We start from the raw sequence: 57,671 nt of genomic DNA on the forward strand, positions 1-57,671 counted from the left end.
GGCCCGCCGCCCGCAGGCGGCGGGCCGCGCGCGATCCCCGCTACTGATCGATCTTGTCGTCGACCAGCTTCTTGACGTTCTCCCAGGCCTTCGCCGGGTCGGTGCCGCGCTGCTCGATGTCGAGGATGCCGTTGTCGGTGAGGAAGGTCTTCACCTGGCCGTCCCAGCGGCTGATCGGGGCGGGCGTGATGCCGGCCGCGGCCTGCGAGTAGATCCTGCCGACCGGGGTGTCACCGAAGAACGGCAGCTTGGCGTCCTGGACCGCCGGGGAGGTGAGCGTGTCCTTGGAGGACGGGATGTTGCCGTTCACGCCGAAGACCTTGGCGTGCTGCGCCGGCGCGGTCAGCCAGGCCGCGAGCTCGGCCGCCTCCTTGGTGTGCTTGCCCGACTTCGGCACGGTGAGGAACGCACCGCCCCAGTTGCCGGCCACGGGGGGCGCGGCGATGTCCCACTTGCCCTGGTTCTCGGCGCCCGCCTGGTCCTTGATGATGCCCGTCATCCAGCTCGGGCAGGCGACCGTGGCGAACGTCGAGTTCTTGAAGGCCGCGTTCCAGGTGCCCTTCTCGTCGAACTGGCGCAGCTTCGCCGTCAGTTCGCCCTTGGCCGCCGCCACGGCGGTGTCCCAGGCCTTCTTCACGCCGGGGCTGTTCTCGTAGTCCAGCTCGCCCTTGGCGTTGGCGTACTGCACCGGCTCGCTGGAGACCACGGCGTTGAACAGGCCGCTCGCGGAGTCGTGGAAGGCGGTCCCGGCCGGGGCGTTCTTCTTGTACGTCTCGCCGACCTGTATGAACTTCGCCCAGTCGCCCGTCCAGAGCTTGGCGACCTCGGTGCGGTCGGTCGGCAGGCCGGCCTTGGCGAACAGGTCCTTGTTGTAGCAGATGGCCATGGGGCCGATGTCCGTGCCGAGGCCGATGACCTTGCCGTCGCCCGTGGTGGCCTGCTTGACCTTCCAGTCGAGGAAGGCGCCGAGGTCCGAACCGCCCGTCGTGCCGAGGTCGACCCACTTGCCCGCCATGGCCGGCCCGGTGGCCTCCGCGATGTAGCCGACTTCCAGGGCCTGGATGTCCGCGAGGCCGCTGTCGCGGGAGAGGCGCAGCTTGAGCGTGTCCCAGTACTTCTGGCCGTCGGCCACGTTCGACTCTTCGATCTTGATGTTGGGGTGGGCCTGCTCGTACTCGGCGTAGAGCTTGGCCCCGGTCGCGTCGTCGTAACCGAAGGAACCGAAGGTCCCGATCCGCAGCGTGATCTTCTCGCCGCCGGCCGCACCGTCGTCGCCGTCACCGCCGCAGCCGGTGAGCAAGGCCGTACCGGTCGCGACGACGGCGATCGCGGCGATCGCGGTACGGCGTCCGCGTCTGCTGCTGGAAGTGCGCATTCCACTCTCCTCGTCCAAGGTGGTGCCCGTTGTGCGCCAGGGGCGTATGGGAGCGCTCCCACGTCGTTGCCGGAAGGTTGCTGCCTGGCGGGTGCGAGTGTCAAGAGATGAACGCCGATTCATTACGGGAAGGTGTTCGGCGGATGTCACGCCCCCGCTTTGAGGGGAGTCGCGTCAGGTTCTGAACGCGGCCATGGCGTCGGCGGGCGGTCGCAGGTAGTGTGGGAGCGCTCCCACACCTCTGGTCGGCGTACCGTTGTTCCGCGTGGGACGGGGAGCGGGTCCACTGTCCTGCCTGATCAGCGAGGGGAGTTCGAGAGGCGTGAGCGGACGGCACAACGGCAGGCCCACCCTGGAAGAAGTCGCGGCCCTGGCCGGCGTCGGCCGGGGCACGGTCTCCCGGGTGATCAACGGCTCGCCACGGGTGAGTGAGCAGGCCCGGGACGCCGTCGCCCGCGCCGTCGCCGAGCTCGGTTACGTACCCAATCAGGCGGCCAGGGCGCTGGCCGGCAGCCGGACCGACGCGGTCGCCCTCGTCATCCCGGAGACCGAGGCCCGGCTGTTCGCGGAGCCGTACTTCCTCGACCTCATCCGCGGGGTGAGCGCCGAGCTGGCCGAAGCGGACAAACAGCTGCTGCTCACCCTGGTACGGACCGAGTCGGAGCGGGCGCGGTTCGAGCAGTACCTGGCCACCCAGCGGGTGGACGGGGTGCTGCTGGCATCCGTCCACGGTGACGATCCGCTGCCCGACCGGATCCGGGAGCTGGGGTTGCCGGTCGTCATGAACGGGCGCCGCTCCGAGGCGGAACCCGTCGCTTACGTGGACTCCGACAACATCGGCGCGGGACGGGCGGCCGTCGCCCACCTCGTGGGACGCGGCCGGAGCAGGATCGCGACCATCAGCGGGCCGCTCGACATGTACGTGGCCCGCGCGCGGCTGGGCGGCTACCGCGCGGGCCTCGCCGAGGCCGGGCTCGTGCCCGACGAGTCGCTCGTGGCGCACGGGGACTTCACCGAGGACGGTGGCAGGCTGGCGATGCGCGAGCTCCTGGAGCGCAGCCCGGGCCTGGACGCGGTCTTCGCCGCCTCCGACGTGATGGCGGCCGGCGCACGCGGTGTGCTGCGCGAGGCCGGGCGACGGGTCCCCGAGGACGTGGCCCTCGTCGGCGTCGACGACTCGGCGGTGGCCCGTCTGATGGATCCGCCCCTGACGAGCGTGCGCCAGCCGATCGAGGAGATGGGCCGCACGATGACCCGGATGCTGCTCCAGAAGATCGCGGAGGGGGCGGAGAAGACGGCGCAGCCCTCCGGGGCCGGTTCCGCGGCGGGGGCGGGGGAAGAGCCGCGCAGGGTCCTTCCGACGGAGCTGATCGTGCGGGACTCCTCCTGAGGGCGGTTCCGATCCCTCCTGAGCGCGGCGCGGCCCGGAGCCGTACGGAATCCTGAGGTTCCGTACGGCTCCGGTCTTCTCACCGCCGGCTGTGCGTCACAGCGCCGGGTAGGCGTTCTTCAGGAGTTCCTGGAACTGGGCCGAGAACCACTGGCCCGAGAGCGGCGCGTTCGGGAGCGAGCCCGACATGCTGTTGCCGTTGCGGGCGTTGCCCGTGTACGTCGGGTCGCACATCCGGTCGAAGCCCTTGCCCTCGTTGTTCGGGATCTCCTTGCTCGCCCCGTCCGACTCGCCCGGCGGCTTGATCCACACGTACGCGTCGATGCCCGGGGCCGGTGCCGCCTGCGGCCTCTCGCCGAGCCCGGCGCCCGACTGGTTGCACCAGTTGCCGAGGTGGATGCGCCGGTCGTAGCGTCCGCCGTTGACGTACGTGTCGACGCTGGTCAGCGCGCCGGGTCCGGTCGGCCTGGCCGTGCCGCCCCAGCCGTTGCGGGAGGTGTCGATCAGCATGCCGAGTTTCGCGTCGAAGCCCAGGGAGACGAGCTTGGTCCGCATGGCCTGGGCGTAGGACAGCTCGTCCGTGTAACGGTTCCAGTCGACCCACTTCGACTGGCGTACGGACGTGCCGTTGACGGAGTCCTCGATCTTGAAGTGGTCTTCCTTCAGCGCACTGTAGTTGGCCGTGTTCACGATGAAGCCGTGCACGTTGGAGAGCGTGGAACCCTCGGCGGTGGCCGCCTGCTTGAAGATGTCCGCGGAGGCGCCGAAGTTGTCGTCCCAGCCGAGCCAGCCGTGGTGGCCGGCGTCCACGTAGTTGTAGACGTTGGCGATCGAGCCCAGCTTGTTCAGCGCGTACCCGACCCCCTTGATGTAGTTGCCGTTGGTCTTCATCACGTCGCAGTTGGCGGTGGCCGTCGGCCGCCCGGAGACGTTGGTGACCAGGTTCGGCAGCGAGTCGATCTCGACCGTGGTGACGATCCGCAGCCCCGCGTACTTGGAGTCGGCGAGGATCGCGGCGATGGGGTCGATGTACTGCGTCTTGTACCTGTCGATCTCGGTGGGGCCCAGCTCGCCGTTGGAGGCGAGCGCGGCGCAGTCCCGTCCCGGGAGGTTGTAGATCACCAGCTGGACGACGAGCTCGCCGCTGCCCTTCTGCGCCAGGGCCGCGTCGAGGTGGGCGCGCAGGCCCATGCCGCCGTTGACGCCCTGGATGGCGGCGGTGCGGTCCAGCCACACGCCGGTGGGCTGGTTCGACACCTTGGTGCCGCCCGGCTCGGCGGCGGCCTTCGCGGACCACTCGGGGTTCACGTACACCTTGGCGCCGGCGTACGGGTTGTCGACCTTGCTGCCGGAGGGCGGCGGGGTCGTGGGCGGTGTGGTCGGGGGAGTGGTCGGCGGCTCCGTCGGCACGGTGGCACCGTTGCAGGTGACGCCGTTGAGCTTGAACGTCGCGGGCACGGCGTTCGTGCCGGTGTGCGAACCGTTGAAGCCGAAGGACGTCGAACCGCCCGTGGCCAGGTTCCCGTTGTAGGAGAGGCTCTTGGCGGTCACGGCCGCGCCCGACTGGGTGATGGCGGCGTTCCAGCCCTGGGTGACCTGCTGGCCGTTCGCGTAGGACCATTCCAGGGTCCAGGAGGCGACCGGGTCACCGGTGTTGGTGACGATCACATTGGCGCCGAACCCGTTGTTCCACTGGTTCGTGATCTGGTACTCGACCTTGCAGCCGGCGGTGGCGGCGCCGGCGCCGGCGGCGAACACGGTCGCGGTGGCGCCGGCGGCCGTGACGAGACTGAGGGCCGCCAGCAGGGCGGTGCGGGGGATCGTGCGGCTCATTTCGTGGGTGCCTTTCAGTTCAGGGCGCGCAGGCGGTCGCGCAGCCCGATGCCGAACGGGGTGGGGGTGCCGTCGTAGGAGGTGATCAGGGCCGGACCGGAGTTGCAGTTCCAGGTGTTCCAGGTCCAGCCGAGATACGAGAGGGCGCGGGCGTCGAACCACGCCATGACGCGGTCGATGAACGCGTGTCCGCAGGTGTTCTCACCGATCTCGCCCGCCACCACGGGGACCCGGGCGGCGACCGGGGCGAGGGTCGAGTTCCAGCACGCCTCGTCGGAACAGGTGTTGAAGTTGTAGACGTGCCAGGCCGCGGCCAGATTGCCCGTCGGATCGGTGGGGGCGTGGGTGAGCCACTGGCTCAGGTCGTTGGAGTACGCGATGCCGGGGACGAGGACGAGATTGCGGGCCCCGGTCGTACGGACGGCGTCCACCAGGTCCTGCATGCCGGCGACCTCGTAGCCAATGCCCGGGCAGGTGCCGCCGTCGCGCCAGCAGCTCCACGCCTGCGCGGCGGTGGGGGTCGCCCGGTCCGGGTAGGGCTCGTTGAACAGGTCGAAGGCGACCCGCCGCTCGCTCTTGAAGGTGTCCGCCACCGAGGTCCAGAACGCCGGGGCGTACCGGGCGTCCGGCATCGGCTTCTGGCAGGAGGCGTGGACGTCGGCGCACCCCGAGGAATTGCCGGTGTACTGGCCGTACGTCCAGTGCAGTTCGACGACCGGGGTCATGCCCTGGGCGAGGACCCGGCCGACCAGGCCCTTGACGGCGTCGATGTAGTTCGTTCCCCGGTACTCGGGCTTGATGTGGTCGAGGCCGAGCCAGCACTCCTCGTTGAGGGGGATGCGGACGGTGTTGGCCTTCCAGTCGGCGATGGCGCGCACCGAGGCGTCGTCAACGGGGCCGTCGAAGATGCCGTGGCCCTGCACGCACATGAACTCGCCCCCGGAGCGGTTGACCCCGAGGAGGCGGCGGGTGGCGCCGTTCTGGTCGGTGAGGCGGTTGCCGGTGACGCTCAGTTCGGGCGCCCCGGAGACGGGGTCGGGGGGATCGGGCGGGTCGGTGGGCGTGGGCGTCGGTGTGGTGGGTGTCGGATCCGGCCCCGGGCCGGTGGTGCAGGGCGTTCCGTTGAGCGTGAACGTACCGGGCGCCGTGTTGGCGCCCGACCACGAGGCGATGAAGCCGGTCGTGACGCTCGCACCGGCGGCGAGCGCGGCGTTCCAGTCCTCGTTCACGGCCGTGACGGCCGGCCCGGTCTGGGACCACTTGGCGCCCCAGCCCTGACTGACGGTCTGGCCTGCCGGGAAGCCGAAGCCGAGGCTCCAGCCGTTCAATGCGGAACTGTTGTTGGTGACGGTGACCGCGCCCTGGAATCCGCCGGCCCACTGGCCGACGACCGAGTACTTCACCGTGCACAAGGGTGCGGCCGCGGCTCCTGAGGCCGTACCCGTGACAGCGAACGCGCAGCTCGCCATCGCGAGCGCTGCCCCTGTGAGCAGCGCGGACAGGCGTGGGGGGTGTCGCATGAGCGACTCCTTGCAGCGAGGGCGCGCCCTGACGGCGCGCCGACTGACGGAATCGCTCCCACTGGTTGGGGCCAGACCGTAGCGGCAACTGACGCCAAGCAAAAGAGGAGTTGGCCAAATTTCTCCCCGGAATGCCTTCGACTCTTCGCGCATCTTGACGCCGTTGCGTCCCGTCTGCACAGTGGGAGCGCTCCCACTGGTTCACAGCTTGTGCTCATGCTCTTCGCACCCCCCCACCTCCCCGAGCCGCGAGGAGAACCACCGGTATGCCAGCACACCCATTACCCAGACAGCGCGGACGGCGCGGACGGCGCCGGCTGCTGACCGCGTCGGTCGCGGCCCTCTCCCTCCCCCTGGGCCTCACGGCCGTCGGAGCCACCACCGCCGAGGCCGCGGCGGTGCAGTGCAGCGTCGACTACAAGACCAACGACTGGGGATCGGGCTTCACCGCCGAGCTCACCCTCACCAACCGCTCCGCAGCCCCGCTGGACGGCTGGACCCTCACCTACGCCCACTCGGGCAACCAGCAGCTCACCAACGGATGGAACGGCACCTGGTCCCAGAGCGGCAAGACCGTCAGCGTCGCGGCCGCGGCCTGGAACAAGACCGTCGCCGCCGGCGCGGCCGTCACGGCCGGCGCCCAGTTCGCCTACAGCGGGACCAACGCCGCTCCCACCTCCTTCGCGGTCAACGGCACCTCGTGCACCGGAGCCCACCAGCCCCCGGTCGCCGTCCTGACCAGCCCCACCGCGGGCGCCGTCTACACGGCGGGCGCCCCCGTCCCGCTCGCCGCCACCGCCGCGGCCGCCGACGGCGCCACCGTCGGGAAGGTCGAGTTCTACAGCGGCACCACCCTCCTGGGCGCGGACACCACGGCGCCCTTCACCCTCGGCGCCACCGGCCTCGCCGCCGGTGCCCACTCCCTCTACGCCAAGGCCTACGACAGCCTCGGCGCCTCCGCCGAGTCCGCCCCCGTCGGCATCACCGTCGCCGCCGGCCCCGCGCTCGTCGCCACGCCCGCGCAGCTCTCCGTACGCCGGGGCGAGACGGGCACCTTCGATCTGAAGCCCTCCACCCAGCCGGCCGCGAACGTCACGGTGAGCATCGCCCGCACCTCGGGCAACACCGACCTCACCGCGACACCCGCCGCGCTCACGTTCACCCCGGCGAACTGGAACACCGCCCAGAAGGTGACCGTCGCCGCGGGGAGCACCGGCAGTGGCTCCGCGGTCTTCACCGCGACCGCCCCCGGCCATGCGAAGGCCGAGGTCACCGTCGCGGAGCTGGCCGCCGATTCCACGTACGACGCCCGCTTCCTCGACCTCCACGGGAAGATCACCAACCCGGCCAACGGCTACTTCTCGCCCGAGGGCATCCCGTACCACTCCGTCGAGACGCTGATCGTCGAGGCTCCGGACCACGGGCACGAGACGACCTCGGAGGCGTACAGCTACCTGATCTGGCTCCAGGCGATGTACGGGAAGATCACCGGGGACTGGACCAAGTTCAACGGCGCGTGGGACACCATGGAGAAGTTCATGATCCCCACCCACGCCGATCAGCCCACGACCGGCTCCTACAACGCGTCCAAGCCCGCCACCTACGCCCCCGAGCACGACCTTCCCTCGCAGTACCCGGCCAGGCTCGACGCAACAGTGGCCGCCGGCGCCGACCCGATCGCCGGCGAGCTGAAGAGCACGTACGGCACGGACGACATCTACGGCATGCACTGGCTCCAGGACGTCGACAACGTCTACGGCTACGGCAACGAGCCCGGAAAGTGCTCCGCCGGACCGAACGCGACCGGGCCCTCGTACATCAACACCTTCCAGCGCGGGCCCCAGGAGTCGGTCTGGGAGACCGTTCCGCATCCCACCTGCGACAACTTCACCTTCGGCGGCAAGAACGGCTACCTCGACCTCTTCACCGGGGACTCCTCCTACGCCAAGCAGTGGAAGTTCACCGATGCCCCGGACGCCGACGCGCGCGCCGTCCAGGCCGCCTACTGGGCCGACATCTGGGCCAAGGAACAGGGCAAGGGGACCCAGGTCACCGCGACGGTCTCCAAGGCGGCCAAGATGGGCGACTACCTGCGGTACTCCATGTTCGACAAGTACTTCAAGAAGGCCGGGAACTGTGTCGGCCCGACCGTCTGCCCCGCCGGCACCGGCAAGGACAGCGCGCACTACCTGATGTCCTGGTACTACGCCTGGGGCGGCGCCACCGACACCTCGGCCGGCTGGTCCTGGCGGATCGGCTCCAGCCACGCCCACAGCGGCTACCAGAACCCGCTCGCCGCCTACGCGCTCAGCGAGTACGCCCCGCTCAAGCCCAAGTCGGCGACCGGCGCGGCGGACTGGGCCACCAGCCTCGACCGGCAGCTGGAGTTCTACCGCTGGCTCCAGTCCGACGAGGGCGCCATCGCGGGCGGCGCCACCAACAGCTGGCAGGGGCGGTACGCACAGCCCCCGGCCGGCACCCCCACCTTCCACGGCCTCTTCTACGACGAGAAGCCCGTCTACCACGACCCGGCGTCCAACCAGTGGTTCGGCTTCCAGGCCTGGTCCATGGAGCGGGTCGCCGAGCTCTACCGGCAGACGGGGGACGCGGCGGCCAAGACCGTGCTCGACAAGTGGGTCGGCTGGGCCCTGTCGAAGACCACGATCAACCCCGACGGCACCTACCGCATCCCCTCCACCCTCCAGTGGTCCGGCGCCCCCGACACCTGGAACGCGACGAATCCCGGAGCGAACGCGGGCCTGCACGTCACCGTCGCCGACTACACCGACGACGTGGGCGTGGCCGCCGCCTACGCCAAGACCCTGACCTACTACGCGGCGAAGTCCGGGAACGCCGAGGCGAAGCGCGTCGCCAAGGCCCTGCTCGACGGCATGTGGGCCCACCACCAGGACCCGCTGGGCATCGCCGTCCAGGAGACCCGGACCGACTACAACCGTTTCAACAACCCGGTGTACGTCCCCAGTACATGGACCGGCGCCATGCCGAACGGCGACACGGTGAACTCCTCGTCCACCTTCGCCTCGATCCGCACCTTCTACCAGGACGACCCGGCCTGGCCGAAGATCGAGGCCTACCTCGCGGGCGGCGCCGCGCCCGTCTTCACGTACCACCGGTTCTGGGCCCAGGCGGACATCGCCCTGGCCATGGGCTCGTACGCGGAGCTGCTCGAATAACAGCCGCCCCGCCGGGAGACGGCTCCGCGTACGACGAGGCCGGGCAGCCCGCGAGGGCCGCCCGGCCTCTGCGACTCGGTCCTCCGAGCTCTCAACGGGGAGCAGTGCTGGGGGCCGCGACCGTCGCGCGCGCGGCCGGGGTACCGGTGAAATAGCTCGAGTCCTTGGGCCGCGCGGCGTCATGACTGCCGGGGCGGGGAGCCGGTTCCAGGTGCGGTATGTACTTGGAGCAGTGGATGTAGGCCTCGTCGATGCTCAGGTGGACCCACATTTCGGGACTGCGTCCGGGTGCGCCGTCGGCCGGCAGGCCCGGATGCAGGGAGCGCAGGCCCGTGTCGGTGTAGAGCCGGGCCACGCCGTTGACGTGAAGGCCCACGTGGTGGTGGGTGAAGTCCACGAACAGCATGCCGAGATGGGGGTTCTCCGTCATGTTCCCGGCGCTGGCGAGCACACCGTTCCCGCGGAACTCGGGGTAGGCCAGCGTGTGGTCGTCGATCACGTGGACGAAACCCGGCGGCCCCGCCCGGAAACTGGCGTCGCATGCGCCGTGGGAGTCGGCGGTGGAGAGGAAGACCATCGCCTGGCGGCCTATGAAGTCCCGCATCTCGGGCGTGAGGCAGGGGCGCACCTGCTGGTCGTAGAACCGGGCGGCGCGCTCGGCGGTGCCCAGTTGCTGCTGCAGTCGGTGTTCACCTGCTGATCCAAAGGACGGCGGGGGCAAGGTCACGGGCGTTCTCCTGGCAGGACGGGCAAGCGCTTGGCTCAGGGAAAGGACAGGACGGGCGTTTCGAACGGGTCGTGGTGGATGCGGTCGGGCAAGGTGCCGCCGAGCGTGAGCGTCTCGCTGGCGGAGACGACCATCGGGGCCGGGCCGCTGAGGTAGACGTCGTGCTGGTACCACGGGCCGTACTCGGCCAGAACCTCCGGGAGGGACCCGCGGATCCCGGGGACGTACTCGTGGGAGACCGCGCCCCTGGTGGTCAGCCAGTGGTGGCGCTGGGACATCCGGAGCATGTCCTCGACCCCGTACAACTCGGCGCCGGTGCGGGCACCGAGGAACAGGTCCACCTGATGGCGTCCCCCGCGGCGGGCGACCTCTTCGATGAGCGCGCGGATCGGGGCGAGTCCGGTGCCGCCGGCCACACAGAGCAGGTCGGTGAAGACGGCGGCGTCCAGCACCATGTCGCCCATGGGGGCTCCCAGGTGGACCACGTCGCCCACCACGGCCCGGTGAACCAAGGCGCTGCTGACGGAGCCGCCGGCGACCGCGCGCACGTGAAAGGTGAGGCTGCCGTCCTCGCGGGGCGCGTTGGCGGGGGAGTAGTGGCGCCAATGCCGCGGCCACCACGGGGTCTCGACGCTGACGTACTGTCCGGCGGCGTACTCGTAGGGCATGTGGGGGCGCACGGTGATCTCGGCGATGCCGTTCCCGCGGGAGACGCGGTGCACCACCGTCGCGGGCCACACGGCGGGCCGTACCGCCTCGTCCTGCTCGGCGGCGCTGATCATGACCTCGGCGACCACGCCGTACGCCTTGGTCCACGCGGCGGCGATGTCGGCGGTCCACGCGGGGCCGGCGTAGCGGGCCAGAGAGGCGAGGAGGCACTCGCCCACGGCGGGGAAGTGCGCGCTGAGCGTGCCGAACTTGCGGTGGTCGCGCCCGAGGTGCCCGCAGAAGCGGACGAGGTTTTCCGGGTCGTCGACGAGGTCGACGATGCGCAGCAGCGCGCGCAGCAGGCGCCCGCGCTGGGCGTCCATGCCGGGCGGGAACATCGGACGGACTTCGGGGTAGCGGGCGAAGAGGATCGCGTAGAAGTAGACCGTCATTTCCGCGGCCAGCGGCTCGACCACCGACACGGAGGCGCGTATGAGGTCTGTCTCGCGGGCCGACAGGGGTGGCTCCACGACCGCCGGCCGGGCGGCGGGGGCGGCCGGGGCGGGCGCCGGGGCCTGCGGAGACGGGATCGGGGAAGTGTGGCCCGGGCGGTTGATCCGGAATCTCAAGAGAGCAGCGCTCCTCCACCCGTTGGTCGTGTTGGGGGAGCGGTGATCGGGACGTCGAACGTGGAGGTCATGAGTCCTCATCGGGGGTCGGGTACGCCGAAACGGATCAAGCGGTTCCGGACGGTACATGACCATGTGGGTACTCAGAAGTAGCAAGGGAGTATGACCGGCATGCCCCCCATTGCGCCCCGGTCACTCTTTCCGTTACGCGATGCTTCGCGCCCTTCCCGGGGGTGCGGTGGGCGCAGAAACCTCAGCCGGCGAGGGCGACCAGCCTCCGGTACTCCAGCTGGTCCGCCCGTCTGGCCGTGAGGTGGACGTGAACCTCCGCGAGGTGTTCCTTCAGGAAGGCGTAGCCCGCCGTGTAAGCCTCCTCCTGTCCGCCGGCGGCCGGCGGCATCCACAGGACCAGCAGGTGTTCGTGCCTGCGCGCACCTTCCGGGGTGGCGAAGGACAGCTCGTGGACGACCAGACGCGCCTCGGCCGCGGGCAGTGCGGCGACCAGCTCCTCGTGGGTCAGATTGCCCTCCACCTCCGCGGCCAGCATCCCCGGGGGATCCACGAAGCGGAGGATCACGGTATTGACCTCCCGCGTCTCCCTCAGGTGGTGGAGGGCAACAAGGCAGTCTTCCGAAAGGCCGATCGGGCTGCTCACGCGAAACCTCGCTTCGCTCATGGCCGGAGCCCGCGGACCACGCCTGCGGGGCCGGGCACCATGAGTGGGGTGATCATGGAGTGGCCGGGTAGTCGCAGGACGTGATCACCGTGGGAGTGGAAGAAGAGTATCTGCTGCTCGACCCGGTTTCGGGTGAACCGAAACCACTGGTGGAGGAGGTGCGCCGCACGGCAGGCCTCGGTCCCCTCGCGGAACAGGGTGAGGTCCAGGACGAGCTGCTCCAGGCCCAGATCGAGGTGGCCACCCCGGTGTGTCGCACCCTCGAAGAGGTGGGTGGCCACCTGCTGCGCCTGCGCCATGCGGTGGCCTCCGCCGCGGAGGAGAACGGCTGCCGGGTCGCGGCCACCGGTGCGGCGCCGCTGCGGGGGACCCTGCCCGTGCCCGTGACGCGGACGCCGCGGTACCTGAGGATGGAGGGTCAGGCCCGGCAGCTGGTGGACGAGCAGCTGATCTGCGGAACGCACGTCCACGTGGGGATCCCCGATCGGCAGACGGGTGTGGTGGTGCTCAACCGGATCCAGGGGTGGCTGCCGACGCTGCTGGCCATGTCCGCGAACTCACCTCTGTGGGACGGACAGGACACCGGTTTCGCGAGCTGGCGCACCATCGTGTTCGGGCGGTGGCCCGTCAGTGGGCCGCCCCCGTACTTCGACGGGCTCGCCGACTACGAACGGCGGATGGAGGCCCTGGTGGCCTCCGGCGTGATCGCCGACCGGGGGCAGATCTACTGGCAGGTCCGGTTGTCCGACCGGTACCCCACCGTCGAGGTGCGGTGCCTGGACGTCCAGCTCCGCGCGGACGACGCCGTCATGCTCGCCGGCCTGGTCCGCGCGCTGGTCGCCACGGCGATCGCCGACGAGAAGGCGGGCGTGCCACCGGCCGCGCCCGTACCGGAGCTGGTGCGGGCCGGGACCTGGCACGCGGCCCGGCACGGCCTGAACGGCACCCTGGTGGATCCGCTGGGCCTCCCGCGCAGCAGTGGCGACGTGCTGTGCGCGCTCCTGAGCCACATCACACCGGCTCTGGAGGACGCCGGCGACCTCCGCGAGGTGAGCGCGCTCGCGCACCGGCTGCTGCAGGAGGGCACCCCCGCCGACCGCCAGCGCCGCGCCGTGGCCGACGGCGGGCTGCCGCGTCTGCTCGATCTGATCACCGGCGCCGCCGCCTCCGACTGAGGCGTGCGGGGCGACTCGCAGTCTGCCCCCCCGGCCTGCCCCGGCCGGCTCCGGGACGCCGCAGGCGGCTGCCAGGTCCGACAGGTGAGGAGTCCGCGCGCAGCCTCGGCCCGGCGAGGGTTCCGGGCCGTGCGGAACGGCCCCCCGCCCCCCCGTACGCGGGTATCGCCGGCAGGGCGTCCGGCCCTGTCAGCGGCCGCCCGGCAGAGTGTCCGGGACCTTGGAGACCATGGGGAAGACCGCTCTCGTCATCATCGACATGCCCAACACCTACGACCACGAGGACGCCGACCTGCTCCTCCCCTCCGTGACGGGGGCACTCCCCGCCGTGGTGCACCTGCTGGAGCAGGCCCGGGAGCGGGATCTTCCGGTGATCCGTCAACGACAACTTCGGGAAGTGGCGCTCCCACCACGGGGAGATCCTGGACGCGGCGCTTGCCGGCCCGCACGCCGGACTGGTCGCACCGGTGCAGCCGGACGAGAGCTCCTACTTCGTGGTCAAAGCGCGCCACTCCGTCTTCTACGAGACGCCGCTCGCGTACCTGTTGGGAACGCTCGACGTGAGCCACCTCGTCCTGTGCGGGCAGGTCACGGAGCAGTGCGTGCTCTACTCCGCCCTCGACGCCCACATCCGGCACCTGTCGGTCACGGTCGCCGAGGACGCCGTGGCCCACATCCACCGGGACCTGGCCGACGCCGCCCTGCGCATGATGGAGACCAACATGGCGGCGCGCATCGTCCCCGCCGAAGAAGCCCTGGGAGTCACGGGCTGAAACGCCCCGCCTGCCCCGCAGACGGTTCCGCGGGCCAGCGCGGGGCAGGCGCGGGGCGCGGGCTCCGGGCTTCGGTCAGATGCCGTGAACCCCTGCGAAAGCCGGGTGAGAAGCCCGGGGAGTCCGTTTGAGCCCGGCGTCTTCCGGGTCATGGCTGAAACGTCCCGCGCACCCTTCCCATGGAGAGATCATGACCGCCGAACACTCCAAAGCGACCACTGGGGCGGGCGACGACCGCGTGCCCGGCAAGCCGGGGCCGCTGTCCCCCGATGTGGCCGAACCCACCGAGCCGACGGGACCCCTCCCGCCGAAGCCGGACCAGGAAGGGCCCGAAACGGTGAGCCCCACCGGTCAGGCCACCGGGGCGGAACAGGCCCGGATCGCGCAGAGCGGTGCGTACCTCACCACCGCCCAAGGGGCGCGGTTGTACGACAGCGATCATTCCCTGAAGGCCGGGGCGCGGGGGCCGGTCCTGCTCCAGGACCACCATCTGCGGGAGAAGATCACGCACTTCGACCACGAGCGGATCCCGGAGCGGGTGGTGCACGCGCGCGGCGCCGCGGCTCACGGGATCTTCCAGGGTTACGGCACGGCCGGCGAAGTGACCCGGGCCGCCTTCCTGGCGAAGGATGTGGAGACGCCGGTGTTCGTCCGGTTCTCCACCGTGCTCGGCTCGCGCGGTTCGGCCGACACGGTGCGCGACACCCGGGGCTTCGCGACGAAGTTCTACACCGACGAAGGCACCTTCGACCTGGTGGGCAACAACATCCCGGTGTTCTTCATTCAGGACGCGATCAAGTTCCCCGACGTCATCCACGCCGGCAAGCCGCATCCGGACCGGGAGATCCCGCAGGCCCAGAGCGCCCACGACACGTTCTGGGACTTCGTGTCGCTGCACACCGAGGCCACCCACCACACCCTGTGGAACATGTCCGACCGCGGGATCCCGCGGTCGTTCAGGATGATGGAGGGCTTCGGGGTCCACACCTTCCGACTGGTCAACGAGGCCGACGAGAGCGTGCTCGTGAAGTTCCATTGGAAGCCCAAGCTCGGCGTGCACTCCCTCGTCTGGGAAGAAGCCCAGCTGATCAACGGAATGGACCCCGACTTCCACCGCCGGGACCTCTTCGACGCCATCGAGGCGGGCGCCTTCCCGCAGTGGGAACTGGGCATCCAGGTGTTCCCCGACACCCCGGAGCAGGCTTTCGAGGGAATCGACCTCCTCGACCCCACCAAGATCGTGCCGGAGGAGATCGCGCCCGTGCAGCCCATCGGGCTGATGACCCTGAACGCCAACACCAGGAACTACTTCGCCGAGACCGAGCAGGTCGCCTTCCACCCCGGCCACCTGGTTCCGGGCATCGACGTCACCGACGACCCGCTGCTCGCGGGCCGGCTCTTCTCCTACCTCGACACGCAGATCAGCCGGCTCGGGGGGCCGAACTTCGGGCAGATCCCGATCAACCGGCCGCACGCCCCCGTCAACGACATGCTCCGCGACGGCATGCACCAGACCGCCGTCCACACGGGCGTCGCCCCGTACCGGCCCAACAGCCTGGACGGGGGCTGCCCCTTCCTCGCCGGATCCGACACGGCCGCCTTCATCGAGACACCCGTGACGGTCCCCGAGGCGAGCAAGGTCCGTGAGGCACCCGCCTCGTTCTCGGACCACTTCACCCAGCCGCGCCTCTTCTGGCTCAGCATGACCCCGCCGGAGCGCGAACACATCATCGCCGCCTACACCTTCGAACTGAACAAGTGCTACGAGCAGGCGATCAAGGAACGCACCTTGAAGGTACTGGCGAACATCGACCCCGAGCTGTGCGAGAAGGTGGCCGAAGGCCTCGGCCTGCCGGCACCGGACGCCACCGTCCCGCTCGTCGCGTCCGACGCCAGCCCCGCCCTCTCGCAGCTGGGCAGGACCTGGCCGACCGACGGCCGGGTGATCGGCATCGTCGCCGACGCCGCGGCCGACCTGGACGGCGTCCGGACCGCGCGGCGGGCGATCCTGGACGCGGGCATGCTGCCCCTCGTCATCGCCCCCGCCGGCGGCTCCCTCGACCCCGACAGTGACCCGATCACCGTGCAGCGGACCTTCGGCGCCACCCGCTCCGTCGAGTACGACGCCCTCCTGTTCGCCGGCGCACCCGGGCCCGGCTCCGACGCCCACGGCGCCCGCGACGCCAAGGCCGCCGGGCCCGCGTCGCAAGGCTGCGACCCGCGCGTCCTGCTCCTGCTGAGCGAGGCCTACCGCCACGGCAAGGCCATCGGCGGCTGGAACGACGCGACGCAACTCCTCGAAGCCGTCGGCATTGGCACGGACGGACCCGGCATCGCCCTGGGTGACGACAGCACGGCGGTCGTGGCCACGGTCACCGCCGCCCTGGCCGAACACCGGGCCTGGGACAGGTTCCCGCCCCCCGCCTGATACCGGAGCGTCAGAGGCTCGGTGGCCGAGTCCGGCCTCCTGGCGAGGGGCCGGGCCCGTGCACGCCGCGAAGGCGGCGGCGAGCCGCTCGTCCTGGCGGTAGGAGACCACGTCGGCCTCGGCGGCTAGCATGCCCGCGTGGCAGGCCGCGCCGGACCCGTCGCCAGGACCCAAGGAAGGGCCCCGGGCTCGTTCAGACAGGGAAATACGACGTCTACATCCACGGTTACGCGTCTCACCGTAGGAATGCGCGCACCGCGATGGGCCCATGGACTCCTTACGAAACGCGGACGTCACCCCCGGCCGCCCCGGGAGGCGTCCGCCGCGCGCCGGGTGGATGCGACCCTGGGCTCCATGAGCCACACCGAACCGCAGCCCCGGGTCCTGGTGGTCGAAGACGACCCGACGGTCGCGGAGGTCGTCTCCGGCTACCTCGCACGGGCCGGGTACGCCGTCGAGCACGCCCCCGATGGCCCCGACGCCCTGCACCGCGCCACCGCACGGTGGCCGGACCTGGTCCTCCTCGACCTGATGCTCCCCGGCATGGACGGCCTCGAAGTGTGCCGCCGTCTGCGGGCGACCGCCCCGGTTCCCGTGATCATGCTGACCGCGCTCGGCGACGAGGACGACCGGATCGCGGGGCTGGAACTCGGCGCCGACGACTACGTCACCAAACCCTTCAGCCCCAGGGAACTCGTCCTGCGCGTGGAATCCGTCCTGCGCCGCAGCCTCGGGAACCGGCCGCCGGCCGCCGCCCCGGCGCGCCCCGTCCTGAAGGCGGCCGACGTGGTGCTCGACCCTACGGACCGGCGCGCGGCCAGGCAGGGGCGCGAGCTGGCGCTCACCCTGCGGGAGTTCGACCTCCTCGCCCACTTCCTGTCGCACCCGGGACGGGCGCACAGCCGGGAGGAGCTGATGCGCGAGGTGTGGGGCTGGGACTTCGGGGACCTGTCCACCGTCACCGTCCACGTGCGCAGGCTCCGGGCCAAGATCGAGGACGACCCCGCCCAGCCCCGGCTGATCCAGACCGTATGGGGCGTCGGATACCGCTTCGAAGCCGGACGGCAGGAGGCCGCGTCATGAAGGACGTCCTGCTCATCGCCCTCTTCGCACTCGGCGGCGCGCTCTGCGCGGGACTCGCCGGGGCCCTGGCCCTGCGGCTGCTCCGCCACCGCTCGGTCGCCGTGTCCCTGTTCGTGGTCGCCGCGGTCACGGTCACCGCGATGCTGGCCGGGACGCTGGCCGTCGCGCAGGCGATGTTCCTGTCCTCCCATGACCTGTGGGTGGTGACCGTCGTCGTGGCCATGGCAGCTGTCGTCGCCCTGGCCACCGCGATGCTGCTCGGGCGCTGGGTCGTGGCACGCAGCCGGGAACTGGCCCTCGCGGCACGTGACTTCGGTGACGGCGGACGGTTCGCGGCGCCCCGGACCGCGGCCACCGCCGAACTCGCCGCGCTCTCCCGGGAACTGGCCGCGACCAGCGCCAAGCTCGACGCCTCCCGGAAGCGGCAGCAGGCGCTGGAGGCCTCGCGGCGCGAGCTGGTCGCCTGGATCTCGCACGACCTGCGGACCCCGCTCGCCGGCCTGCGGGCGATGGCCGAGGCCCTGGAGGACGGCATGGCCGCCGACCCCGCCCGCTACCACCGGCAGATCCGCACGGAGGTCGACCGGCTCAACTCCATGGTCACCGACCTGTTCGAACTCTCCCGCATCCATGCAGGAGCGCTCAGCCTCAACCCCAGCCGGATGTCGCTCTACGACCTCGTGGACGAGGCGCTCTCGGGAGCCGATCCGCTGGCCAGGGAACGCGGGGTGCGGCTGGTGGGCGAGGGGGTGGCCGCCGTACCGGTGGAGGTCGACGGCAAGGAGATGACCCGGGTCCTCGCCAACCTCCTGGTCAACGCCATCCGCCACACCCCGGCCGACGGCACCGTGGCGATCGCGGCGATCGCGGCGCAAGACCGGTCGGACGCGGTCGTACTGTCGGTGACCGACGGCTGCGGCGGCATCCCCGAGGAGGACCTGGCCCGGGTCTTCGACACCGGCTGGCGCGGCACCGCGGCCCGCACGCCGCCCGCGGGGGCGGGGCTCGGCCTGGCGATCGTCCGGGGCATCGTCGAGGCCCACGCGGGAAGAGCCGATGTACGCAACGTCCCCGGCGGCTGCCGCTTCGAGGTCACCCTCCCGACGGCCGCTCCCGCCTGACCGGCTCATGCCCCGCCGTGCTGCTCGGCCGGTCCGCTCCGCCGATGCGCGATGGTCCGTACGGGTGAACCCGGCCACCGCCGGTGCTCGCCGCCACGACGCCCGCTGCGCCCGCTGACCGGGAGAGCGCCGCGGCCGGCGCGCACCTCGAAGCGGCCGTCTCGGCGCTCCTCGGCCCCTTCTGCGCCGACTTCATGGCCGGCCGTGCCGGCCGCATCGGCTGGGCGGAGGCCGCCGTAGACCTCGTCCTGTCCAGCTCGCGCCCGGCTCGACGCTGGAACGCCGGCAGCGGGCAGCCGGCAGCGGGCAGCCTCAGCCACCTCCATCGTGCCGCCCGGGCCGCCCGCCGTCGGCGGGGAGACGGCTGAGCGCACCGGGCCACCACGCCTTGGGGCCGAGGTCCCGGACCAACGCCGGGACGAGGAGCGACCGGACCACCAGGGTGTCCAGCAGGACGCCGAAGGCGACGATGAACGCGATCTGCACGAGGAAGGCCAGCGGGATCACGCCGAGCGCGGCGAAGGTCGCCGCGAGCACCACGCCCGCCGAGGTGATCACGCCGCCGGTGGCGGTCAGGCCGATGCGGACGCCCTCGCGCACCCCGTGGCGCAGCGACTCCTCACGGACCCGGGACATCAGGAAGATGTTGTAGTCGACCCCGAGCGCGACGAGGAAGACGAAGCCGTACAACGGGACGGAGGAGTCCGTGCCGGTGAAGCCGAGGAGGTGCTCGAAGACGAGCGCGGAGATGCCCAGAGCGGCGGCGAAGTTGAGTGCCACGGTGGCGACGAGGAGCAGCGGCAGCACGAGGGAGCGCAGCAGCGCCGCCAGGATCACCAGGATGACGGCGAGGACCACCGGGACGATGAGCGCGCGGTCTCGTGCGGCGGTGCGCTGGGTGTCGTACTGCTGGGCGGTGGAGCCGCCGACCAGGGCGTCCGCATCGGAGACCGCGTGGACGGCGGTACGCAACCGGGCGAGCGTCTCCCGCGCCGCGTCGCTGTCGGCCGCGTCGGTGAGGGTGGCGTAGATGCGGGTCCGGCCATCGATCACCAGCGGCGCCCCGGGCGCCGGGCGGCCCGCCGCGTCCACCGGGAACGCCGAATCGACGCCGCTCAGGTCCTCGGCGGCGGCGGCGACCCGCGCGGCCGCCCCGGCGTTGGTGATGATCACCGCGGGATTGCCGGAGCCACCGGGAAAGTGGCGGCCGAGGGTCGCCTGCGCGGCGACGGACGGCGCGTCGTTCACGAAGATCTCGTCGAAGGGCACGCCCCGGGAGTTCAGGGCGGGCGCGAAGGCGGCGCAGGCCAGGAGCCCGGCGAGGGTGACCGCCCACACCTTGCGGGGCGCGCGGTCGATGAGGGCGGCGATGCGGTGCCAGACGGCCCGGCCACCCTGCGCGGCGCCGGTCTCGGTGCCGGTGGCGGTGGTGGTGGCGGTCCTGGTGTCGGCCGGGAGCGCCTTCGGGCGGGCCGGCCAGTACGCGGCGCGGCCCGTGAGGACCAAGGCCGCCGGGAGGAAGGTGAGCGCGCTGAGGACCGCGCAGGCGATGCCGATGGCGCCGACCGGGCCGAGCGCCCGGTTGTTGGCCAGGTCGCTCGCGAGCAGGGCGATCAGAGCGAGAGCGACGGTGGCGGCGCTCGCGACGATCGGTTCGAAGGAGCGGCGCACGGCCTTGTTCATCGCGGCGAAGCGGTCCGCGCCGGGTACGGAGAGCTCCTCGCGGTAGCGCGCGGCCAGGAGCAGCGCGTAGTCGGTCGCGGCGCCGATCACCAGGATGGACAGGATGCCCTGCACCTGGCCGTCGACCCTGACCAGACCGGCGCCGGCGAGCGCGTACACGATCGCGCAGGCCAGGCCCAGTGCGAACACCGCACCCAGGATGATCAACAGGGGCAGCAGGACGCTGCGGTAGACGACCAGCAGGATGAGCAGTACCGCGATCAGGGCGACGCCCAGCAGGACGCCGTCGATGCCGGAGAAGGCGCCGGAGAGGTCGGCTCGGGTGGCGGCGGGTCCGGCGAGCCACACGGTCGTCCCCGGGACCGTGGCCGCAGCCTCCCGGACCGTGTCGAGCGTGGTCGGCAGGGAGTCGCCGAGGTCGGGGCGGAGCGGGACGACCGACCGCAGCGCACGGCCGTCCTCGGAGGGCAGCGCGGGGGAGGGTGCCCCGGCGATGCCCGGACGTCCCGCGAGGGCGGCGAGGGCCCGGGTCGCCCCGGCCGTCGAGCCGGGATCCAGCGATCCGCCGTTGCTCGCCGTCCACACCACGAGCGCGGGCACGGTCTCCGAGCCGCGGAAAGCCTTCTGCTCTTCGGCGACCCTGGTGGACTCGGCACTGCGCGGCAGGAAGGCAGCCTGGTCACGGGTGGCGACCTCGCCGAGCCGGCCGGCGAAGGGGCCCAGCCCGCCGCCCACGGCGAGCCAGGCGACGAGGAGGGCCAGGGGCAACAGGAGGCGGGTCCGGCGGGAGGCGCGAGGCATCTGGGCTCCGAACTACGACGTGACGATCAACCGTTCGATGACGGAGAGATTCGTATCGGGTCCGCTCCGTGACGACCGGACCGCTCGCCGCGACGACCGGGTCAGCTGCGCCGGACGAGTGCTCTCGACGACTCCTTCGTGCGCGGCCGCCCCGACGGATGCACCGTTTCCCGGCGTTGCCGATTCCGCAGGGGTACGTGCGTCGCGCATCTCGGATCGGCGAGGGCCTGCTCATCAGCAGCGGGAGCAGGTGCAGCGGGAGCAGGTGCAGCGCGAGCATCGGCGTGCCCCGGTGGTGGCGGGCGCCGACAACGGCGCGCGGCGGTCAGGTTGTTGGGTGTCCCTGCGCATGGAGCCGGCCTGCGCCTACTGCGTCGACCAGGCTTTGATGGTCGCGTTCGTTCTGGTCGGCGTAGGCCTCGGCGAACGTGGCGACTGCCCGGTCGAAGGCGTCGCTGCGGCCCAGGTACGCGGCGATCGCGATCCGGTCGCCCGACCGCGCGTGCGCACGGGCGAGGGTGCTGCCGCACACCTCGCCGAACGTTTCCAACTGCCTGGGCGACATCGTCTCGGGCATGGCGATGCCCTTCCAGTCGCGCAGCTGGCGGATGTAGAAGTCGCGCTGCTTGCCGTCGATTCCGTCCACCCGTTCCCAGCCGAGGAAGATGTCGCTCGCGGCCTGCATCAACCGCTGTCCGCAGACCACGCGCTCGCCCTGGTTGCGGTATCGGCTCGCGCCGACGTGGGCTGCGAGCACGGAGGTGTCGGCCTCCTTGGCCTGCAGGAAGAGCGGGTCCCGGCCGTCGCGTCCGAGCAGCAGCAAGATCCAGCAGCGGGTGCCGACGCTGCCGACGCCGACCACCTTGCGGGCCACGTCCACCAGCCGGTAATCCTCCAGGAGTGCCCGCCGGTCGGATGCCATCGTCAGGCCGTAGCGCTCGACCAGGCGGCGGAACTGGCGTTCGAGCACCGTGCGTTCGACGTCGGGCATCAGGTCTGCGATCGGAACCAGCAGTGGGGGGTCGGGCGCGATCCTCGGCCGGCCGTCGTCCACCTCGGTGAGTTTGTCGAAGACCTGGAGGGCGTCGTGTGTGCGGGCCTTGGCCATGGCACCGGCCAGTTTCTTGCGTCCGCCCTTGCCGAGCTGCCCCGCGGTGAGGGCCTCGAGGCGGTCCGAGTCGATCTTTGCGTACCAGACGTCGAGGTTGCCCATGCCGGCGAAGGCCTGCATCGACTCGCGGTACGAGCGCACGGTGGAGTTCACGACGCGTGCGCGCTCGGCGTCGTCGAAGCCGTTCGCCCGGCCGGCGATGACAAGGCTTGCGGACAGCCGTTTGACATCCCACTCCCAGGGCCCTGGCAGTGTCTCGTCGAAGTCGTTGATGTCGAACATCAGCCGTCGCTCTGGCGAGGCCAGCAGCCGGAAGTTCAGCAGGTGCGCGTCCCCGCACAGCTGGGCCGTGATCCCCGAGTCCGGGCCGCCGGCCAGGTCGGACGCCATGATCGCGGCGGCTCCCCGGTAGAACCGGAAGGGAGACTCCATCATCCGGCCGTAGCGGATCGGGACCAGTTCCGGCAGCCGTGCCGCGGACTGTGCCTCAAGGATCGCCAGGGGGTCCGGCCTGTCCTGCGGCGGCTGGTACAGGGCGTGTGACGACCGCGGCGAGCGGCGCCGGGCCTCCTTGCCGAGGGCCGCGCGTTCCTGGGGCGTGCTGTGGGGCACCGCGCGCATCGCGGTGGTCGCGCTCTGGGACATCGGTGCACTCCTGCCCGGCCCGCAGCCGTCAGGGCGCGAACGGCCCCGTGCTCTGCGCGCCCGTGTCCGGTGGTGTCGTGCGAGCGTCCGCGTCAGCCTTGGGCGTCGATCTCCGCCTCTGCGACGGCGATGGCGATGCCGAGTGCCGAGGCGATGTTGCCGGCTGCCGTCATGACGCGGGCGGTGCCCACGATGGGGGCGATGGCGACCAGCACGTCCTGCAACTGCTCAGCGGTCAGACCGGCCTTGAGGGCGGGGTCGATGTGGGCGGCGTAGGAGATCGGCGGAGCGTCCGAGGCGGCGAGGGCCGCGATACGGGTGAGCAGGAGCATGTCCGGGGCCAAACCGCACCGCTCGAGCGAGTCGCCTGTCATGGCGACGAGGGTGTCCAGAACGGGAGTGTCAGATGCAGTGGACATGTCGCATGTCCTCCTGGGGTGTTGTCGCGCCCATGCATGCGGGAGCGACGAAGGGAGCGGATGCCCGCAGACCACGGGCATGCCTTTGCTCCAACTCTAGAACCCCTCCCGATTCCGTGCGCGGGGTGGGTGTTCCGCGGCCCGGTCCCGCGTCATGCGCAGGGGCGGACAGGGCTCGTGGTCGGCTATCGGACCATGACTGGTCCGGTGCAGGTCAGAGCAGTTCTGGTCACGTTCAGGGCCCGTGCCGGTCGAGAATGGCCATCAGCTTCCGCTTGCGCTTCTGGTCGGCGCGCAGGGCGGCCACGTAGGTGGCGAAGTCGCCCGCGGTACCGGCCCGCTCGTAGCGCTCGCAGACGAAGGCGACCAGATCGTCGTCCGGTCCCCGTTCGGAGACGGTCTCCCGCACACCGCGTTCCGCCCGTTCGATGGCCTCGCCCGAGCGGCCCGCCGCGTCGTTCGCCTCGTCCAGCAGATACGGCACCAGCCACTCGGCGGTCTCCACCGGGTCGGGCCGGGCCGTCCGGCAGGCCTCGAGATGGGCAGCGGCCAGCCCGGTGCCACGCCTCCGATCAGGCCGTCCGAGTCGTCGATCTCCCCGTACGTGCGCCCCAGAACCTGGAGAGCCTCGCGGGCCACCTCCACCGCGACCGCCGACCGACCGTGGCCGGGCGGCCTCCGTGCGTTCCCTCCCGGCCACCCGCCCATGCGCACCCTCCTCGGGGCCGCTGCCGGGGTCCGCGGCACGATCCACGGCGACCCCTACACGTCCGAGCGCGCGACGGTCAGCCCGCCCCCATGGGGCCTGGACGGGTGGGCACACGCCTGGCAGGACCAGCCCCGCCCTCAGCCCGAGAGGGCCTTGGCCCAGCCGCGGTTGACGGTCTCTCTCGCCTTCTCCGTCTGTGCCTCCGTCGGAAACGTCGGCGTGCCCTCGACCGTCGGCAGTTTCTCCGCGGCGGCCTTGTCGAGGGTGCCGTCCTTCCTCATCGCGTCCATGAGCACGGGACGTGCATAGGCGCCGATCCGGATGTTCTGGCCTTCCGGGCTGAAGACGTACTCCTGCCACAGACGTGCCGCCGCGGGGTGCGGGGCGTCCTTGTTCACCCCGCTCGCGTAGTACTCGGCGAAGCTGCCGTCGAAAGGGATGGCGGTCCGCCAGTCGACGTCCGCCCCCTTCTCCCGGAATTCGTCGGCGTATCCGAGATTGAGGAAGTCCCAGTCGATGCTGATCGGGGTCTGGCCCTTCGCGATCGTGGCCGGTGAAGATTCGACCGGAATGAAATTGCCGTTCTGGCTGAGCTCGGCGAAGAAGTCGATACCGGGCTGGATGTCTTCGAAGGAACCCCCGTTGGCCAGGGCCGCCGCATACACTCCGGCGAAGGCGGAGCCGGATCTGGTGGGGTCGCCGTTGAGCGCCACCTGGCCCTTGTACTCGGGCTTGCGCAGATCGGCGAAGGTCGAGGGGCAGGTCTTGACGCGCTTGGCGTCACAGCCGATCGAGATGTAGCCGCCGTAGTTGTTGTACCAGCGGGCTCGCGGGTCCTTCTGTTCCTCGGGGATCTGGTCGTACGCGGCGACCTTGTACGGAGCGAGCAGGCCCTGCCGGGCCGCGGACTGCGCGAACGAGCCCCCCACGTCGATCACGTCGGGGGCGCGGCCGTCGCCCCTGTGCTCCTTCAGGGCGTTGATCTCGCCCTGGCTGGTACCTTCCGGGTTCTCCACCACGACCTTGATCCCGTACTTCTTCTCGAAGCCGGCGATCAGTGCGCCGTAGTTGGCCCAGTCGCTCGGGAGCGCGATCGTGTTGAGCGAGCCCTCTTTCTTCGCTGCCGCGGTCAGTGCTGCCATGCCGCCGGCGTCCGCGGCGGAGGTGGCCGCCGCGGGTGCTCTGGGTGCGGCGGCGGGCTTGTCTCCACAGGCGCCGAGGGGCGCCGCCGCGAGGGCGAGGCAGGCGGCGACGGAGGCTGTCCGGAGGCGGGGTGCGGGCACAAAGGCTCCATAACGGGCGATCGTGTACTGATCTAGGCCAGCGTACGTTCGGTGGCCTCGGCAGCGCAGTCCCAGACGGTGGTGTCCGCCGGCTTACCCGCGGCCGCCGTACCGCCGGGTTCTCAGAGCCCCTCGTCGTCCCACCCGGCCAGGAGCGCCTCCGTGAGATCCGCCGCGGGCGGTGCGGTCCCGTCATGGAGGGTCTGCTCGCTCCAGATGATCTTGCCGCGGGCCGTGTAGCGGGTGCCCCAGCGCTCGGCGAACTGCGCGACGAGGAACAGGCCGCGGCCGCCCTCGTCGGTGGCCTCGGCCCGGCGCAGGTGCGGGGAGGTGCTGGACCCGTCGGAGACTTCGCACACCAGGTTGCGGTCGTACAGCAGCCTCACCCGGATGGGCTCGGTGCCGTAGCGGATGGCGTTGGTCACCAGCTCGCTGAGGATGAGTTCCGTGGTGAAGGCGATGTCCTCCAGGCCCCAGTCCGCCAGTCGGCGGGCGCAGGCGTTGCGCACCGGAGACACCGCCGCGGGGTCGCGGGACACATCCCACTCGGCGATCCGCGCGGGGTCCAGTCGGCGGGTGCGGGCCACCAGCAGCGCGACGTCGTCGCTGGGCCTGGTGGGCAGCATCGCGTCGATCACTACGGTGCAGGTCTCCTCCGGGGTACGGGCGGGCCCGGCCAGGGCGGCGCGCAGCGCTGCCAGGCCGGCGTCCGGATCGCGGTCGCGGCTCTCGATCAGCCCGTCCGTGAAGAGTGCCAGCCGGGAGCCTTCGGGCAGGGTGACCGTCATGGTCTCCATGGGCAGACCCGCGCCCAGGCCCAGCGGCGGGGAGACGGGCACCTCGGGGAAGGACACGGTTCCGTCGGGGTGGATCAGAGCGGGGCCCGGATGCCCGGCGGTGGCGGCCGTCACCTGCCCCGAGACGGGGTCGTAGACGGCACACAGGCACGTGGCCCCGGTGATCCCCTGCCACTCCTGCTCGTCGGCGTCGATGTGGGCGACCAGCTCGTCCAGGTGGCTCAGGAGCTCGTCTGGAGGCAGGTCGAGGGTGGAGAAGTTGTACACGGCGGTGCGCAGGCGGCCCATGGTGGCGGCGGCGTGCAGACCGTGGCCGACGACGTCGCCGACCACCAGGGCCACTCGGGCGCCGGGCAGCGGGATGACATCGAACCAGTCACCGCCCACCCCGGCCTGGGCGGCCAGATAGCGGTGCGCGACCTCGACGGCGGACTGCTCCGGCACCCCCCGGGGCAGCAGGCTGCGCTGCAGGGTGACGGCCATGGTGTGCTCGCGGGTGTAGCGGCGGGCATTGTCGACGGACAGTGCCGCCCGGGCGGTCAGCTCCTCGGCGAAGGACACGTCCTCCTTGTCGAACGGCGGGGAGTCCTGGCCACGCCAGTAGCCGGCCGTGCCCAGCACCACGCCTCGCGCTTGCAGGGGCACGGAGATCAGGGAGTGGATGCCGCGGTCCAGGATCCGCAGGGCGTTGGCCGGGTCCTGGGCCCGCCAGCCGTGGGTGGCGCGCAGGTCCGCCTCCAGGACCGCACGGCCGGCGGTCAGTCCGACGGCCATGGGACTGGTGGGAACGAACCGGATCAGCTTGCCGACGGGGTAGAGCGGATGGTCGCCCTGAAGGCCGGCAGAGGCGGTGCGGCGCATCTCGGTGCTTGCTTCGGACGGCTCCTCGCCGCGCAGTACGGGGTCCAGCAGGTCGACCGTGACCACGTCGGCGAACCGCGGGACCGCCACCTCCGCCAGTTCCTCCGTGGTGCGCTCCACGTTCAGCGTCGTTCCGACCTGCACCCCCGCGTCGTAGAGCAACTTCAGCCGTTCACGGGCCACCTCGGCCCTGCCGGTGAGTGCCCGCAGCTCGGTGGTGTCCCGCAGCGTGACGACGGTCCCGGCCTGCCCGTAAGGGGCGGTGGGCCGGACGTTCACCGCCAGTAGCCGATCGGCTGCCATGTGCAGCTCGTCGGTCGCGGGACGGCCCGATGCGATCGGCTCGGCGATCCCCTCCTCCAGACCCAGGTCCGTGACGGGGAGCCCTTCTGCGTCCACCGGCAGATCCAACAGCCGCCGCGCCTCGTCATTGGCCAGCAGCAGCCGTCCGCCACCGCCGACGATCAGTACGCCCTCTCGCACCGCGTGCAGCACCGCGTCGTGGTGCTCGTACATCCTCGTCATCTCGGCCGGTCCCAGGCCATGGGTCCGGCGCAGCAGCCGACGGCTCACCAGAGCCGTCCCGCCCGTGGAAAGGGTCAGCACCACGGCTGCGCTGCCGAGGACGACCGGCAGCTGCCGGTTCACCATGTTCTGGACGTTCTGGACCGTGACGGGGGAGGAGACGACGGCGATGACGCGGCCGTCGGAGTCCTTGACGGGGACCACCGAGACCACGGACTGGCCGAGGGACCCTTCGAACGTCTCGGTGAAGGAATTGCCGGCCGCCGCCTTGGAGAAGGGGCCGACGACGTGCTTCCCGATCTGCCGCGGGTCGCGGTGGGTGAGGGTGACGCCGTCGAGTGTGTACACGTTGATGCCGTCGACCTCGGAGATCTTCCGGGCCGCCTCCGCGCTCGGCTGTAGCGCCGCACTGGGATGGGGGCTGCGCAGGGCCGGGACGATTCCCGGAGATTCCGCGAACGTTCCGGCGGCGGCGAGCGTACGGTGCCGGGCGTCCTGCATGGCGGCGCTCCGGGCCTGCACCACAAGCGCCACCACCGCAGCGGCGACGAGAAGCACCACGACGGCCAGCTGCAGGAGGAACACCTCGCCGGCCACGCTGCGCACGCTCAGCAGGGAGGACAGACGCTGCGGCCGCCGCGCCCTTTCCCTGGGGGGCTGGGCGTCCTCCTGACGCACCTGGCGGTGTCCTGCCGGTCCTGAGCGGGGACGCCGAGGGGGAGAGGAAGTACGCGTGGTCAAGCCGAGCAGCCAACGCCGGAAGTCTCCCAGGTAGTCGCCCATACTCCATTTTCTAACGTTTTCGGGGCGTCGGCAGCGGGGAGCGGCGGCCGCGGAGCACGAGTGATCCGGGCCGCTCCGCAGAGCGAGGGTGTGGCGCGGCCCCGGTTCAAACGACTCGCCGTCCGATGGGAACGCAGAGTGAACGCGCGGAGCCGCTCCCGTTTCGCGCAGCCACGGGGGGTCGGTATCGCTCGCCACGAACCCACGAGCGGCGGGCCGCGTACCGCGCGGAGCCATGTCAGGGCCGCGCGCCCGCGCACGCCGACTGACGGGCATTGGTCGATCATGGCTAGCTTTGGGATCGAATTTGAGCCAAGTTGACCCAGAAGGATCGTTTCATTCCCCGCAAACCAGCCTTAATTGCAGGCCGAGAACGGCTACGCGGGGTTGCGGATTGGCCGCGGTGGGCGCACGTTTTGGAGCACCAAAGGGTGGGAAAGGTTCGGCGCCCGCTCCGTGGCAGCAGTGGATTGTCAGCCTACGGGCCGTCTCGGAGGGAGAAACCATGCCCCAGGAACTGACATGCGCGAGCCTCGTCCAGTCCCCGAACAAGGGGCGTGACCCGGACGCGCCGGAGACCCACCACGGGATGATCTCGAGCTCGTGACGGGGCGTCACCGGTTCGTACCGCCGCGGTGCCGGAACTCCGGTGGTCTGCTCGTCGTACTCGCGCGGCATCCGCATGTCCTGGTCACGCGGACGCTGCCGCGCGACCAGGGGCGTGCACGCCGCGGAGCTGCTGCGGACGTGGCGAGTACATGGGAAGGGAAGCAGGGATCTCATGACAGTGCAGGCCATCAAGCTGCCCATACTGCGGATGCCGTACCGGGTGCGGGTGAATCCGTACCTGCTGGCCCTGCGCGAAGAGACCGAGACGTGGGCGCGAGAGATGGGCATGCTGGACAGCGACGAAGCTCCGTCGGCCCGCCGGGCGATCTGGACCCCGTCCCAGTTCCACGCCATGGCCGTCGACCAGCTGACCGCCTGGGCTCTTCCTGACGCCTCACTCGCCGACCTCCGGCTCAATCACCGGTTCAACCTCTGGGCTCTGGCCTGGGACGACTACTTCGCCGCCGCCTTCAAACGGACGGGTGACCTCGCAGGCGCACAAGCCTTCACCGCCCGCCTCCATGCCTTCCTGCCGCCGGAGCCGGGCGCCCGGTTGCCGGAGCCGGCCAATGCCGTCGAAAGGGGCATGGCCGACCTCCAGCAACGGCTGTTCCCCCCGAGAATGGCGCACTGGCAGCAGGGGCTCAACCGTGCCCTGGCAAGGTACATCGACGCGGGAGTTCAGGAACTGGCCAACACTCGCGCCGGCCGTGTCCCGGACCTCATCGAGTATGCCCAGTTCCGCCGTGAAAGCTTTGCCGCCTACACCGCCCCCTACTCCGTCGAACTCTCCACCGGCGCACGGATCCCTGAGCAGATCCGGCACAGTCGCGCCTTCTGCGCATTGCTCGACGCCTTCATGGACTACATGGGGATGGCGAACGACATCGCCTCCTATCAGCGGGAAGTCAATGACGAACACGACGTCAACAACCTCGTCATAGTCCTCCACACCTCCCTGCGCATCACCGTCCAGGAGGCGATGCATGCGGCCGCCGATCTGGTGACCGCCCGACTGCGCCACTTCGAGCACCTCATACGGAGCGAACTGCCCCCGGTCGTCCAGCGGGCCCGGTTGAACCACGGCGAACGGATCGAGCTGGAGGCGTGGCTCCGGGGAGCTTGCAGTTTCCTGGCCGGCCTCCATGCGTGGTACACCGGGGCGCCCCGCTACGCTCCGGCAGACGGTCCGTTCCAAGAGCAACGGACTTCCACCGCCGCTGTGCCCGCCGACGAGCGGTACGTCTCAGCGGCATCAGGCCTCACGACGTCGACGCACGCGTGAAGGGCGCACCCGGTTGGTGCTGGCCCAGCTCGGAGGAGACTGCCGGCCCGCGCTGCCCGGCAGTCTCCTCGGCTGTGGTGCTCGGCTGTGGTGCTGGCGGTGGTGCTCGGCTCTGATGCGAGCCGCGAGGCCTACCGCCTCCGCAGAAACCGCCTCAGCCGCGCTCGCCACGAAGTGCGGGGCTCGGTTGGGCGCAACAACTCGGGCCCTGACAGCGGCCATGGGGGCGCCGTCGGCATACCGGTGCTCGGCGGGGGCGCGGCCGGCAGCGGTGGCACCACATCATGGGCTTCCGGACTGCGGGACGCGAACGTCACGGGCAGCGCCGTCAGATGCCGCGACCAGGTGGAGGAGCGCCAGGTGAGCTCTTCCTCGGGCACGGCCAGGCTGATGTCGGGAAGCCGGGTGAGCAGGATGTCGATGCCGGTGTCGGCGATGACACGGCCGATGTCCTGGCCGGGGCACTCATGGGCACCGGCGCTGAAGGACAGGTGCGCGCGGTTGTGGTGCACGCGGGTCGAGGGGTCCGGGCGGACCGCCTGATCGACGTTCCCGGCGGCCAGGCCCAACAGGAGCATGTCTCCCGCCTTGATCTCCTGTCCTCCGAGGGAGGTGTCACCGGTGGCCCAGCGGCCCGGGCACACCATCAGCGGCGGCTCGTCCCAGAGCACTTGCTCCACCGCTTCCGGCAGGGTCATCTGTCCGCCGGCCAACGACCCGCGGAACCGCGGGTCGGTGACCACCATGCGCAGCACGTTGGACATGAGGTTGGCGGTCGTCTCATAGCCCGCGAGCAGGATGAGGCGCAGGTGGTGTTGCACCTCCTCGTCCGTGAGGCCGGCCGGGTGGGCCATCAGTACGGACGCGATGTCCTGCCCGGGCGCGGCGCGCTTGGCGACGACGAGCTGCTCGAGGGTCTCCAGCACGTAGGCGTTGCTCGCGAGCGACGTTTCGGTGCCCTTGAAGAGGTCCCGGGCGGCGTGCACGAGCTTGGGACCGTACTCGTCCGGCATTCCGAGCAAGTGGGTGAGAACGAGCATGGGCAGGTGCTCGGTGAACTGGCCGACCAGCTCCGCGTTGCCCATTTCACAGAACCCGTCGACCAGTTGGTGCGCGAAGCGGGTGATGCGGCGGCGGATTCCGCGTTGGTCGAACTGGTTGAGGCTGGCGGTGACCGCGCCGCGCAGGCGCTGGTGCTCTTCGCCGTCCGCACACACGCAGTCGGGTCGCCAGCCGATCATCGGCACCAGCGGCGAGGTGGTGGCGTCGATCTCGCCACTCTTCCAGCCGTGCCAGGTGCGGGGGTCGCGGGAGAACTGGGTGGAGCGGCTGGCCACATCACGGTTCTCGAGGTATCCCAGGACGAGCCAGGCCCGCACGTCCCCGTCGAGCAGGACGGGGGCCACCGGACCGTGCTCGGCGCGCAATTTTTCGTACAGGCCCATGGGGTCGGTCTCGGCAGCGGCGCCCCAGAGCCGGGTCGCCGCGCCGAGTCCCGTGGCGGTGTGGGCCGGGCAGCCCGGGGGCGGGGTGAGCCCTGCTTCCGGGGTGGTGTGGTCAGCGGGTGGGACGGTCATACGGACTCCTGAGCGGCGGCGAGGGTGCACAGGTAGCCCATCAGCGAGAGCAACGCGTCGCGGCTGGACGACCGGTCGCGTGCGTCACAGGTGATGATGGGCACCGATTCGTTGAGCGCCAGAGCAGTGCGCAGGGCTGGCATCGGGTGCTGCGGCGCCTCGGGGAAGGTGTTGACGGCCACGACGAAGGGGACGCGGCGGTCTTCCAGACGGGTGATGATCTCGAAACAGACTTCGATCCTCCGGGTGTCGACGAGGACCACGGCACCGAGCGCGCCTTCGAAGATGCCGTTCCAGAGGAACCAGAAGCGCTCCTGTCCCGGCGTGCCGAAGAGATAGAGGATCAGCTCCTCGTTGATGCTGATGCGGCCGAAGTCCAGAGCGACGGTCGTGGTGTTCTTGCCCTTCGCGCCGGGATTGTGGTCGATCCCGACGCCGGCCTGAGTCATGGTTTCTTCGGTGGTCAGGGGCGGGATCTCGCTCACCGCCCCGACCATGGTCGTCTTGCCCACCCCGAAGCCGCCGACAACGACGACCTTGACTCCCCGGGCGCCGTGCGGCAGCAGCACGTCCGAGCGGCGGGGGCCGGCGGCGGGTGCGTCAGAGCCTGCGTAGTCCATGGATCACCGCCTCCAGAAGGCCAAGTTCGGGGACCGCTGCGACAGGAACGGGAGCAGTGGCCTCGACTCGCTCGTGGTCCACGAGCTTGGAGAGCAGCACCGTGATGACGCTGAACGGCAGGCTGAGATACGCGGAGATCTCGGCCACCGACAGCGGGTATTGGCACATGGCGAGAATGGCTGCCTGCTCGGGCTGCATACCGGGCTCGGGTGCGGACCTCGATGCGACGAGGGTGACCAGGTTGAAGGCTTTGGCCGTGGAACCCGGGCCACCGGTGATGACATAGAGCGGCACGGGACTGCCTTCGTCCCATGCACCCTGGATCTGTGACGTCACATCGCCTGCCCGATGTCATCACGAGGTGGACTGGTCATGTGCTGCCCGATCCGGAACACCAGCGTACGCATGCGGTCGCCCAGCAGTCCTGCGTCCACCTCCTCATCGGCCAGCACCGCGAGATAGGCCCCGGGTCCGGCCGCCATGAGGGAGAAGTATCCGCCGTCGACCTCGATCCCGACCATGTGGGTCGAGCCGTTTCCGTGCGGGAACTTCTGGGCGATGGCCTTCGCCAGGCTTTGGATGCCCGAGCAGGCAGCGGCGATCGCGTCAGCGGTGTCGGGCTCCGTGTTCGCTTGACCGATGCACAGACCGTCCGATGACAACACGACCACGTGTCGCACGTACGGGACGCTGGCTGCGAGCTCCTTGAGCATCCAGTCCATGTTGGGCAGTGGCGGCACGGTTACTCACCCTCGTCTGATGGCTCGCTGGTTTGGATGGAAAGGCCCGTGACCGGTCTCTTATCGCCACTGAACGCCTCCCACATCAGGCCCGGCTGCCGGGGTGCGCCGCCCGTTCCCGGGGTGGCGGCCGGAGCGGCGGGGGGATGAGGGGTCGTGCGGACGACCGGTGCCGGGACGGGCGACTCGCGTCGCCGTTGCGGCAGTCCGTTGTCGGCCTGTTCGACCTCGACGGAATCTGCCGCGGCCACGCGCGTCATCGTCGGCCTCGGCAGGGTCGTTGCTCCCGTGGGCCTCGGCGTGAACTGTTGGACTCTCGGGGCGGGCGGCTGAACTGTGGTGATCAGGCGCCGCGGAACGAGCACGACGGCCCGCACTCCTCCGTACGCGGAGGTGCGCAGGTCGACGTCGAGGCCGTTCTCGCGGGCCAGCCTGCTGACGACGGGCAGGCCGAGCTGCGTCGCCTCGCCCAGGTCGGCCAGATCGATGCCGGATGATGCCTGAGCCATGACGCGGTCGATGCGCTGGCGGACCTCTTCGGTGAGCCCGACCCCACGGTCCTCGATCTCGATCGCGATACCAGAGGGCACCTCGTTCGCGGTCACCTCGACAGGGGCGTGCGGCGGCGAGAAGGTCGTGGCGTTGTCGAGCAACTCGGCGAGCAGGTGGATCAGCGGCTCGGCTCCCGGGCCGATCACAGCCACCTCTGTCACCGACTGCAGCTTCACGCGGGGATAGTCCACGATGCGCGACATGGCTCCACGCACGACGTCGTAGAGCGGGATCGGTTTCGACCACTGGCGTCCGGGCCGGGCGTCACCCAGTACCGCGATGCTGGCCGCAAGGCGCCCGATCAGGGCATTGCGATGGTCGATGTCCTGCAGGCCGTGGGAGACCACTACATCCGTACCGTGCAGCATCTGCATGTCGCGCAGGTCCTTGGCGAGTTGATGCACGATCGCCTGGACCCGCCGGGCGATCGCCACCAGTGCCCGCTGCGACGAGTCCCGGGTGCGTTCCTCGGCATCCACGGCTTCCAGGAGCGTTCGCAGAGCTCCCCGGAGCGCTTCGGCGAACTCGCTGTCGAGGTGTTCCCCGAACGGGACGGACCGCAGGATCTCCGAAGCGGACTCACCCTTCTGCAGGCGGGCGACAGCCGCGGGGAGGAGCTCTTCGGCGAGCCATACAGTGGTGGCCCGCTGATCGGCCAAGCGCGCGAACAGCGCGGTCTCGCGTTGCGCGTAGTACCGCTGTACCTCGGCATTCGCCCGCGCGTAGCGGGTGGCCTCTGCCGAGCGCGCCCAGCGCGCCGTCTCAGCCGAAGTGACGGCCGTCAGGACGACCGCGACGAGGCCGCACCAGGCAACCGGCGTGCGTATCTGCGCGGAAACACAGATCAGCGCCACGACGCAGGCCCCAGCCAGGACACCTGGGGGGATTAGCCATGCTGGAGCCACTGCGCGTGGCAGCGCTCTCGGGGTTGAACCTGCACGAGCCATCGAAGGGTCCCTAAACAGTCTGGAATTAGTGGACTTGGCGTGATGCGGTGCGCCGACAAGAACGGTCGGTACTTCGCTCGGCCGAGCAAAGATGTTCCAATGGGTGTGCCTGACGGGCCGGTTCGAGATCGCATCGGTGATCACGCCTCTCTGCGGCCAGGCTCCATCTACGCGCAATGCGACGTTCGACTTGCGGTGAGTGCAGCGCAACACGCGAGGCGAGCATAGTCAGTTCGGGTAGGCCAGGTGGCCTTGACTGGAGCGAAAAGCTCCGTTGATCGATTCGGACCCATAGTTGAGCGATCATCGCCATGACACACACTGCAAATGCATGGAATCGACCGCATCCAGCAGCTTGCTGTTCACGGCTCCCAGCTCTGCCTCCGCCGCCTCCAGACCCGCGCGTGCCATGGAGCAAGGACGCCTCTGCGGGCACGGCATTGGCGTCGTCGTACGTCACCTGTCTGCGCCGAGTCGCCCCTGCCACGTACGGGCCATTCACATTTCGCCTCGTCAAGGAGCCTTTTCCTTGGCGAGCAGGCGGGCCTCCTTGGTGCGGCGGATCTTGAACTGGGCAGAGCGTGCGGGCGTACCTTGCAGAGCTGGTGCTCGAGCAGAGAACCGGCTCAATGGCGCCCCGTCACTCCGATTCCGCCATCGTCTCGACGAGTTCGGGCAGTTCGCGCAGGCGGGCAACTGTCTGGTTGAGGCGGCGTACGGCCGCATCCGCCCGGCAACGGGTGATGGGCGGGGGAGTCGGGGAGTCCTCCGCCCGGTTCCTCAGCTCCTGGAGCAGCCGGCGGATCTCGGTTGATCCTTCGCTGACACCGTGGATCAGTTCCTCGATCCTCACCATCAGAGTGTCCGCCGCAGGCGGACCCGGGTGAGGGCTCGCCGGGATCGCCAGCTGCGCTGGGTGCGCAGCCGGCGCCCCCTGGGCGGGGAGGACGGCGGCAGGACCGGTGGCTCCGGTGAATGCGGGCGGATCGGTCTCCGCGTGGGCCCAGACCTGCTCACGCGCAGAGGTCGCGGCCTGTGGAGCGGAGGTGGTGGGCGGCGCGGCGAGCGGGGGGACGGGCGCCTTGCGAGGCCGCGTGCCCATCTCTTTGGGGAACTCCATGTCGAACCAGAGGGGCGTCATCTCACGGCCCGGCAGCTGCAACCCGTTGCTGCTGACCCGCCATGGCCTGCGGTCCCCGTCGTCCATCGCCGCGACCAGCGCCCTGAGGACGCCGACAGCCATCATCCGCTTCTTCTCGTGGCGCAGCGCTTGTAGGACGTTCGTCACCGTCCGCCGCGCCCTGGCCACCCGTCCGCCCGCGTCGTCGATCGCCTCCTGGCCGTCCAGCGAACCACGGTCGGGTTCCACCAGGGCGAAGGAGGCCAGCCAGTGCACCGCACGGTACGAGACCAACTCCTCGAACGCGTCGTCGTCGGTGTTCGCGGCGGCCAGTAGATCAGGCAGCGGGCGTCCAGAGAGGACCACGCCGTCCCTGATCTTGGTGGTGAAGATCTCGCCGATCCTCGGATTCCACGGCTTCGGGTAGCTCTCGGACGTGAGGGCCGACCAGGCCCGGGCACGCTGGTGGATCTCGGTCGCCTTCAGCTGGGACGGCGGATTCTCGCTGAGTGCCCGCTGCAGAAGGTGACGCTTGAGTGGGTCGGTGGGGAACAGAGCCTGTAGCAGTGCCATGGAACGTCGATCCCGCAACTCCGAGACCGACATGTCCGGTGAGACATCGGGGAGTTCACGGATGGGCGCCAGCCCGGACAGCACTTCCGCGGTCTTCTCGTCCATGAGCTGTCGTGCGACGTACATCCCCATAACACCACGCCCCAGGGCGCGGGAACGGCCGACGGCATCAAACTCCAGTGGGGGGTTCACGTGGTCGCGGCGGTTGCTCATCTGGACGATGCGGTAAAGGCGCTGCGGGGTAGGGGTGCCGATGACGAGATGCGCTTCCACGACGGCGATGGCCGCGGCGCGGTGCGCCCGCGCTCCGGTCTTCGGGTCCAAGTCCTTTTCCGCTTCGGCGAATTCCCGGTTGAGCAGCGTGGAGAATTCGGCGAGCCACACCTGCGGGTCGCAGACGACGCCGCCCTCGGTCCGCCCCAGCTTCTCGGCCGGGACGCCCGCGAGTACCTCCCCGGAGCTCAGACGGAAGATCGATTGACGCTTCTGTGTTCGATTATTCCCGCGGACCGCCATCCATCCCCAGTACGCGTCCGGATAGAGTGGATTCCCTTCCGTGTCCACCTCCGGATTGTCCTGCAGCCGGAAGTACTGTGGAACGTACATTCCGGGTTCCTGCTGCCCATTGAGGACCAGATCCTCGCCGAGGTCGTACTTCCGCAGCCGGTCGTACTTCAACAACGCATCCGCAGCATCCTCGGCATCCATGATCAACGCCTGTCGGTTCGGTACGGAACTCTCCAGGGCCGCGAGGGAGCGTTCGCGTCCTTCGTCGTCGACATGACTCCAGGGGCGCACCGAAGCCAGCGTCTTCTCCGTTCCCTGTGCCACCGTCGGGTCAGCCACGGAACGCCAGATCGAGCTGATGCGCTCATTGTGGCTCCACAGCACTCCTCCGACACCGTGCATGCGGACGATCGCCACCAGCATCTCACCGGCATCCGTGCGGATACGGCGCACCGCGCCGCCCTTGAGTCTGCGGACACCGTCGGAGTCCGGGTCTCCGAGCGTTTCCCCGGGGTCGGCGATGAAGGGCGCCACGTTCTCCAGTGCGCCGCGCGGAAGGTTGACCCCGTCCGTGGCCAACACTGCCTCAATCCACTGCTCTTGGCGTTCCTTGGAGGCAGGCAACGGAAAAGGACCTTCGATGACGTCTTCAGGCATGTGCATCCTCACATCACTCGGATTCTCGGACGTGGCAAGCCACCCAGGCGGCGATCCTGTGCGCCGCGCGCACGGCGGGGTTGTCGGTGAACAGCCCGAGGCCGACAAGAACGATCCTGGCGACGGTGATCCAAATGCCGATCTGGCAACGAGGATGACACTTCATTCGATCTTCACCCGAACGAGGAAATTCCGTAGGAGAATCCATGACCGAGGCCCTTCAGGAGAGACGCGGCAGCGTCGACCGTCCGGCCAACCCCCCTACCGCCTGAACTTGTTAAGCAGACGAGCGGAATCGTGGCACCCTGCCAACGCCGTCGGGAACCCCGGCTTGGTGGGTTCACGCTCACGGAGTCACCGTCGAACTTTTAAGCTCATAAGGGGAGTTAGGAAAAATGATCCACGCACCGTCGGTGCATTTTCACTCAATCGGATGAATCGGATTGCGGGAATTGCAGATCAATGTTACGAGTGTGTGGGGGTGTGTGTACCGCGAGGGTCGCGAGGAGGGTCGACAACAGGATCCCTGGCACCGCTGCCGCAGCGCGGTTCCCGGGCTGGGCCCTGCCACCCCCGACTTCGTCACCGCGCTGCACGGGGATCCGTACAAGAGCCCGCGCGACGCGTGCGTGGCACATCTGGAGCAAGTGCGAGGGCTGCTGCACTCCGCCGAACACCGTGGGGCAGACGCTCTCGCCCTGCCCGGCATGGACCGTCCCGGCATGGAACTGGGACGTGGTGTGCTGCGCCCCGTCCTGGCACGCGCCGCGGGCGTGGTCGCCGATGTGGCGATCAGCTGGATGACTCCTCCCGGATGCCTACGGGACGTCCTCGTGCCGGCCCTCGCCAAGGGCGCCGCCGAAGCAGGCCGCCACGACGACCCGCGCGGCGGGTACCCCACTGCGGCGTCATCGGGCGTACGCCGGCTCTCGTGCTGCCACCACTCGGCCCACACGCGGCCGTCGCCGATCGAAGTGAAAACACCGATCCGCTCCCCGTCCAGCAGCAGTCTGCTCTCGCCGAGGGAGCATGGCGCCAACCGGTACCGGCCGGCATCGACGCGGTATGAACGCCGGGTGAGGAATCCCCTCGCCGGAACCAGCCGTACCACCACCCCGTCCGCGGTCATCGTGAGCGCAGGCATGTCCCGTGTTCCGATGGGCACATGGGACTCCAGTGGCGTCCCCTCCGCCCTTCGCGTCACGGCTTGGGGATTCCCCCCTCGACGACCAGTTCCCCGGCCTTGCCGTCCAGCGGACGTCGACTCTCCTGAACAGCGGATCGCCGGCGGGAACGTACGCGAAGACGTGAGCGGACACGAAACTCCCTGCAGAGCCCGATCCATGCGTTCAAGCCGCGGGACGCGAAGGGCGCTGGGGCTCCACTGAGGGCTTCCGTCGGGGGCGTGGAGGGGGTTCGCAGCAGCCTGACAATGCGTCAGCAAAGTCAGCAATTGGTCAGCACGAGTCCTGAGAGACCTGGGGAAAGCTGACCGAACATGCGAATGGTTGTAATCTGCGGAGACCGCCCTTGACCTGCGATGAGCGGGCAGGGAGCAGACAAATCGGGAGTTACTCCATGCTTCGTACCATGTTCAAGTCCAAGATCCACAGGGCCACGGTCACCCAGGCCGACCTGCACTACGTCGGTTCCGTGACCGTCGATGCCGATCTGCTCGACGCGGCGGATCTGCTGCCCGGAGAGTTGGTGCACATCGTGGACATCACCAACGGGGCCCGGCTGGAGACGTACTGCATCGAGGGCGAGCGCGGGTCGGGGGTCATCGGGATCAACGGGGCCGCCGCACATCTCGTGCACCCCGGGGACCTCGTCATCCTCATCAGCTACGCGCAGGTGGAGGACGCCGAGGCGCGGGTGCTGAAGCCGCGGGTCGTGCACGTCGACGGGGACAATCGGATCATCGAGCTGGGTGCGGATCCGTCCGCCCCGGTACCGGGCACGGACCAGGAGCGCAGCCCCCACGCGGTGGCTGCCCGAGTCTGAGGGAGTCGGGGAGCATGGCGGTCGAGTTCACGGACGAACGGAAGGCCGGGCGGCTGCTGGCCGTCGAGGACGGTGCGGTGGTCGGATTCATCGCCTACTTCGTGCTCGCCGCGCCGCCCCACGCCCTGGTGGCGGTGCACACCATCGTCGAGCCGGGCCACGAGGGCCGGGGCATCGCCGGGGGACTGGTGAAGGCGTTCTACGGGATCGCCGCCGCCGAAGGCGTGCCCGTGGTTCCGCTCTGCCCGTACGCCGCGAGCTGGGCCGCCAAACACCCCGACCAGGCGCCCCAGGCGCCAGCCGCGGTGGTCGAGGCCGCCAAGGCGCAGCTCGACTCGGACTCCGGCCTGTGGTGACGCCACGGACGGGGCTGCGGCCCTGCCGGAGCTGTCCGCCCCAGCACTAGCCACCAGGCGCATCGGCGCGGATCAGGGGAAGGTGGATCCATGGTGCGAAACGCAGAGACACGCGCAGGGGCAGACGAGACGCAGCCGCCCGTCCCCGATCCGACGCCGGCCCCTCCGCCCAGCCCCTTCCCCGAGCCCGCGCCCATGCCGCGGCCCGTGCCCCCGGTGCCGGGCCCGGTGCCCGAGCCGGATCCGGTGCCCGCGCCGCCCGGACCCGCGCCGATCCCGCAGCCCGGCCCGCTGAGCTGACCTGACCTGACCTGACCTGACCTGAGCATGCGCTGAGCCGAGCCCGGACGGCGGGGCCCGGCGGGCCCCCGCCGCGCGTCGGGCCGTACGGACCCCGGAACGGTCGCCGCTCCACAGCGTGCGGTACGAGCCCTCGCGGTCGGCGCGGCGGTAGGTGCGCGCCCCTCGCGCACCGCCGCCACCAGTACCGCACGCCAGTCGTCAGTCGCCAGTCGTCCTGGGCGGCGCCGATCTCCCGCGCGAACCCGGCGTCCGCCAGCAGGCTCGGCAGGCCGGGCCGGGCATCGTGAGCGGCGCGGATCCGGTCCGGGAACGCGGCCCGGACGATGCGGCCGCAGCGTCACAGGGCCGCCACCGCGCCGGGATCCACGCCCGGCCGTACTCCGCGCTGCCGGCCCGGCACCGGCACCCCCATGGCGAGGGCGATCTGCACCGTCCAGCGGCCGGTGCCCTTCTGCTTGGCGGCATCGGCCACGAGGTCCACGTACGGGCGGCCGGTCGCGGCGTCCGTGTGCGCGAGCACCTCCGCCGTGATCCCGATCAGGTGCGAGTCCAGCCGGCCCCCGGCAGCGGGGCGAACTCGCGGATCACCGCGTCGGTCGGCTCGCCGGCCTTCACCATGATGATCAGGCGGCGCGGGCGCTCCGGCGCGTCGACGCACTCCTTCGCCGACTCTGCCGCCACGAAGCTGCCCTCGTGCCCGAACTCCTCCACCGGAGCGGTGGTCTCGGCGGCCGTGCGGACGCTACCCCGGCCCCGGTACGCGCCGACTCCCTGGTCCCCGGCGTGATCTCAACTCCCGCTCGGGTGCGCCCTGTTGCGCCCCTTGTCATGTCTTGGTCGCAACGTTAAGTTGTGCGGTTCCTGATGTCTTCAATGGGGGCTCCCAATGGGTGTACGGGGCCGGCACCGCCGGTATCAGCCGAGCAGCATCAACCGGGCCTCGCTCGCCGTCACCGCCGGTGGCGCCGGGATCGCGCTCCCTCTCATGGGCGCCGGAGCCGCCCACGCCGCCTCGGTGGACACCTGGAACAAGGTCGCCACCTGCGAATCCACCAACAACTGGCAGATCAACACCGGCAACGGCTATTACGGCGGGCTCCAGTTCAGCCAGAGCACCTGGCGCGCCTTCGGCGGCACCGCGTACGCCGCCCGCGCGGACCTGGCCACCAAGGACCAGCAGATCGCGGTCGCGGAGAAGGTCCTCAAGGGGCAGGGCCCGCAGGCCTGGCCGGCCTGCGGAAAGCAGGCCGGGCTCAGCCGCAGCGGCCCGGCTCCCGCGGCCGTGAGCACAAAGGCACCGGCCCAGCCGCAGGCCCAGGTCCAGACCCAGGCGCAACCACAGGCCCCGAGTCAGCCTCAGGTCCAGGCCCGGCAGGCTGCCGCGCCCCGCCCGACCGGGACCTCGGTCCTGCCCAACCCGTACGTCGTCGCACCGGGGGACTCGCTGTCGGCGATCGCCACCGAGCAGCACGTCGAGGGCGGCTGGCAGGCGCTGTACGAGACCAACCGGGCCACCCTGGGCGGCAACCCGGACCTCATCTTCCCGGGGCAGCGGCTCACCCTGCGCATCACCGCCGCGCCACCCGCGCAGAACCCGGAGAAGCCGCCCCGTACGGCGGAGCCGGTCAAGCCCGTGGAGCCGGCGGCCGAGAAGTCCGCCGAGAAGTCCGCCGAGAAGCCTGCCCAGAAGCCGGTCGAGAAGCCCGCCGAGAAACCGGCCCCGGAGTCCGCCTCAGTGAAGCAGCAGCCGGCGGCGGGCGGTTTCTTCGCCCCCGTCGACGCCGGTCTCGGCACCGCGTACCGCGTCGCGGGTTCCTCCTGGTCCAGCGGCTACCACACGGGCGTCGACTTCCCGGTGGCGACCGGCACCACCGTCAAGGCCGTCGGCTCCGGCGAAGTCGTCTCCGCCGGCTGGGCCGGTGCGTACGGATACCAGGTCGTCATCCGGCACGGCGACGGCCGGTACTCCCAGTACGCGCACCTGTCGGCGCTCGGGGTCAAGGCCGGCTCGCAGGTCTCCGGCGGGCAGCGGATCGGCCGCTCCGGCTCGACCGGCAACACGACGGGACCGCACCTGCACTTCGAAATGCGCACGGGTCCCGGCTACGGCACCGACATCGACCCGCTGAAGTACCTCCGCGGCCACGGAGTCGACCTCTGAGGCCCGGAGCCCCGCGTGGGCGAGCGCGGGTTCGGGGGTGGCAGCGGGCTCTGCGCCGCGCACCTGCTGCGGCACGACCGTGAGCAGGATCAGCCCGGCCGCCGCCAGCCCGCCGCTCGCCAGCGCGGCGGCCGTGCCGGCCGCCCCGTAGCGGAAGCCCTCGTCGAAGAGCGAGATCCCGACCGCCGCCGCGACCACCGGGTTGGCCACCGTCACGGTGGCCAGCGGTGCGGTCAGCCCGGCGCCCCGGTACGCCGCCTGCGACAGCAGCAGCCCGACGGCCGCGAGCGTGACGATGGCCGCCAGCTCCGGCCACAGGGAGCCCAGGGCGTCGAAGCTGAAGCCCTCGGCCACCGACTTGGTGAACACCGAAGCCATTCCGAAGGCCGTTCCGGCGGCCGCGGCCAGCAGCACGCTGCGCAGCACCGCCCGGTGCATCCGGTGCGCGGCCAGGAACAGCACGGCCACTCCGGCCCCGGTCGCGGTCAGCAGCACGCTCTGCTCACTGCCGGCCAGCATCTGCTCGTCCCGTCCGCCCCCGCCCGTCAGGGCCAGCAGTCCCGCGAGCCCGACGGTGGCCAGCACGGCCCCGCGCCAGGCGGCCGCGCCGGCCCGGCGCCGTACGAAGACGGCCGCCAGCGGCAGTGCGAAGACGATGGTGAGCGCCCCGAGGGGCTGCACCAGGCTGAGCGGCCCGTACGCGAGCGCCAGCACGTGGAGCAGCGCGCCGAGGCCGTTCAGCGTGATGGCGGCGTACCAGCCGCATCGGCGCACGGGGGCGTACGGCCGGCCCGTCGTACTGGACGCGACCCGTTCCTGGACGATCGCTCCACCCGCGTATGCCACGGCGGACACAAGGCAGAGGAGGACCGAAAGCACTAGGGCACTCATGAAATCCACAATGCCCCACCCAGACGGGCAATTCCTCCCCCTACAGGAGGTCACAAGTCCTACTCGAGACATACTCCAGACGCAGTACATGAGGGTGGAACGTGGTGCTTTCAGCCATCTCGGGCACGGAAGCGCGCTCCTCGCGCCGCCCGGTCGCAGCACGGCGCCGATCCGACCGTCGCATTCGCGCCGGGAGGCCACCCCGCCCGGCCGGCCGTCAGGGGGCGCGCGGTGCGACGTTTCTCCACCGGAGTTCGAGCCCGGACAGACTTCGGCGAGACCCGCTCCGGATTCCGCCGAGACCCGCTCGGGACTCCGTCGAGACCGCTCCGGACCGCCGCGGAGGCGCATGCGGAGCGTCGCGAACCGATCCATACCGTGACAGCCCGCTCGCGGTAGGTGAGGGGACCGGGAACGGGTTTGGTTCCGGGCGCGGGGGATCCGTACAGTTTCCCTTTTGGGGCCTTCCGCAGCAGGCGGATGCGGACGAGTGAGCAAGGAACGGCAGCGGCCATGACGGTGACCGAAGACAACCACGTGACCGGGGACGACCACGCCTACGGGCCGGGCATCGACCCCGAGCGCCTGGCCCTCTGCCTCAGCGTGATCGACGAGCTGGACAAGCTCGACGTCGACCACCCGGACGCCATCACCGTACGCCGCGCCACCGCCGGCCTGTACCGCACGGTCAAGCAGCGCCGCCGCCAGGAGCGCCGCGCCGCCAAGACCGCCAACGACAAGGCCGTCACCGAGGCGACCGCGACCGGCTCCGCCGAGCGCATCGACGACGAGACCCAGGGCAACGCCCTGACCGCGGCCGCCAAGGGCCCGATCGCCGGGATACTCCAGCGCCCGCGCTCCTGCTACGTCTGCAAGGCCCGCTACGTCGAGGTCGACGCGTTCTACCACCAGCTCTGCCAGGACTGCGCCGCCTTCAACCACGCGCGCCGCGAAGCCCGCACCGACCTGACCGGCCGCCGCGCCCTGCTCACCGGCGGCCGCGCCAAGATCGGCATGTACATCGCGCTGCGGCTGCTGCGCGACGGCGCGCACACCACCATCACCACCCGCTTCCCCAATGACGCGATCCGCCGCTTCAAGGCGATGCCCGACAGCTCCGACTGGATGCACCGTCTGAAGATCGTCGGCATCGACCTGCGCGACCCGGCCCAGGTCGTGGCGCTCGCCGACTCGGTGGCCGCGGAGGGCCCGCTCGACATCCTGATCAACAACGCCGCGCAGACCGTACGCCGCTCCCCGGGCGCCTACAGCGAGCTCGTCGCCGCCGAGAACGCCCCGCTCCCGGCCGGCGAGCTGCCCGCCGCCGAGGTCATCGGCACCTTCGGCAGCGGCACCGTCGACCGCGTCGCCGCCCTGCCCACCGGCAAGGGCGAGAAGCTCAGCGCCCAGGACATCACCGAGCTGGCGCTGGTCTCCGGCTCCGCCTCCCTGGAGCGGATCGCCGCCGGCACCGCCATCGACGCGGGCGGCCTGGTCCCCGACCTGCACGACACCAACAGCTGGATCCAGACGGTGTCCGAGGTGGACCCGATCGAGCTGCTCGAAGTGCAGCTGTGCAACTCCACCGCGCCGTTCATCCTGATCAGCAAGCTCCGCCCGGCGATGGCCGCGGCCGAGGCCGGCCGCCGCTACGTGGTCAACGTCTCCGCGATGGAGGGCGTGTTCAGCCGCGGCTACAAGGGCGCCGGCCACCCGCACACCAACATGGCCAAGGCCGCGCTGAACATGCTGACGCGCACCAGCGCCCAGGAGATGTTCCAGAAGGACCAGATCCTGATGACCGCCGTCGACACCGGCTGGATCACCGACGAGCGCCCGCACCCGGACAAGATCCGTCTGGCCGAGGAGGGCTTCCACGCCCCGCTCGACCTGGTGGACGGCGCGGCCCGGGTCTACGACCCGATCGTCCGCGGCGAGCTCGGCGAGGACCTGTACGGCGTCTTCCTGAAGGACTACGCGCCCGCCAACTGGTAGACCGCCCGGCGAGGGCGGGCACGACGCGCGGGCTCAGGGCCTCGCGCCCTCGCGGGCTCACGCCGTGCGTTCGTACGCCCTCGCCGCCACCAGCTCCAGCACCGGGCGCCAGTCCTCCATCTCGCCCGCGTCCAGGCCGACCACCTTGCCCGCGTCATCGGCCTGGCGCAGGATCACCGCGGCCTCCCCGTCCGGATCGGCCGCGAAGGCACGTACTTCCGTCTCGCCCATCACCCCGCCCTGCGCGCGCAGCGTCAGCGCGCTCTGCGGTGACAGCGTCCGCTCCGGCTCCACGGCGGCCAGGTAGCGCTTGGCCGGCACGTGCAGGGCTACCAGCCGGGCCACCCGCTCGCCCAGCAGCGGGCGGATCGCCGCCGCCGCGTGGTCGGCGTGCCCCGCGTCGTCCCCGGGGAACAGCAGGTGGCCCAGATCGTGCACCAGGCCCGCCACCTGCAACTCCTTGTCGAAGGGATGCGAGCGGCGCAGCAGCGCCGCCGTCTGGAGCCCGTGGTCGTGCAGGTCGACCGGATCGCCGCTGCGGTCGGGCGTGTCCCACGCCCCGCGGCAGGCGAACAGCACGTCCATCAGCTCCCCGACGTTCCCGATCACCCGCGGCCCCCCGGACTCCGACACGCCTCGCTCCCTCCGTCGCACCCGCGTACGGGCCCGAGCAGACCATCCCCTGGCGACACTCCGGCCCACGACTTCCTGAACTCGCGGCGAAAACTCGCGGGCGGAGTGGATTTTGCCTGCCCATCGAGCGGGGGTCCGCTCATATGTGTACTCTGGGGGACACGGACGGCCCCACCAAGGCCACACTCCGTATCGAAAACCACGGCGCCACCGCGTCCGGAAACCTTTTATTCCTACCCGGGAGCGGTCCGCCCCCGGGTTACGCGACACAAAAGGAGTGCGCGGTGACACCAGAACTGACGAAGACCGACCAGGCGCTGCTGGAACGTACGGGGCCGAAGAAGAGCAGCCACCCCGACAAGCTCGGCAACCTGGAGGTCTGGGCCCGGTCCGCGCCGATCCGGCTCGCCGGTTACGAGGACGACCTCGCGGAGCCGCACATCCTGCCCGGCATCGACTGACCGTCGCCGCGCGACACCGAGCCCCCGCGCCGAACGGCGGCGGGGGCTCGCTGGTTCCCGTCACCCCTACGCCGTGAGCGTCATCGCTGTCGGCGATCAAGGCTTTCGCCGTACGGCCGTGGCGGGCAGGCTCACCCGTATGAGACTGCTGATGCTGGGTGGCACCGAATTCGTCGGACGCGCGATCACCGAAGACGCCCTGGACCGGGGCTGGGAGGTGACCGTCTTCCACCGCGGCCACCACGCGCCCCCGCCCGGCGCCACCGCCCTGCACGGGGACCGAGTGGCGCCCGGCGGCCTGGACGCCCTCGCCGAGGGACGGTGGGACCTCGTCGTCGACACCTGGGGAGGCGCCCCCACCGCCGTGCGCGACAGCGCCCGGCTGCTCCGCGACCGCGTCGGCCGCTACGCGTACATATCCAGCCGCTCCGTGTACACCTACCCCGCCCCGGCCGGACTCGCCGAGGACGGCCCGCTGGTCGAGGGCTCCCCGGACGCCGGCGCCGTCGCCTACGCCGAGGACAAGCGGGGCGCCGAACTCGCGGCCCTGGACGCCTTCGGCGACCGCGCCCTGCTGGTCCGCGCCGGCCTCGTCATCGGCCCGTACGAGAACGTCGGCCGGCTGCCGTGGTGGCTGAACCGCACCGCCCGCGGCGGCCGTGTGCCCGCCCCCGGGCCGCGCGAGCTGCCGCTCCAGTACATCGACGTACGCGACCTCGCGCGCTGGACCCTGGACGCCGCCGGAGCCGGGCTCGGCGGCGCGTACAACCTGGCCTCCCCCGTCGGGCACGCCACCCTGGGCGGGCTCCTCGACGCCTGCTCGGCCGTCACCGCGAGCGGTGCGGAGCTGCACTGGATCGACGCGGCCCGGATCGAGGAGGCCGGTGTGGCGCCGTGGACCGAGCTGCCGCTCTGGCTCCCCGAGGGCGAGATGCACGACTTCATGTACGGCGGCGACGTGACCAGGGCCCTGGCCGCGGGCCTGAAGTGCCGGCCCGTGGAGGAGACCGTGGCCGACACCTGGGCCTGGCTCCAGGAGCTCGGCGGGACGGCCCCGCAGCGTCCCGACCGGCCCGCGCCGGGTCTGTCCCCGCAGCAGGAGGCGGCGCTACTCGCGCTCTGACGGCGTCGGCCGCGCGAGCCGGGTCGCAGGCATGTACTCGCGCACCAGCCTGCGGTGCCACCACGCACCCGTCTCGCGCAGCTCCCGCCAGGTGGTGAAGCGGTAGCGGTACAGCCGGGCCCTGATGTAGAGGGGCGGGGCGTCCGGGAAGGGATTGTGGCGGATCAGCCGCAGCGTGTCCCGGTCGCCCGCCAGCAGCCGCTCCACGAAGGGCCCGAACCAGTCCCGCGCATAGCCGGGGGACAGCGCCGCGAACCACATCAGCCAGTCCAGGCGTAGATGGTACGGGGCGAACTGGCGCGGGATGCTGCGCGGCTGACCCGGTTTGCCCTTGAAGCCGTACTCGCGCCACGCACCGTCCTCGCGCGGCCACGGGTCGGCGGTGCCCTCCACCACGATCTCCTCGCGGATCCGGCCCACCGTGCCGAACGCCCCGTAGGTGTTGACCAGGTGGAGGGAGTCGAAGGAGCGGTTCATCACCTGGCGGCGCGAGACCATGTTGGCCACGGGGTGCCGGCTCAGGAACAGCACCAGGGCGGTCACCGCGCACACGAGGACCACGAACCAGACCGGCGCCTGGCGGGAGGCCGCGGCCGGCGGCGGCCCGGCGAGCCCGGTGAAGTCGACCGCCGACAGGGCGAGCGTGATCGTCAGCCAGTTCAGCCAGGCGAAATTGCCCGACAGCACCAGCCACAACTGCGTCGCCACGATGGTCCCGGCCGCGTACGAGGCCACCGGCTGCGGAGCGAACAGCAGCACCGGAACGAGCAGTTGCGTCACGTGGTTGGCCGCGCACTCCACCCGGTGCAGCGGCTTCGGCAGATGGTGGAAGAACCAGCTCAGCGGCCCCGGCATCGGCTGGGTCTCGTGGTGGTAGTACAGGCAGGTGAGCCCCCGCCAGCAGGCGTCCCCGCGCATCTTGATCAGCCCCGCGCCGAACTCCACCCGGAAGACCACCCAGCGCAGCAGCCACAGCACCAGGACCGGCGGCCCGGTCAGCGCGTTGCCGAGGAAGACGGCGAGGAAGCCCGCCTCCAGCAGGAGCGACTCCCAGCCGAAGGAGTACCAGGTCTGCCCCACGTTCACGATCGACAGGTACAGCAGCCACAGCACGGCCCACATCGCCATCGCCGCGGCCAGCGGCACCGCGTCCCCGGCCCCCGCCGCGAGGGCCGCCGCCAGGGCGGCCCCGGTCCAGGCACAGGCGGCGAAGAAACGGTCGGAGTAGTGGAGTTGGAACAGGCTCGGGGCGTGACGGAAGGGCGCGTACCGCACGTAGCGCGGCACGGGCAGCATGCCGTGCGCCCCGATCAGTGCCCGGAACTGCAGGGCGGCGCCGGCGAAGGCGACGAGGTAGACACCGGCCAAGGCCCGCTGGAAGACCAGCCGGCCCAGCCAGTATCCGGGCGCCGTGAACCAGTCCATCGCCTCCAGTATCGGGCCGGTCAGGCGCCCGTGGCCAGCTTGCGCAGGGCGCGGCCCAGCAACCGGGCGTAGCCCTTCTGCAGCACGGGGACGACCGGGCCCGCCAGGCGGGTGTACCAGACGCCCGGGCGGCTGAAGGCGGTGACCTCGAACCAGACCGCGCCGTCCGCGGCGAGCCGCACGAGGAAGGACTCCTCCCCGGCCTCGGGGTGCCCGGTGAGGGTCCCGTAGGCGAAGCCGGCCAGGCCGGGCTCGTCCGGAGTCCACAGCACCCGGCACGGCACGGTGATCCGCAGTGCTCCGAAACCGAGCCCGATGTCCACCCGCACGCCGGGCCGCGCGGTCTCCCCGTCGGCCCGCACGAGCGCGCCCGTGGCCCGGTGCATCGCGAAGGTGCGGACCGCGGCCCCGGCGGCCTCGAAGACGGCGCGGCCGTATCCGATCCGGGTCCGGTGGTGCAGGTGGTGGTAGGCGGCGGGCAGCGGGCGCCGCCGGGTCGCGCCGCGGTCGGGGTAGTTGAAGTCGGTCCCTACCGGGGTGTGGCGCCCGGTGTTGATGAGGCGGGTCATGACAGGGTCTCCATTCGGTCGGCGGCCAGGCGGCGCCAGGCCAGCACCGAGCACAGGGCGAATCCGAGCGAGTTGCCGAGGCCGTGGGTCGCGGCCATCCAGGTCAAGGTCGGGTGCACGATCCCGGTGGCCTCGCCGAGCGCCCACCACAGGGCGAGCAGCATGGTGGCCACCAGCACCACGGCCGAGGTCGCCAGCAGCGCCCCCGTCGTACGGTCGCGGGCCCCGGGCCGGATCTCCCGCCAGGTCAGCAGGGCCACCGCCCACATGCCCCCGGTCAGCACCACCGCGCCCACCAGCTCGGCCCAGTCGTCGACGAAGTAGCCGAGGAGCACGAGCAGGGTCCCCGCCGGGACGCTGTACGCCGCCCAGCGCGACAGCCCGCTCGCGGCCCGGGCCCCGGCGCTGCGGCACACCAGGCCGGCGACCAGCGCGGCCGTGAACCCGGCGAAGTGGAAGTGCGGCACGGTCAGCGCCAGGATGTCGAGGTCGAAGCCGAACAGCCGGTACCCGGCGCGTTCGGCGACCAGGGCGGTCCCGGCCACCGACGGCGAGACCAGCGCGGTGAGCACCGCGACCTCGGGCGGGGCGAGCGGGCTCGCGGTGGCCCGGGCCCGCAGCGGCCGGGCCGGGGCCCTCGCCGCGAGGGCCAGGGTGGCCGCCGCGTAGAGTGCGGCGAGCGCGGTGGCGGCGGACCCGCGCGGCAGCCAGAGGCACAGTGCCCCGGGGGCGGCGGCCAGCGGCCAGAGCCGGGCCGTCCGGCGCAGCCCGGCCGGATCGATCAGGCGCAGGCCGGCGGGGACGACGTAGAGCATGCCCAGGGTGACGATCAGATTCACCAAGACCGTCACCGTGGACTCCCCTCCCGCATGAGCGCATTGAACGCGTTCAACTCACGGTCGTGACCCTACGGGGTTCCTTGAACATGTTCAAGACGCCCGGGCGGCGCTCAGGTTGCGGTGATCGCGCGGATGCGGCAGACAGGAGGGAGCAACCGGGGCGAAAAGGGAGATCTCACGTGCATGCACCGACACCTCCGACACCTCGTCAGGCGCCGCGCCGTCACGCACCGGCCCGGGCAGCGCTCTTGACCGCCCTCGGGCTGTTCGCCGCGGCGTGCGGCGCCACCGGCGACGACGGGCAGACCAAGGGCCCGGCCGCCGAAACCCAGGAGCTCCACCTCCAGCCCGTGGCCGCGGCCGGCCCCGATCCCTTCACCCCTTCCTCCGCCACCCGCGAGTCGGCCCCCGTCCAGCCCCCGCTCCCCAACGCGACCGGCCAGGGCATCCGCACCGTCAACGCGGCCACCCCCGGCCTCTACGGCGGAACCCACCGGCTCGGCAGCTGCGACGTGGAACAGCAGGTCCGCGCCCTCACCGACGACGACGCCAAGGCCCGGGCCTTCGCCGAGGCCTCCAACGTCGAGCAGGGGAAGATCCCGGACTTCCTGCGCGGCCTGACCCCGGTGGTGCTGCGCGCCGACACCCGCGTCACCAACCACGGCTTCAGCGGCGGACGGGCGAACAGCTTCCAGTCCGTCCTCCAGGCCGGAACCGCCGTCCTCGTGGACGGCCACGGGATGCCCCGGGTCCGCTGCGCCTGCGGGAACCCGCTGCTCGCCCCGCGCGCCGCCAAGGGCTCCCCGGTGCAGAAGGGGGACACGTGGAGCGGCTACCACCCCAACCAGGTCGTGGTGATCGAACCGACCATCCAGGTCATCAACAACCTGGTCATCGTCAACGTCGCCGACAACACCTGGATCGAGCGCAAGAGCGGCGACGACGGCGCCCAGGACCGCACCCCCCGGGTGCCACCCCCGTACGACCCTACGGACGGCATCCCGAGCGGTCCCCCCGCCCCGCCCGGAACCACCCCGGAGGGCCCGTGCCCGACCCCGGACAGCAACAGCCTGGCGCGGACCGCGCCGCCCGGCGGGAGTCGTGCTCCGGCACCCGCGCGGGCCGACTGCCCGCCGGACAGGCAGATCGCGCCGGACGCGCCGAACATGCCGGACGCTCCGAACACGCCGAACGCGCCGGACGCGCCGAACATGCCGAACACCCCCGATGTCCCGTCGGCCCCGAACACGCCCCCGGTGCCGAACGCCCCCAGCGTCCCGGGGGTCCCCACCCCGCCGCAGCAGCCGCCCCCGGACGTCCCGGCGGACATCCCCTCGGACCTGCCGCCCCAGTTCCCCAACGAGTCGGGAGTGCCGCTGGGGCCCGACGGCCCGATGGCCCGGCCGAGCGACCCGCACGACTCCTACGATCCGAACGGCCCGTACGGGGTCCCGGACCAGCAGCAGCCGCCCACCTCGGACACCAGCCAGTACTTGGAGAGCGCCTGACCGGCCCGTGTGTCATGGTGGACCGGTGCCGACCACCGTATCGCTGCCGGACGACTGGCCCGCACACCCGGACCGGTCGCTCTCGCTGAACCGCATGGGCAGTTTCGACTGGGACCTGGTCACCGGGCTCATGCACATGGACGAGGCGGCCCTCGACGTCTTCGACACGGCCCCGGAGGAGTACGACGGCCGGCCCGGCTCCCTCGGCGGCCGCGTCCCGCCCGCGGAGGCGACCCGGCTCGACGCCCTCGTCTCCAGCGCCCTCAAGAGCGGCGTCGACAGCTACGGCGCGTACTTCCGCATCCGCTGCCAGGACGGGCGGCTGCGCTGGACCCACACCCAGGGCCGCGTCATGCGCGGCGCCGACGGCCGCCCGTACCGCATCATCGGCATCGTCCGGGACGCCACCGAGGAACTCAGCCACTCGGCCGAGCGCATGGGCCTCGACGAGGAGCGCCGCCGCCAGACCTCGGTGGTCGAGAGCACCACCGCCGCGCTCGCGCACGCCCGTACCGTCCAGGACGTCATCGACGCGCTCGGCGACGCCCACGGCCTGGAACGGCTCGGCTCGATGGGCATGGTGATGGGCCTGGTCGAGGCCGGGCGGATCCACCTCGTCGCCGAAGGCCCCGAAGGCAGCTTCGTCCCCGGCACGCGCTACACGCGCATCGACGAGGAGTACCCGATGAGCGAGGTCGTGCGCTCGCTCCAGCCGCGCTTCCTCGATTCCGCGGAGGAGTTCGCGGCGGGCTACCCCGAGCTCTGGTCGAAGATCTCGTCCATGGACATCTCGGCGGCGGCCTACCTGCCGCTGATCGCCCAGGCCCGCCCGATCGGCGCCATCGGGCTGCTCTACCAGGACAAGGACGGCTTCACCCAGGAGGAGCGCAACCTGCTGGTCGCGCTGGGCAGCAGCATCGCGCAGAGCCTCCAGCGGGCCATGCTCCTGGAGCAGGAGCACGACCTGGCGGAAGGCCTCCAGCAGGCGATGCTGCCCCGGCGGATCCCGTCCGTACAGGGCGGCGAGATCGCCGTACGCTACCGCTCGGCGCGGATGGGCCAGGACATCGGCGGCGACTGGTACGACGTCATCCCCCTGCCGGGCGGCCGGGTCGGGGCCGTCATCGGCGACGTCCAGGGCCACGACACGCACGCGGCGGCGGTGATGGGACAACTGCGGATCGTCCTGCGCGCGTACGCCGCCGAAGGGCACTCGCCGGCCACCGTCATGGCGCGGGCCTCCGTCTTCCTGCACGAGCTGGACACCGACCGCTTCGCGACCTGCACCTACGTGGAGGCAGACCTCTCGACGGGCGTGCTCCAGCTCGTCCGGGCGGGCCACATCGACCCCTTGCTGCGCGCCCGCGACGGGGACTGCCGGCGGGTGCAGGTGGAGGGCGGCATGCCGCTCGGCCTCTCGGCGGAGTTCGGCCGCCTGGAGTATCCCGTGACCACGGTGGAGATGGACCAGGGAGAAACGCTCCTGCTGTGCACGGACGGCCTGGTGGAACAGCCCGGCGCCGACCTGGACGACGGGATCCGGCTGCTGACCGACCTGATCCGCAGTGGACCGGAGGACCTCCAGCGGCTCGCCGACCGCCTCTGCGAGATCGTGGACGACAGCGGCGGGGACGACGACATGGCGCTCCTGCTGCTGCGCCGCCACGTGGAGGACGCCCCGCGGGGCGGCGGCCGACTCCAGCAGCACGTGGCCCCGGGCGACCCCGAGGCCCTGGTCGCGGCCCGCCACATGATCGGGGCCGCGGTCCGCGCGTGGGGCGCGCGGGAGCGGGCCGACGAGATCGAACTGGTCGCGGACGAGCTGATCGTGAACGCCCTCATGCACACCGACGGCCCGGCCATCGTGACCCTGCGCGTCCTGCCGGGCGCGCAGCGGCGGCTCCGCGTGGAGGTGGAGGACCGCTCCAGCGCCCTGCCCCGACGGCGCGAGGCGGGCGATTCGGGGGTGTCGGGGCGGGGCCTGATGCTGGTGGACCGGCTGGCGGACGTCTGGGGAGTGGAGTCCCGGGGCAGTGGCAAGTGCGTGTGGTGCGAGTTCGTGATGGGGTAGGAGAATGCCCGAGCTGCCGGAGGTCGAGGCCCTGAGGGAATTCCTCGACGAGCACCTCACCGGGCGGGTGGTCGAGCGCGTCCTCCCGCTGGCCGTCAGCGTTCTCAAGACGTACGCTCCGCCGCTCACCGCCCTGGAGGGACAGCCGGCCCGGTCCACCGCCCGGTACGGCAAGTTCCTGGCCCTGGCGATCGGCGACCTGTACCTCGTCACCCACCTGGCCCGGGCCGGCTGGCTGCGCTGGCAGGAGACCCTGCCGGCGCAGCCGCCCCGCCCCGGCAAGGGGCCGCTCGCGCTGCGCCTCGTGCTGGAGGGCGGCGGCGGATTCGACCTCACCGAGGCGGGTACCCAAAAGCGCCTCGCGGTGTACGTGGTCCGCGACCCGCAGGAGGTCCCGGGGATCGCCCGCCTCGGTCCGGACCCGCTGGCCCCCGGCTTCGACCGCGCGGCCTTCGCGGCGCTGCTCGCAGGGGAGCGGCGGCAGATCAAGGGCGTCCTGCGCGACCAGGGCGTCATCGCCGGCATCGGCAACGCGTACAGCGATGAAATCCTTCACAAGGCCCGCGTCTCGCCCTTCAAACTGGCCGCCTCCTTCGACGAGGGGCAGGTCACCCACCTGTACGAGGCCGTCCGGGACACCCTGCGGGAGGCCGTCGAGCGCTCGCACGGAGTGGCGGCCGGCCACCTCAAGGCCGAGAAGAAGAGCGGGCTGCGGGTGCACGGCAGGGCCAGCGAACCGTGTCCGGTGTGCGGGGACACCGTCCGCTCGGTGTCCTTCGCCGACTCCTCGCTCCAGTACTGCCCCACTTGTCAGACCGGCGGGAAACCGCTCGCGGACCGCCGGCTCTCCAGGCTCCTCAAATAGCCGGGCCCTTGCGTAGACTCCGGCACCATGGCCGAGGAGCAGCAGCCGCCGCCCCGGCGGGAGACCGTCACCGGGGTACCCCGCGGCGCCCGCCGCGGGCCCCCCGCGCACGCGCCGGCCCGGTCCGAGATCTCGGAGCAGACCACCCTCGGCGCGACCTACGTGCGGGCCCTCATGCGCAGCCAACTGCGCGCCGCGCTCGGCGCGCTGGCCGCCCTCGCGCTGCTGGTCGGGACCCTGCCGCTGGTGTTCCTGCTGCCGGACACCGCGTCGGTTCCGCTGGTGTGGGTGGCGCTGGGCCTGCTGGTGTACCCGGTGCTGTGGCTCATCGCGCGCTGGTACGTGACCCGGGTCGAGCGCAACGAAGCCGATTTCACGGGCCTGGTGACCGACCCGGCCGAGGCCCCGGCGGGGCCTCGCCGCGCGCACGTTCGCTGACGTCTCAGAACAGGTGCATCGCCAAGTGCCCCAGGGGGAGCCCCAGTTGCCAGGCGGGGGTCCAGACGCGGGCGTTCTCGTCCAGTCCCGGCGTGGTGTCGGGGTGGCCGTGGCGCCCCGGGTCGAGGTTGGTGGCGAACAGTTCGGTGCGGTCCAGCCAGCGCCACGCGGCCCGCGCCAGTTCCAGGTCGGGGTCCTCGCCGCGGCCGCGCTCCCTGGCCTCCTCGCCCAGCGCCAGGAAACGGGTGTGGACCCAGTCGCGCCAGGGGTGACCGTACGCCGTCAGCGAGAGCCATTCGTCGAGCTGGGAGACCACCCGGATCCCGGAGAGCTCGCCGGCCGCGTCCGAGAGGTAGATGGTCAGCGCGAGCGTGTCGCGGCCGGCGCGGAACTCCAGGGTGCTGACCGGGATCAGCCGGCCCGTGCGCAGCAGTTCGTCGGCGATGTACTCCGCGTAGAGCCATGCCATGGGCACCGCGAGCCCGCCGTCACTGGTGCCGTTCATACCCTCGGGCTGCACCGTTCCACCTTCTCCCGCGCGTCGAGCATTCCCGCCGTCAGCCAAGAGCCTTCACCGAGCGGCTCGCGGAGCGGGGGATGTTTACTCAACTTGAACGGTCTGATGCTGATTTCGATGCGCTTCATGTCCGATTCGGGTGCGTTCGGGTCGCTGGTTGCGTGATTCTCAGGCGCCGAGCCCGTACCCGTACCCCTGCAGCCCCTTCTTGAGGGCGCGCAGGGCGTAGTACGTCCGGGACTTGACCGTTCCTGCCGGAATACCCAGCTCCGCGGCGGCCTCGGCCACGGAGCGGTCCTGGAAGTAGACCTGCATCAGCACCTCCCGGTGCTCCGGCCCCAGACACCCCACCGCCCGCCGTACGTCGATGGCCGTCACCGAGCCGGCCACCGCGTCCTCGGGGGCCGGCGCCTGCTCCAGCCCTTCCGGGTCCACCTCCAGCGGCCGTGACATCCGGGCCCGCCGGGCGTCGATCGCGAGCCGCCGGGCCACCGTGAACAGCCAGGGACGCAGGGACTCGTGACCGCTCGCCAGCACCTCCGGGTGCTGCCAGACCCGTACCAGCGTCTCCTGTACGAGGTCCTCCGCGCGCTGCGCGTCCCCGGCGGTGAGGCCGAGCAGGAAACCGAACAGGGCTCGCCCGTGCTCGCGCTGGAGTTCGGCCAGCGTCTCGGGGTCCGTGCGGTCGAGGGTGGGGGAGAGGGGCACGAGGGGCTCCTTCCAGGGGGCCGTCCGGGTCCGACGGATCCACCCTGACCTGCGCCGGGCCCGCCCGGGAACCTTCAGAACCCGGCGGTGCGCCCAAGCCCCCGGGTCTTCCGGTGGGCGGCCGCGCGGGGCGACGAACGGTCGAACGGCGCGGCGAACGGCCAATGGGGTGAGGCTGCGGCCGGGGGCGGAGCCGTCTCTTGACTTGAGGCCTCTGGTTCTATGGATTGCAGGTGATCGGATAGTCCTACTGCAAGAGAGCCGGGACAGATGACCACGACGCCGACCGCGCCGCCGACCACGCCCGCGCCGCCGACCACGCCCGCGCCGCGCACCCGCCACGCCCTCGCCCTGCTGTCCGCCCTCCTGCTGTCGGCGGTCGCCGCCTGTTCCGCGGGCGGACAGTCCGCGCCGCCCCGCCTCGCGAGCCCCGCCGGGGCCCCGGCCACCCCCGCCGGCCGGGGATTCACCCTGGTCGCGAGCGGGGACGTACTGCCGCACGACTCCATCATCAAGCGGGCGTCAGCCGACGCGGAGGGCTCCGGACACGAGTTCAGGCCGATGTTCCGGAGCGTCAAACCCATGGTCTCGGCCGCGGACCTGGCCATCTGTCACATGGAGACCGTCTACGGCGAGGACGGCGGGCCCTTCACCGGCTACCCGGCCTTCCAGTCCCCGCCCGAGGTCGCCGACGCGCTGAAGGACGCCGGCTACGACGGCTGCTCCACCGCCTCGAACCACACCCTGGACGACGGAGCCGACGGCCTGAAGCGCACCCTCGACAAGTTCGACAAGACCGGCCTCAAGCACGCCGGTTCCGCGCGCACGGCGGCCGAGGCGGCCACGCCCACGATGTACACGGCGGGCTCCGCCAAGGTCGCGCACCTCGCCTACACCTACGACACCAACGGCTACCCGCTCCCGGACGGCCAGCCGTGGGCCGTCAACCTGATGGAGGAGGAGAAGATCGTCGCCGACGCCCGGGCCGCCCGGAAGGCGGGCGCGGACGTGGTCCTGGTCAGCCTCCACTGGGGCACGGAATGGCAGACCGAGCCGGACGGGAAACAGCTCTCGCTCGGCAAGGCGCTGACCGCCTCGCAGACCGGCGGGCGCCCGGACATCGACATGATCCTGGGCACCCACGCGCACATCCCGCAGGCCTACGAGAAGGTCAACGGGACGTGGATCGTCTACGGCATGGGCGACCAGGTCGCGGGCGAGATGTTCAACTACTCCGGCGCGCGGGACATGCGCGGCAACTACGGCTCGATCGGCCGCTTCACCTTCGCCCCGCCGGCCGCGGCCGGGCAGCGCTGGCAGGTCACCAAGGCCGAGTTCACGCCCCAGATGATGGACCTGTCCACGGGGAGGATCGTCCACCTCCCCGCCGCCCTCGCCAAGGACCCCGACCGGGACGACTACCAGGA

General features: G+C 71.1%; 42 protein-coding genes and 3 pseudogenes (1 of these 45 running past the window's edge). 19 read left to right on the top strand and 26 right to left on the bottom strand.

Features of this window, described 5'->3' with window-relative positions:
* Positions 1–40: 40 nt before the first annotated feature.
* On the bottom strand, positions 41–1,375 hold the full coding sequence (locus ACFWB8_RS19625; RefSeq protein WP_385228198.1) for an ABC transporter substrate-binding protein: 1,335 nt from the start codon (positions 1,373–1,375) through the stop codon (positions 41–43).
* Positions 1,376–1,697: 322 nt separating this feature from the next.
* On the opposite strand from ACFWB8_RS19625, the gene ACFWB8_RS19630 reads away from it, so the two are divergent.
* Positions 1,698–2,765, top strand: coding sequence for a LacI family DNA-binding transcriptional regulator (locus ACFWB8_RS19630; protein WP_385228201.1), 1,068 nt, complete (start codon positions 1,698–1,700; stop codon positions 2,763–2,765).
* A gap of 96 nt (positions 2,766–2,861) precedes the next feature.
* On the opposite strand, the gene ACFWB8_RS19635 is transcribed toward ACFWB8_RS19630, so the two are convergent.
* Positions 2,862–4,598, bottom strand: coding sequence for a glycoside hydrolase family 6 protein (locus tag ACFWB8_RS19635; protein WP_385228204.1), 1,737 nt, complete (start codon positions 4,596–4,598; stop codon positions 2,862–2,864).
* 14 nt (positions 4,599–4,612) lie between these two features.
* A complete protein-coding gene (locus ACFWB8_RS19640; protein ID WP_385228207.1) occupies positions 4,613–6,118 on the bottom strand; it encodes a cellulase family glycosylhydrolase in 1,506 nt (501 codons plus the stop codon).
* A 266-nt stretch (positions 6,119–6,384) separates the two neighbouring features.
* Between ACFWB8_RS19640 and ACFWB8_RS19645 the strand changes: the two genes are divergently transcribed.
* A complete protein-coding gene (locus tag ACFWB8_RS19645; RefSeq protein ID WP_385228210.1) occupies positions 6,385–9,312 on the top strand; it encodes a glycoside hydrolase family 48 protein in 2,928 nt (975 codons plus the stop codon).
* Positions 9,313–9,403: 91 nt separating this feature from the next.
* On the opposite strand, the gene ACFWB8_RS19650 is transcribed toward ACFWB8_RS19645, so the two are convergent.
* The 3 genes from ACFWB8_RS19650 to ACFWB8_RS19660 form a co-directional block, all read right to left on the bottom strand.
* Entirely contained in the window at positions 9,404–10,039 is a 636-nt protein-coding gene (locus ACFWB8_RS19650; protein ID WP_385228213.1) for a pyridoxamine 5'-phosphate oxidase family protein, read from the bottom strand.
* Between the two features lie 35 nt (positions 10,040–10,074).
* Positions 10,075–11,316, bottom strand: a complete 1,242-nt coding sequence (locus tag ACFWB8_RS19655) for a globin domain-containing protein (protein WP_385228216.1) — start codon at positions 11,314–11,316, stop codon at positions 10,075–10,077.
* Between the two features lie 253 nt (positions 11,317–11,569).
* Positions 11,570–11,992, bottom strand: a complete 423-nt coding sequence (locus ACFWB8_RS19660; RefSeq protein ID WP_385228219.1) for a hypothetical protein — start codon at positions 11,990–11,992, stop codon at positions 11,570–11,572.
* A gap of 80 nt (positions 11,993–12,072) precedes the next feature.
* On the opposite strand from ACFWB8_RS19660, the gene ACFWB8_RS19665 reads away from it, so the two are divergent.
* The 5 genes and pseudogenes from ACFWB8_RS19665 to ACFWB8_RS19685 all read left to right on the top strand — a co-directional run bounded on the left by ACFWB8_RS19665 (position 12,073) and on the right by ACFWB8_RS19685 (position 18,572).
* Positions 12,073–13,167, top strand: a complete 1,095-nt coding sequence (locus tag ACFWB8_RS19665; RefSeq protein ID WP_385228222.1) for a glutamate--cysteine ligase — start codon at positions 12,073–12,075, stop codon at positions 13,165–13,167.
* A 229-nt stretch (positions 13,168–13,396) separates the two neighbouring features.
* Positions 13,397–13,940 (top strand): annotated as a pseudogene (locus ACFWB8_RS19670) (cysteine hydrolase family protein).
* 190 nt (positions 13,941–14,130) lie between these two features.
* On the top strand, positions 14,131–16,368 hold the full coding sequence (locus ACFWB8_RS19675) for a catalase (protein WP_385228225.1): 2,238 nt from the start codon (positions 14,131–14,133) through the stop codon (positions 16,366–16,368).
* 354 nt (positions 16,369–16,722) lie between these two features.
* Entirely contained in the window at positions 16,723–17,451 is a 729-nt protein-coding gene (locus ACFWB8_RS19680; protein WP_385228228.1) for a response regulator transcription factor, read from the top strand.
* Entirely contained in the window at positions 17,448–18,572 is a 1,125-nt protein-coding gene (locus tag ACFWB8_RS19685) for a sensor histidine kinase (RefSeq protein ID WP_385228231.1), read from the top strand. Before ACFWB8_RS19680 ends, ACFWB8_RS19685 begins: the two co-directional genes overlap by 4 nt.
* 312 nt (positions 18,573–18,884) lie before the next feature.
* Here ACFWB8_RS19685 and ACFWB8_RS19690 read toward each other — a convergent pair whose 3' ends face one another.
* The 6 genes from ACFWB8_RS19690 to ACFWB8_RS19715 all read right to left on the bottom strand — a co-directional run bounded on the left by ACFWB8_RS19690 (position 18,885) and on the right by ACFWB8_RS19715 (position 28,012).
* Positions 18,885–21,056 carry an MMPL family transporter gene (locus ACFWB8_RS19690; protein ID WP_385228235.1) on the bottom strand — a complete coding sequence of 724 codons (2,172 nt, stop codon included), beginning with the start codon at positions 21,054–21,056 and terminating at the stop codon, positions 18,885–18,887.
* Between the two features lie 325 nt (positions 21,057–21,381).
* Positions 21,382–22,812, bottom strand: coding sequence for a DUF2252 domain-containing protein (locus tag ACFWB8_RS19695; protein WP_385228238.1), 1,431 nt, complete (start codon positions 22,810–22,812; stop codon positions 21,382–21,384).
* A 92-nt stretch (positions 22,813–22,904) separates the two neighbouring features.
* Positions 22,905–23,231 carry a carboxymuconolactone decarboxylase family protein gene (locus ACFWB8_RS19700; protein WP_385228241.1) on the bottom strand — a complete coding sequence of 109 codons (327 nt, stop codon included), beginning with the start codon at positions 23,229–23,231 and terminating at the stop codon, positions 22,905–22,907.
* Between the two features lie 235 nt (positions 23,232–23,466).
* A complete protein-coding gene (locus ACFWB8_RS19705; protein WP_385228244.1) occupies positions 23,467–23,736 on the bottom strand; it encodes a hypothetical protein in 270 nt (89 codons plus the stop codon).
* A 341-nt stretch (positions 23,737–24,077) separates the two neighbouring features.
* Positions 24,078–25,223 carry an ABC transporter substrate-binding protein gene (locus ACFWB8_RS19710; RefSeq protein WP_385228246.1) on the bottom strand — a complete coding sequence of 382 codons (1,146 nt, stop codon included), beginning with the start codon at positions 25,221–25,223 and terminating at the stop codon, positions 24,078–24,080.
* A gap of 122 nt (positions 25,224–25,345) precedes the next feature.
* Positions 25,346–28,012, bottom strand: a complete 2,667-nt coding sequence (locus tag ACFWB8_RS19715; protein ID WP_385228329.1) for a SpoIIE family protein phosphatase — start codon at positions 28,010–28,012, stop codon at positions 25,346–25,348.
* Positions 28,013–28,970: 958 nt separating this feature from the next.
* Here ACFWB8_RS19715 and ACFWB8_RS19720 point away from each other — a divergent pair.
* Positions 28,971–30,083, top strand: coding sequence for a hypothetical protein (locus tag ACFWB8_RS19720; RefSeq protein ID WP_385228249.1), 1,113 nt, complete (start codon positions 28,971–28,973; stop codon positions 30,081–30,083).
* Between the two features lie 131 nt (positions 30,084–30,214).
* On the opposite strand, the gene ACFWB8_RS19725 is transcribed toward ACFWB8_RS19720, so the two are convergent.
* From ACFWB8_RS19725 to ACFWB8_RS19750, 6 genes are all read right to left on the bottom strand, one after another.
* Positions 30,215–31,660 (bottom strand): cytochrome P450, encoded by a 1,446-nt coding sequence (locus ACFWB8_RS19725; protein ID WP_385228252.1) that lies wholly within the window; start codon positions 31,658–31,660, stop codon positions 30,215–30,217.
* Positions 31,657–32,280, bottom strand: coding sequence for an ATP/GTP-binding protein (locus ACFWB8_RS19730; protein ID WP_385228255.1), 624 nt, complete (start codon positions 32,278–32,280; stop codon positions 31,657–31,659). The genes ACFWB8_RS19725 and ACFWB8_RS19730 overlap by 4 nt, the downstream gene beginning before the upstream one ends.
* Positions 32,261–32,617: a DUF742 domain-containing protein gene (locus ACFWB8_RS19735; protein WP_385228258.1), complete on the bottom strand. Its 357-nt coding sequence runs from the start codon at positions 32,615–32,617 to the stop codon at positions 32,261–32,263. The genes ACFWB8_RS19730 and ACFWB8_RS19735 overlap by 20 nt, the downstream gene beginning before the upstream one ends.
* Positions 32,614–33,003 carry a roadblock/LC7 domain-containing protein gene (locus ACFWB8_RS19740; protein ID WP_385228261.1) on the bottom strand — a complete coding sequence of 130 codons (390 nt, stop codon included), beginning with the start codon at positions 33,001–33,003 and terminating at the stop codon, positions 32,614–32,616. The genes ACFWB8_RS19735 and ACFWB8_RS19740 overlap by 4 nt, the downstream gene beginning before the upstream one ends.
* Positions 33,004–33,023: 20 nt before the next feature.
* Entirely contained in the window at positions 33,024–34,427 is a 1,404-nt protein-coding gene (locus ACFWB8_RS19745; protein ID WP_385228264.1) for a sensor histidine kinase, read from the bottom strand.
* A 733-nt stretch (positions 34,428–35,160) separates the two neighbouring features.
* Positions 35,161–37,377 carry a hypothetical protein gene (locus tag ACFWB8_RS19750; RefSeq protein ID WP_385228267.1) on the bottom strand — a complete coding sequence of 739 codons (2,217 nt, stop codon included), beginning with the start codon at positions 37,375–37,377 and terminating at the stop codon, positions 35,161–35,163.
* Positions 37,378–38,955: 1,578 nt separating this feature from the next.
* On the opposite strand from ACFWB8_RS19750, the gene panD reads away from it, so the two are divergent.
* Both panD and ACFWB8_RS19760 read left to right on the top strand, forming a co-directional pair.
* Positions 38,956–39,381 carry an aspartate 1-decarboxylase gene (gene panD, locus ACFWB8_RS19755; protein ID WP_385228270.1) on the top strand — a complete coding sequence of 142 codons (426 nt, stop codon included), beginning with the start codon at positions 38,956–38,958 and terminating at the stop codon, positions 39,379–39,381.
* 14 nt (positions 39,382–39,395) lie between these two features.
* Entirely contained in the window at positions 39,396–39,737 is a 342-nt protein-coding gene (locus ACFWB8_RS19760) for a GNAT family N-acetyltransferase (protein ID WP_385228273.1), read from the top strand.
* 390 nt (positions 39,738–40,127) lie between these two features.
* Here the strand turns inward: ACFWB8_RS19760 and ACFWB8_RS19765 are convergent.
* A pseudogene (locus ACFWB8_RS19765) lies at positions 40,128–40,778 on the bottom strand (hypothetical protein); the annotation flags it as partial.
* Positions 40,779–40,926: 148 nt separating this feature from the next.
* On the opposite strand from ACFWB8_RS19765, the gene ACFWB8_RS19770 reads away from it, so the two are divergent.
* On the top strand, positions 40,927–42,201 hold the full coding sequence (locus tag ACFWB8_RS19770) for a transglycosylase family protein (RefSeq protein WP_385228276.1): 1,275 nt from the start codon (positions 40,927–40,929) through the stop codon (positions 42,199–42,201).
* Positions 42,202–42,381: 180 nt separating this feature from the next.
* Here the strand turns inward: ACFWB8_RS19770 and ACFWB8_RS19775 are convergent.
* Positions 42,382–43,467: pseudogene (locus ACFWB8_RS19775) on the bottom strand (DMT family transporter); the annotation flags it as partial.
* Positions 43,468–43,605: 138 nt separating this feature from the next.
* Between ACFWB8_RS19775 and ACFWB8_RS19780 the strand changes: the two are divergent.
* Complete coding sequence (locus tag ACFWB8_RS19780) at positions 43,606–45,087, top strand: SDR family NAD(P)-dependent oxidoreductase (protein ID WP_385228279.1); 1,482 nt, start codon at positions 43,606–43,608, stop codon at positions 45,085–45,087.
* 57 nt (positions 45,088–45,144) lie between these two features.
* On the opposite strand, the gene ACFWB8_RS19785 is transcribed toward ACFWB8_RS19780, so the two are convergent.
* The gene (locus ACFWB8_RS19785; protein WP_385228332.1) at positions 45,145–45,672 is read right to left on the bottom strand and encodes an HD domain-containing protein; all 528 of its coding nucleotides are present in this window, start codon (positions 45,670–45,672) and stop codon (positions 45,145–45,147) included.
* Between the two features lie 332 nt (positions 45,673–46,004).
* Here ACFWB8_RS19785 and ACFWB8_RS19790 point away from each other — a divergent pair, with 332 nt between their 5' ends.
* Positions 46,005–46,181 (top strand): hypothetical protein, encoded by a 177-nt coding sequence (locus ACFWB8_RS19790; protein WP_385228282.1) that lies wholly within the window; start codon positions 46,005–46,007, stop codon positions 46,179–46,181.
* A gap of 139 nt (positions 46,182–46,320) precedes the next feature.
* Positions 46,321–47,304 carry an NAD-dependent epimerase/dehydratase family protein gene (locus tag ACFWB8_RS19795; protein ID WP_385228285.1) on the top strand — a complete coding sequence of 328 codons (984 nt, stop codon included), beginning with the start codon at positions 46,321–46,323 and terminating at the stop codon, positions 47,302–47,304.
* Here the strand turns inward: ACFWB8_RS19795 and ACFWB8_RS19800 are convergent.
* The 3 genes from ACFWB8_RS19800 to ACFWB8_RS19810 are packed head-to-tail and all read right to left on the bottom strand — an operon-like array spanning position 47,290 to position 50,149.
* The gene (locus tag ACFWB8_RS19800) at positions 47,290–48,729 is read right to left on the bottom strand and encodes a lipase maturation factor family protein (protein WP_385228288.1); all 1,440 of its coding nucleotides are present in this window, start codon (positions 48,727–48,729) and stop codon (positions 47,290–47,292) included. The genes ACFWB8_RS19795 and ACFWB8_RS19800 overlap by 15 nt on opposite strands.
* Positions 48,730–48,749: 20 nt before the next feature.
* Positions 48,750–49,298, bottom strand: a complete 549-nt coding sequence (locus tag ACFWB8_RS19805) for a DUF1990 family protein (RefSeq protein WP_385228291.1) — start codon at positions 49,296–49,298, stop codon at positions 48,750–48,752.
* Complete coding sequence (locus ACFWB8_RS19810) at positions 49,295–50,149, bottom strand: YndJ family protein (protein ID WP_385228294.1); 855 nt, start codon at positions 50,147–50,149, stop codon at positions 49,295–49,297. Before ACFWB8_RS19810 ends, ACFWB8_RS19805 begins: the two co-directional genes overlap by 4 nt.
* 236 nt (positions 50,150–50,385) lie before the next feature.
* Here ACFWB8_RS19810 and ACFWB8_RS19815 point away from each other — a divergent pair, with 236 nt between their 5' ends.
* The 4 genes from ACFWB8_RS19815 to ACFWB8_RS19830 are packed head-to-tail and all read left to right on the top strand — an operon-like array spanning position 50,386 to position 55,019.
* Positions 50,386–51,645 carry a DUF6777 domain-containing protein gene (locus ACFWB8_RS19815; RefSeq protein WP_385228297.1) on the top strand — a complete coding sequence of 420 codons (1,260 nt, stop codon included), beginning with the start codon at positions 50,386–50,388 and terminating at the stop codon, positions 51,643–51,645.
* 7 nt (positions 51,646–51,652) lie between these two features.
* Positions 51,653–53,716, top strand: a complete 2,064-nt coding sequence (locus ACFWB8_RS19820; protein WP_385228300.1) for a SpoIIE family protein phosphatase — start codon at positions 51,653–51,655, stop codon at positions 53,714–53,716.
* A gap of 4 nt (positions 53,717–53,720) precedes the next feature.
* Positions 53,721–54,581: an Fpg/Nei family DNA glycosylase gene (locus ACFWB8_RS19825; RefSeq protein ID WP_385228303.1), complete on the top strand. Its 861-nt coding sequence runs from the start codon at positions 53,721–53,723 to the stop codon at positions 54,579–54,581.
* A gap of 27 nt (positions 54,582–54,608) precedes the next feature.
* Positions 54,609–55,019, top strand: coding sequence for a hypothetical protein (locus tag ACFWB8_RS19830; protein WP_385228306.1), 411 nt, complete (start codon positions 54,609–54,611; stop codon positions 55,017–55,019).
* A gap of 4 nt (positions 55,020–55,023) precedes the next feature.
* On the opposite strand, the gene ACFWB8_RS19835 is transcribed toward ACFWB8_RS19830, so the two are convergent.
* Both ACFWB8_RS19835 and ACFWB8_RS19840 read right to left on the bottom strand, forming a co-directional pair.
* Positions 55,024–55,524, bottom strand: a complete 501-nt coding sequence (locus ACFWB8_RS19835) for a hypothetical protein (protein ID WP_385228309.1) — start codon at positions 55,522–55,524, stop codon at positions 55,024–55,026.
* 180 nt (positions 55,525–55,704) lie between these two features.
* Positions 55,705–56,244 carry a sigma-70 family RNA polymerase sigma factor gene (locus ACFWB8_RS19840; RefSeq protein ID WP_385228312.1) on the bottom strand — a complete coding sequence of 180 codons (540 nt, stop codon included), beginning with the start codon at positions 56,242–56,244 and terminating at the stop codon, positions 55,705–55,707.
* 270 nt (positions 56,245–56,514) lie between these two features.
* Between ACFWB8_RS19840 and ACFWB8_RS19845 the strand changes: the two genes are divergently transcribed.
* Positions 56,515–57,671 carry the 5' portion of a CapA family protein gene (locus ACFWB8_RS19845; protein WP_385228315.1) on the top strand. The gene runs 73 nt beyond the window's last position, so the window shows 1,157 of its 1,230 coding nt (coding positions 1–1,157); its start codon is at positions 56,515–56,517; the stop codon falls past the right edge of the window.

The sequence above is a fragment of the Streptomyces sp. NPDC060031 genome, assembly GCF_042736805.1.
Taxonomy (GTDB): Bacteria; Actinomycetota; Actinomycetes; order Streptomycetales; family Streptomycetaceae; genus Streptomyces.

What these genes read in the sequence shown, in the direction of transcription:
- ACFWB8_RS19625 (WP_385228198.1), bottom strand. Translation starts at nt 1,375, where the DNA reads ATGCGCACTTCCAGCAGCAGACGCGGACGCCGTACCGCGATCGCCGCG.
- ACFWB8_RS19635 (WP_385228204.1), bottom strand. Translation starts at nt 4,598, where the DNA reads ATGAGCCGCACGATCCCCCGCACCGCCCTGCTGGCGGCCCTCAGTCTC.
- ACFWB8_RS19640 (WP_385228207.1), bottom strand. Translation starts at nt 6,118, where the DNA reads ATGCGACACCCCCCACGCCTGTCCGCGCTGCTCACAGGGGCAGCGCTC.
- ACFWB8_RS19645 (WP_385228210.1), top strand. Translation starts at nt 6,385, where the DNA reads ATGCCAGCACACCCATTACCCAGACAGCGCGGACGGCGCGGACGGCGC.
- ACFWB8_RS19660 (WP_385228219.1), bottom strand. Translation starts at nt 11,992, where the DNA reads ATGAGCGAAGCGAGGTTTCGCGTGAGCAGCCCGATCGGCCTTTCGGAA.
- ACFWB8_RS19675 (WP_385228225.1), top strand. Translation starts at nt 14,131, where the DNA reads ATGACCGCCGAACACTCCAAAGCGACCACTGGGGCGGGCGACGACCGC.
- ACFWB8_RS19680 (WP_385228228.1), top strand. Translation starts at nt 16,723, where the DNA reads ATGAGCCACACCGAACCGCAGCCCCGGGTCCTGGTGGTCGAAGACGAC.
- ACFWB8_RS19685 (WP_385228231.1), top strand. Translation starts at nt 17,448, where the DNA reads ATGAAGGACGTCCTGCTCATCGCCCTCTTCGCACTCGGCGGCGCGCTC.
- ACFWB8_RS19690 (WP_385228235.1), bottom strand. Translation starts at nt 21,056, where the DNA reads ATGCCTCGCGCCTCCCGCCGGACCCGCCTCCTGTTGCCCCTGGCCCTC.
- ACFWB8_RS19695 (WP_385228238.1), bottom strand. Translation starts at nt 22,812, where the DNA reads ATGTCCCAGAGCGCGACCACCGCGATGCGCGCGGTGCCCCACAGCACG.
- ACFWB8_RS19700 (WP_385228241.1), bottom strand. Translation starts at nt 23,231, where the DNA reads ATGTCCACTGCATCTGACACTCCCGTTCTGGACACCCTCGTCGCCATG.
- ACFWB8_RS19720 (WP_385228249.1), top strand. Translation starts at nt 28,971, where the DNA reads ATGACAGTGCAGGCCATCAAGCTGCCCATACTGCGGATGCCGTACCGG.
- ACFWB8_RS19725 (WP_385228252.1), bottom strand. Translation starts at nt 31,660, where the DNA reads ATGACCGTCCCACCCGCTGACCACACCACCCCGGAAGCAGGGCTCACC.
- ACFWB8_RS19730 (WP_385228255.1), bottom strand. Translation starts at nt 32,280, where the DNA reads ATGGACTACGCAGGCTCTGACGCACCCGCCGCCGGCCCCCGCCGCTCG.
- ACFWB8_RS19740 (WP_385228261.1), bottom strand. Translation starts at nt 33,003, where the DNA reads ATGGACTGGATGCTCAAGGAGCTCGCAGCCAGCGTCCCGTACGTGCGA.
- ACFWB8_RS19750 (WP_385228267.1), bottom strand. Translation starts at nt 37,377, where the DNA reads ATGCCTGAAGACGTCATCGAAGGTCCTTTTCCGTTGCCTGCCTCCAAG.
- panD (WP_385228270.1), top strand. Translation starts at nt 38,956, where the DNA reads ATGCTTCGTACCATGTTCAAGTCCAAGATCCACAGGGCCACGGTCACC.
- ACFWB8_RS19760 (WP_385228273.1), top strand. Translation starts at nt 39,396, where the DNA reads ATGGCGGTCGAGTTCACGGACGAACGGAAGGCCGGGCGGCTGCTGGCC.
- ACFWB8_RS19770 (WP_385228276.1), top strand. Translation starts at nt 40,927, where the DNA reads ATGGGTGTACGGGGCCGGCACCGCCGGTATCAGCCGAGCAGCATCAAC.
- ACFWB8_RS19780 (WP_385228279.1), top strand. Translation starts at nt 43,606, where the DNA reads ATGACGGTGACCGAAGACAACCACGTGACCGGGGACGACCACGCCTAC.
- ACFWB8_RS19785 (WP_385228332.1), bottom strand. Translation starts at nt 45,672, where the DNA reads ATGGACGTGCTGTTCGCCTGCCGCGGGGCGTGGGACACGCCCGACCGC.
- ACFWB8_RS19795 (WP_385228285.1), top strand. Translation starts at nt 46,321, where the DNA reads ATGAGACTGCTGATGCTGGGTGGCACCGAATTCGTCGGACGCGCGATC.
- ACFWB8_RS19800 (WP_385228288.1), bottom strand. Translation starts at nt 48,729, where the DNA reads ATGGACTGGTTCACGGCGCCCGGATACTGGCTGGGCCGGCTGGTCTTC.
- ACFWB8_RS19805 (WP_385228291.1), bottom strand. Translation starts at nt 49,298, where the DNA reads ATGACCCGCCTCATCAACACCGGGCGCCACACCCCGGTAGGGACCGAC.
- ACFWB8_RS19825 (WP_385228303.1), top strand. Translation starts at nt 53,721, where the DNA reads ATGCCCGAGCTGCCGGAGGTCGAGGCCCTGAGGGAATTCCTCGACGAG.
- ACFWB8_RS19830 (WP_385228306.1), top strand. Translation starts at nt 54,609, where the DNA reads ATGGCCGAGGAGCAGCAGCCGCCGCCCCGGCGGGAGACCGTCACCGGG.
- ACFWB8_RS19835 (WP_385228309.1), bottom strand. Translation starts at nt 55,524, where the DNA reads ATGAACGGCACCAGTGACGGCGGGCTCGCGGTGCCCATGGCATGGCTC.